Origin of the sequence: Cognatiyoonia sp. IB215446, assembly GCF_033963825.1 — a bacterium.
Taxonomy (GTDB): Bacteria; Pseudomonadota; Alphaproteobacteria; order Rhodobacterales; family Rhodobacteraceae; genus Yoonia.
The window spans coordinates 115,344-170,420 of sequence record NZ_JAXBMD010000002.1 but is presented as its reverse complement, the minus strand read 5'-3'; the positions used below and the strand labels follow the sequence as shown (position 1 = coordinate 170,420).

General features: G+C 58.3%; 59 protein-coding genes, 1 tRNA gene and 1 riboswitch (2 of these 61 running past the window's edge). Of the genes, 24 read left to right on the top strand and 36 right to left on the bottom strand.

The features are described 5' to 3' along the window. Positions 1-204 carry the end of a magnesium-protoporphyrin IX monomethyl ester anaerobic oxidative cyclase gene (gene bchE, locus SLH49_RS08240; protein ID WP_320268691.1) on the top strand. It extends 1,290 nt beyond the left edge of the window, so 204 of the gene's 1,494 nt are visible here — the last part of the coding sequence; its start codon lies beyond the left edge, outside the window; it ends in the stop codon at positions 202-204. Positions 205-397: 193 nt separating this feature from the next. Here bchE and yghX read toward each other — a convergent pair whose 3' ends face one another. The 7 genes from yghX to SLH49_RS08205 form a co-directional block, all read right to left on the bottom strand. Beyond that, on the bottom strand, positions 398-1,309 hold the full coding sequence (gene yghX / locus SLH49_RS08235) for a YghX family hydrolase (protein ID WP_320268690.1): 912 nt from the start codon (positions 1,307-1,309) through the stop codon (positions 398-400). A 104-nt stretch (positions 1,310-1,413) separates the two neighbouring features. Then, positions 1,414-2,709, bottom strand: a complete 1,296-nt coding sequence (locus SLH49_RS08230) for a sulfatase-like hydrolase/transferase (protein ID WP_320268689.1) — start codon at positions 2,707-2,709, stop codon at positions 1,414-1,416. A 33-nt stretch (positions 2,710-2,742) separates the two neighbouring features. After that, the gene (locus SLH49_RS08225; RefSeq protein ID WP_320268688.1) at positions 2,743-3,363 is read right to left on the bottom strand and encodes a DedA family protein; all 621 of its coding nucleotides are present in this window, start codon (positions 3,361-3,363) and stop codon (positions 2,743-2,745) included. Further along, complete coding sequence (locus SLH49_RS08220) at positions 3,360-3,668, bottom strand: hypothetical protein (protein ID WP_320268687.1); 309 nt, start codon at positions 3,666-3,668, stop codon at positions 3,360-3,362. The genes SLH49_RS08225 and SLH49_RS08220 overlap by 4 nt, the downstream gene beginning before the upstream one ends. A gap of 61 nt (positions 3,669-3,729) precedes the next feature. Then, on the bottom strand, positions 3,730-4,251 hold the full coding sequence (locus tag SLH49_RS08215) for a ricin-type beta-trefoil lectin domain protein (protein ID WP_320268686.1): 522 nt from the start codon (positions 4,249-4,251) through the stop codon (positions 3,730-3,732). Continuing rightward, a complete protein-coding gene (locus tag SLH49_RS08210; RefSeq protein WP_320268685.1) occupies positions 4,241-4,732 on the bottom strand; it encodes a MarR family winged helix-turn-helix transcriptional regulator in 492 nt (163 codons plus the stop codon). The genes SLH49_RS08215 and SLH49_RS08210 overlap by 11 nt, the downstream gene beginning before the upstream one ends. A gap of 349 nt (positions 4,733-5,081) precedes the next feature. Beyond that, positions 5,082-5,975, bottom strand: a complete 894-nt coding sequence (locus tag SLH49_RS08205) for an AraC family transcriptional regulator (RefSeq protein WP_320268684.1) — start codon at positions 5,973-5,975, stop codon at positions 5,082-5,084. 165 nt (positions 5,976-6,140) lie between these two features. On the opposite strand from SLH49_RS08205, the gene SLH49_RS08200 reads away from it, so the two are divergent. Further along, on the top strand, positions 6,141-7,091 hold the full coding sequence (locus SLH49_RS08200) for an SDR family oxidoreductase (RefSeq protein WP_320268683.1): 951 nt from the start codon (positions 6,141-6,143) through the stop codon (positions 7,089-7,091). A 144-nt stretch (positions 7,092-7,235) separates the two neighbouring features. Here the strand turns inward: SLH49_RS08200 and SLH49_RS08195 are convergent, their stop codons facing one another. Both SLH49_RS08195 and SLH49_RS08190 read right to left on the bottom strand, forming a co-directional pair. Further along, entirely contained in the window at positions 7,236-7,622 is a 387-nt protein-coding gene (locus tag SLH49_RS08195; RefSeq protein WP_320268682.1) for a DUF4345 family protein, read from the bottom strand. A 28-nt stretch (positions 7,623-7,650) separates the two neighbouring features. After that, positions 7,651-8,577, bottom strand: a complete 927-nt coding sequence (locus SLH49_RS08190) for an SDR family NAD(P)-dependent oxidoreductase (RefSeq protein ID WP_320268681.1) — start codon at positions 8,575-8,577, stop codon at positions 7,651-7,653. Between the two features lie 111 nt (positions 8,578-8,688). On the opposite strand from SLH49_RS08190, the gene SLH49_RS08185 reads away from it, so the two are divergent. Continuing rightward, on the top strand, positions 8,689-9,609 hold the full coding sequence (locus tag SLH49_RS08185; RefSeq protein ID WP_320268680.1) for a LysR family transcriptional regulator: 921 nt from the start codon (positions 8,689-8,691) through the stop codon (positions 9,607-9,609). Between the two features lie 73 nt (positions 9,610-9,682). On the opposite strand, the gene aroA is transcribed toward SLH49_RS08185, so the two are convergent. The 9 genes from aroA to miaB all read right to left on the bottom strand — a co-directional run bounded on the left by aroA (position 9,683) and on the right by miaB (position 19,319). Continuing rightward, a complete protein-coding gene (gene aroA / locus SLH49_RS08180) occupies positions 9,683-11,035 on the bottom strand; it encodes a 3-phosphoshikimate 1-carboxyvinyltransferase (protein ID WP_320268679.1) in 1,353 nt (450 codons plus the stop codon). 89 nt (positions 11,036-11,124) lie between these two features. After that, positions 11,125-11,838, bottom strand: coding sequence for a tRNA (guanosine(46)-N7)-methyltransferase TrmB (gene trmB, locus SLH49_RS08175; RefSeq protein ID WP_320268678.1), 714 nt, complete (start codon positions 11,836-11,838; stop codon positions 11,125-11,127). A gap of 32 nt (positions 11,839-11,870) precedes the next feature. Beyond that, entirely contained in the window at positions 11,871-12,524 is a 654-nt protein-coding gene (locus tag SLH49_RS08170) for a hypothetical protein (protein WP_320268677.1), read from the bottom strand. A gap of 82 nt (positions 12,525-12,606) precedes the next feature. Further along, on the bottom strand, positions 12,607-13,788 hold the full coding sequence (gene metK, locus SLH49_RS08165) for a methionine adenosyltransferase (RefSeq protein ID WP_320268676.1): 1,182 nt from the start codon (positions 13,786-13,788) through the stop codon (positions 12,607-12,609). A gap of 7 nt (positions 13,789-13,795) precedes the next feature. Continuing rightward, a riboswitch (SAM-SAH riboswitch) is annotated at positions 13,796-13,846 on the bottom strand. 33 nt (positions 13,847-13,879) lie between these two features. After that, on the bottom strand, positions 13,880-15,382 hold the full coding sequence (gene lnt / locus SLH49_RS08160) for an apolipoprotein N-acyltransferase (protein ID WP_320268675.1): 1,503 nt from the start codon (positions 15,380-15,382) through the stop codon (positions 13,880-13,882). Continuing rightward, a complete protein-coding gene (locus SLH49_RS08155) occupies positions 15,375-16,262 on the bottom strand; it encodes a hemolysin family protein (RefSeq protein WP_320268674.1) in 888 nt (295 codons plus the stop codon). Before SLH49_RS08155 ends, lnt begins: the two co-directional genes overlap by 8 nt. 33 nt (positions 16,263-16,295) lie before the next feature. Then, positions 16,296-16,784, bottom strand: a complete 489-nt coding sequence (ybeY, locus tag SLH49_RS08150) for an rRNA maturation RNase YbeY (RefSeq protein ID WP_320268673.1) — start codon at positions 16,782-16,784, stop codon at positions 16,296-16,298. Positions 16,785-16,819: 35 nt separating this feature from the next. Continuing rightward, a complete protein-coding gene (locus SLH49_RS08145) occupies positions 16,820-17,833 on the bottom strand; it encodes a PhoH family protein (RefSeq protein WP_320268672.1) in 1,014 nt (337 codons plus the stop codon). Between the two features lie 178 nt (positions 17,834-18,011). Then, complete coding sequence (gene miaB / locus SLH49_RS08140) at positions 18,012-19,319, bottom strand: tRNA (N6-isopentenyl adenosine(37)-C2)-methylthiotransferase MiaB (RefSeq protein ID WP_320268671.1); 1,308 nt, start codon at positions 19,317-19,319, stop codon at positions 18,012-18,014. A gap of 113 nt (positions 19,320-19,432) precedes the next feature. On the opposite strand from miaB, the gene SLH49_RS08135 reads away from it, so the two are divergent. Together SLH49_RS08135 and SLH49_RS08130 are read left to right on the top strand one after the other, a co-directional pair. Beyond that, positions 19,433-20,299, top strand: a complete 867-nt coding sequence (locus tag SLH49_RS08135; RefSeq protein ID WP_320268670.1) for a glycosyltransferase family 2 protein — start codon at positions 19,433-19,435, stop codon at positions 20,297-20,299. 193 nt (positions 20,300-20,492) lie between these two features. Continuing rightward, complete coding sequence (locus SLH49_RS08130) at positions 20,493-21,260, top strand: DUF6065 family protein (protein WP_320268669.1); 768 nt, start codon at positions 20,493-20,495, stop codon at positions 21,258-21,260. 227 nt (positions 21,261-21,487) lie between these two features. On the opposite strand, the gene SLH49_RS08125 is transcribed toward SLH49_RS08130, so the two are convergent. After that, positions 21,488-22,126 (bottom strand): TetR/AcrR family transcriptional regulator, encoded by a 639-nt coding sequence (locus SLH49_RS08125; RefSeq protein WP_320268668.1) that lies wholly within the window; start codon positions 22,124-22,126, stop codon positions 21,488-21,490. Positions 22,127-22,548: 422 nt separating this feature from the next. On the opposite strand from SLH49_RS08125, the gene SLH49_RS08120 reads away from it, so the two are divergent. The 8 genes from SLH49_RS08120 to pcaD all read left to right on the top strand — a co-directional run bounded on the left by SLH49_RS08120 (position 22,549) and on the right by pcaD (position 29,689). Next, positions 22,549-22,830 carry a hypothetical protein gene (locus SLH49_RS08120; RefSeq protein ID WP_320268667.1) on the top strand — a complete coding sequence of 94 codons (282 nt, stop codon included), beginning with the start codon at positions 22,549-22,551 and terminating at the stop codon, positions 22,828-22,830. A 332-nt stretch (positions 22,831-23,162) separates the two neighbouring features. After that, positions 23,163-24,392 (top strand): beta-ketoacyl-ACP synthase I, encoded by a 1,230-nt coding sequence (gene fabB, locus SLH49_RS08115; protein ID WP_320268666.1) that lies wholly within the window; start codon positions 23,163-23,165, stop codon positions 24,390-24,392. Between the two features lie 4 nt (positions 24,393-24,396). After that, positions 24,397-25,188: an enoyl-ACP reductase gene (locus tag SLH49_RS08110; RefSeq protein ID WP_320268665.1), complete on the top strand. Its 792-nt coding sequence runs from the start codon at positions 24,397-24,399 to the stop codon at positions 25,186-25,188. 60 nt (positions 25,189-25,248) lie between these two features. Further along, the gene (locus tag SLH49_RS08105; RefSeq protein WP_320268664.1) at positions 25,249-25,926 is read left to right on the top strand and encodes a haloacid dehalogenase type II; all 678 of its coding nucleotides are present in this window, start codon (positions 25,249-25,251) and stop codon (positions 25,924-25,926) included. Further along, the gene (locus tag SLH49_RS08100; protein WP_320268663.1) at positions 25,926-26,744 is read left to right on the top strand and encodes an alpha/beta hydrolase; all 819 of its coding nucleotides are present in this window, start codon (positions 25,926-25,928) and stop codon (positions 26,742-26,744) included. Before SLH49_RS08105 ends, SLH49_RS08100 begins: the two co-directional genes overlap by 1 nt. Beyond that, a complete protein-coding gene (locus SLH49_RS08095; RefSeq protein WP_320268662.1) occupies positions 26,741-27,712 on the top strand; it encodes a threonine/serine dehydratase in 972 nt (323 codons plus the stop codon). Before SLH49_RS08100 ends, SLH49_RS08095 begins: the two co-directional genes overlap by 4 nt. Continuing rightward, positions 27,709-28,908 (top strand): endonuclease/exonuclease/phosphatase family protein, encoded by a 1,200-nt coding sequence (locus SLH49_RS08090; protein ID WP_320268661.1) that lies wholly within the window; start codon positions 27,709-27,711, stop codon positions 28,906-28,908. The genes SLH49_RS08095 and SLH49_RS08090 overlap by 4 nt, the downstream gene beginning before the upstream one ends. Continuing rightward, complete coding sequence (gene pcaD, locus SLH49_RS08085; RefSeq protein WP_320269773.1) at positions 28,904-29,689, top strand: 3-oxoadipate enol-lactonase; 786 nt, start codon at positions 28,904-28,906, stop codon at positions 29,687-29,689. The genes SLH49_RS08090 and pcaD overlap by 5 nt, the downstream gene beginning before the upstream one ends. A gap of 88 nt (positions 29,690-29,777) precedes the next feature. Here the strand turns inward: pcaD and SLH49_RS08080 are convergent, their stop codons facing one another. Beyond that, a complete protein-coding gene (locus SLH49_RS08080) occupies positions 29,778-30,362 on the bottom strand; it encodes an imm11 family protein (protein ID WP_320268660.1) in 585 nt (194 codons plus the stop codon). A 40-nt stretch (positions 30,363-30,402) separates the two neighbouring features. Then, complete coding sequence (locus tag SLH49_RS08075; RefSeq protein WP_320268659.1) at positions 30,403-30,549, bottom strand: hypothetical protein; 147 nt, start codon at positions 30,547-30,549, stop codon at positions 30,403-30,405. Between the two features lie 276 nt (positions 30,550-30,825). Between SLH49_RS08075 and SLH49_RS08070 the strand changes: the two genes are divergently transcribed. Continuing rightward, positions 30,826-32,043, top strand: coding sequence for a TCR/Tet family MFS transporter (locus SLH49_RS08070; protein ID WP_320268658.1), 1,218 nt, complete (start codon positions 30,826-30,828; stop codon positions 32,041-32,043). Positions 32,044-32,045: 2 nt separating this feature from the next. On the opposite strand, the gene SLH49_RS08065 is transcribed toward SLH49_RS08070, so the two are convergent. Continuing rightward, complete coding sequence (locus tag SLH49_RS08065; RefSeq protein ID WP_320268657.1) at positions 32,046-32,486, bottom strand: GNAT family N-acetyltransferase; 441 nt, start codon at positions 32,484-32,486, stop codon at positions 32,046-32,048. 29 nt (positions 32,487-32,515) lie between these two features. Here SLH49_RS08065 and SLH49_RS08060 point away from each other — a divergent pair, with 29 nt between their 5' ends. Beyond that, entirely contained in the window at positions 32,516-33,748 is a 1,233-nt protein-coding gene (locus SLH49_RS08060; RefSeq protein ID WP_320268656.1) for a mandelate racemase/muconate lactonizing enzyme family protein, read from the top strand. Positions 33,749-33,960: 212 nt separating this feature from the next. On the opposite strand, the gene SLH49_RS08055 is transcribed toward SLH49_RS08060, so the two are convergent. Then, positions 33,961-34,578 carry a LysE family translocator gene (locus SLH49_RS08055; protein WP_320268655.1) on the bottom strand — a complete coding sequence of 206 codons (618 nt, stop codon included), beginning with the start codon at positions 34,576-34,578 and terminating at the stop codon, positions 33,961-33,963. 135 nt (positions 34,579-34,713) lie between these two features. On the opposite strand from SLH49_RS08055, the gene SLH49_RS08050 reads away from it, so the two are divergent. From SLH49_RS08050 to SLH49_RS08030, 5 genes are all read left to right on the top strand, one after another. Then, a complete protein-coding gene (locus tag SLH49_RS08050) occupies positions 34,714-35,310 on the top strand; it encodes a TetR/AcrR family transcriptional regulator (RefSeq protein ID WP_320268654.1) in 597 nt (198 codons plus the stop codon). Between the two features lie 101 nt (positions 35,311-35,411). Beyond that, on the top strand, positions 35,412-36,092 hold the full coding sequence (locus SLH49_RS08045) for a PspA/IM30 family protein (protein ID WP_320268653.1): 681 nt from the start codon (positions 35,412-35,414) through the stop codon (positions 36,090-36,092). Positions 36,093-36,121: 29 nt separating this feature from the next. After that, positions 36,122-36,397 (top strand): hypothetical protein, encoded by a 276-nt coding sequence (locus SLH49_RS08040; RefSeq protein ID WP_320268652.1) that lies wholly within the window; start codon positions 36,122-36,124, stop codon positions 36,395-36,397. Positions 36,398-36,478: 81 nt separating this feature from the next. After that, the gene (locus SLH49_RS08035) at positions 36,479-37,120 is read left to right on the top strand and encodes a lysophospholipid acyltransferase family protein (protein ID WP_320268651.1); all 642 of its coding nucleotides are present in this window, start codon (positions 36,479-36,481) and stop codon (positions 37,118-37,120) included. Continuing rightward, positions 37,117-38,058: a phosphatidate cytidylyltransferase gene (locus tag SLH49_RS08030; RefSeq protein WP_320268650.1), complete on the top strand. Its 942-nt coding sequence runs from the start codon at positions 37,117-37,119 to the stop codon at positions 38,056-38,058. The genes SLH49_RS08035 and SLH49_RS08030 overlap by 4 nt, the downstream gene beginning before the upstream one ends. Here the strand turns inward: SLH49_RS08030 and SLH49_RS08025 are convergent. From SLH49_RS08025 to SLH49_RS07995, 7 genes are read right to left on the bottom strand one after another with little or no spacing between them, the layout of a single operon-like run. Then, positions 38,055-38,807, bottom strand: coding sequence for a glycosyltransferase family 2 protein (locus SLH49_RS08025; protein WP_320268649.1), 753 nt, complete (start codon positions 38,805-38,807; stop codon positions 38,055-38,057). The two genes, SLH49_RS08030 and SLH49_RS08025, sit on opposite strands and share 4 nt — an antisense overlap. After that, a complete protein-coding gene (locus SLH49_RS08020; protein WP_320268648.1) occupies positions 38,804-39,718 on the bottom strand; it encodes a glycosyltransferase family 2 protein in 915 nt (304 codons plus the stop codon). The genes SLH49_RS08025 and SLH49_RS08020 overlap by 4 nt, the downstream gene beginning before the upstream one ends. Beyond that, the gene (locus SLH49_RS08015) at positions 39,715-40,257 is read right to left on the bottom strand and encodes an acetyltransferase (RefSeq protein ID WP_320268647.1); all 543 of its coding nucleotides are present in this window, start codon (positions 40,255-40,257) and stop codon (positions 39,715-39,717) included. Before SLH49_RS08015 ends, SLH49_RS08020 begins: the two co-directional genes overlap by 4 nt. Next, entirely contained in the window at positions 40,254-41,384 is a 1,131-nt protein-coding gene (locus SLH49_RS08010; RefSeq protein ID WP_320268646.1) for a glycosyltransferase, read from the bottom strand. Before SLH49_RS08010 ends, SLH49_RS08015 begins: the two co-directional genes overlap by 4 nt. After that, positions 41,381-41,968, bottom strand: coding sequence for an acyltransferase (locus SLH49_RS08005; protein ID WP_320268645.1), 588 nt, complete (start codon positions 41,966-41,968; stop codon positions 41,381-41,383). Before SLH49_RS08005 ends, SLH49_RS08010 begins: the two co-directional genes overlap by 4 nt. Further along, the gene (locus SLH49_RS08000; protein WP_320268644.1) at positions 41,958-43,310 is read right to left on the bottom strand and encodes an oligosaccharide repeat unit polymerase; all 1,353 of its coding nucleotides are present in this window, start codon (positions 43,308-43,310) and stop codon (positions 41,958-41,960) included. Before SLH49_RS08000 ends, SLH49_RS08005 begins: the two co-directional genes overlap by 11 nt. Further along, positions 43,295-44,560 (bottom strand): hypothetical protein, encoded by a 1,266-nt coding sequence (locus SLH49_RS07995; RefSeq protein ID WP_320268643.1) that lies wholly within the window; start codon positions 44,558-44,560, stop codon positions 43,295-43,297. The genes SLH49_RS08000 and SLH49_RS07995 overlap by 16 nt, the downstream gene beginning before the upstream one ends. Positions 44,561-44,697: 137 nt before the next feature. Here SLH49_RS07995 and SLH49_RS07990 point away from each other — a divergent pair, with 137 nt between their 5' ends. Beyond that, on the top strand, positions 44,698-46,653 hold the full coding sequence (locus SLH49_RS07990; RefSeq protein ID WP_320268642.1) for a polysaccharide biosynthesis tyrosine autokinase: 1,956 nt from the start codon (positions 44,698-44,700) through the stop codon (positions 46,651-46,653). Positions 46,654-46,666: 13 nt separating this feature from the next. Here SLH49_RS07990 and SLH49_RS07985 read toward each other — a convergent pair whose 3' ends face one another. From SLH49_RS07985 to SLH49_RS07960, 6 genes are all read right to left on the bottom strand, one after another. After that, entirely contained in the window at positions 46,667-48,268 is a 1,602-nt protein-coding gene (locus SLH49_RS07985; protein ID WP_320268641.1) for a hypothetical protein, read from the bottom strand. 3 nt (positions 48,269-48,271) lie between these two features. Further along, positions 48,272-48,529, bottom strand: coding sequence for a spike base protein, RCAP_Rcc01079 family (locus SLH49_RS07980; protein WP_320237399.1), 258 nt, complete (start codon positions 48,527-48,529; stop codon positions 48,272-48,274). Positions 48,530-48,617: 88 nt separating this feature from the next. Beyond that, positions 48,618-49,280: a sugar transferase gene (locus SLH49_RS07975; RefSeq protein WP_320268640.1), complete on the bottom strand. Its 663-nt coding sequence runs from the start codon at positions 49,278-49,280 to the stop codon at positions 48,618-48,620. Between the two features lie 206 nt (positions 49,281-49,486). Beyond that, positions 49,487-49,563 (bottom strand) — tRNA-Arg (locus tag SLH49_RS07970). A 581-nt stretch (positions 49,564-50,144) separates the two neighbouring features. After that, positions 50,145-50,456, bottom strand: a complete 312-nt coding sequence (locus SLH49_RS07965; protein WP_320268639.1) for an ETC complex I subunit — start codon at positions 50,454-50,456, stop codon at positions 50,145-50,147. 113 nt (positions 50,457-50,569) lie between these two features. Then, positions 50,570-51,811 carry an aminopeptidase gene (locus tag SLH49_RS07960; RefSeq protein WP_320268638.1) on the bottom strand — a complete coding sequence of 414 codons (1,242 nt, stop codon included), beginning with the start codon at positions 51,809-51,811 and terminating at the stop codon, positions 50,570-50,572. A 207-nt stretch (positions 51,812-52,018) separates the two neighbouring features. Between SLH49_RS07960 and SLH49_RS07955 the strand changes: the two genes are divergently transcribed. The 3 genes from SLH49_RS07955 to uvrB form a co-directional block, all read left to right on the top strand. Next, on the top strand, positions 52,019-52,591 hold the full coding sequence (locus SLH49_RS07955; RefSeq protein WP_320268637.1) for a hypothetical protein: 573 nt from the start codon (positions 52,019-52,021) through the stop codon (positions 52,589-52,591). A 104-nt stretch (positions 52,592-52,695) separates the two neighbouring features. Continuing rightward, positions 52,696-54,342: a methyl-accepting chemotaxis protein gene (locus SLH49_RS07950; RefSeq protein ID WP_320268636.1), complete on the top strand. Its 1,647-nt coding sequence runs from the start codon at positions 52,696-52,698 to the stop codon at positions 54,340-54,342. Positions 54,343-54,429: 87 nt separating this feature from the next. Beyond that, positions 54,430-55,077 carry the 5' portion of an excinuclease ABC subunit UvrB gene (gene uvrB / locus SLH49_RS07945; protein WP_320268635.1) on the top strand. Its footprint extends 1,563 nt past the window's final position, so 648 of the gene's 2,211 nt are visible here — the first part of the coding sequence; its start codon is at positions 54,430-54,432; the stop codon falls past the right edge of the window.

Genomic DNA, 55,077 nt, shown 5'->3' with positions numbered 1-55,077 from the left:
CTCTACCGAACGTACTTTCACCCCGATCCGGACATGCGCCACGCGATGCAATGGTACACGCGCATGGGGCGGCGGGTCGTCCTGCGCGAGGTCTGGCATTGGCTGAAGCGCAGACAGCGCGCCGGGGTGAGCGTGGAAGCGTTTCTGGGATCCACAACGTTGCCGGAAAAGGCATTGGATCAGTCTGGCTCCATGAAACGCTAACCGCGGACGCGCCCGGCCGTACGGCCAGTCGTTGGCGCCATCAGCGCTAATTCACAGAGTTCGCTTCCAATCGGATGTGCCGACAAAGCCGTCAGATTGTTCCCAGCAGTTGAATGTGTCGTTTACTTACTTTGGATGATTGCAATGCCAGTTCCCCGGCATTGCAACGTTATGAGCGGTTCTCCCAGCCTAATCACGCCAGATATGTGCGCAACCAGGCCACCATACGCTCCTCCGCAAGTCGCGCTGCCGCTTCGTCGTAACGTGGGGTCGTATCGTTGTGGAATCCATGGTTGACACCTGGGTAGATATGCGCCTCGTAAATCTTGTCATTCGCCTCCATCGCCTTTTGGAAGGGCGGCCACATGGCATTGATACGCTGATCGAGAGCCGCAAGTTGGATCATTAATGGCGTCTCAATTCCTTGCACCTGCTCAACGTCTGGGAATGAGCCATAGAACGGAACACCCGCTGCCATTTCGGGGTAGGCCGCTGCCAGCCTGCTAACCACACCCCCACCATAGCAGAAACCTGTCGCACCCACTTTGCCATTCGTCCCGTCAAGGGCTTGCAGATATTCGAAGCCCGCAAAAAAGTCGTTCAAGAGCTGACCTTGGTCCAGCGTGCGCTGCATTGTGCGACCTTCGTCATCGGTGCCAGGATAGCCACCAAGCGACGACAATCCGTCAGGACCCATGGCGATAAAGCCGGCCCTTGCCAGACGACGCACGACGTCACGGATATATGGGTTGAGCCCACGATTTTCGTGAACCACAAGAACAGCCGCCGGTGGCCGCCCAGGATCTATCTCGGCGGGTCGGACAAGATAAGCAGTGATGTCGCCGGTACCGTTTGGGCTGGAATAGATGATTTCGTCTCCAACAATATCCTCGTCGTCCTCAGCGACTTGTTGTGCCAATGCATAGTTTGGCGAAAGCGCACTCAGTATCGCGGCAGCGGTTAGACCACCAACGGCCCATTTCCCGGCTCGGTCCAGAAACTCGCGTTTCGAGATTTTTCCATGGGCGTAATAGTCATAAAGGTCCAGGAGGTCCTGATCGAAGTCTGCTGCCGTCAAACGGTGGACTGGTTTTTGATCGTTCATTGCTGTCTCCTTGTCGGATTGATGAATTGCTCGATTGGCATCTTTGCCTACTTAGTCTCTTCCTACATTCGTACGGTGGACTTTTCTTTTGCATGACCGATGTTCTAGTTGGCAGTCGCAACCAGAGCATCGCGCCGCGCCCTTAGGTTTACCTCAATCTGGAGGACTTCATCCGTCCCGCCATCTGCCAAAAGGTTCACTTGCTCCAACGGGTCTAACGATAAATCGAAAAGTTCCGCCGGGGCGTCTCTTGGAACTACAAGGCGGTAGTTACCCTCGCGCAAGGCCCATCCATAGATACCGCCGCCGCGTGTTTCTCTGTTGGTGAAGTGGTCTGTGTAAATGTAGTCGCGGCTCCCGTCGCCACCCAACAACACAGAACCAAAGTCGAAAGAGTCAGGTGATGAAAACTCGGCCCCCGCCAACCCTGCGATGGTCGCAGTTAGGTCCGATGCGTTGATGAACGCATCGGTACGCCCTGCTTCAATTCCGGGGCCTGAAACGATCATGGGCACATGTGTTCCGCTGTCGTAGAGCGTCGCCTTAGCCTGATGGTCTCCGTAGAGTCCGTTCAGAACCTGATTCGGCGTGCCGTTGTCGCCAATAAACATGACGACGGTTTTCGCACGGTCCTCTGCGCTCAACGAGTTGAGCAAGCGACCGATTTCTGTGTCCAATGCTTCGAGCATCGCTTGGTAGTAGGGCAGCGGATTTGCGTCGACCGAGGCTTCATCATCCGGCAAGTCGTCGAAGCTGTGCAACTCATTTGGCGGCAGATGGAACGGCGAATGCGGTGCGTTGTAGGCTAGCCACAGAAACCATGGAGCATCTTGTTCTTCGATCCAACCGATCGCGCGATCCGTCAGGACTGTGGTTGCGTAACCTTCGATCTGGACCTCTTGACCACCCTCTACGGCCGTCCAATTGAAATAGTCCTGTACACCACCATAGAAGAGGCCGAAGTAATCTGGAACGCCCATTTGTTCTGGAAGATCAAAGCCCATCTGTCGCCCTGTGATGTGCCATTTTCCGATGACATTTGCTGCATATCCTGTTGGCGCAAGGGCATCGAACAAAGTGAAAGTATCGGGGTCGAGATCGTCGCTGCCGTCCGGCGCAACCGGTGCGCCAACGCCTGTGCGAAACCCGTATTGACCCGACATGATCGTTGCTCGCGTCGGTGAGCAGGTGGGTTGGGCGTAGGCGTTGTCAAACACGAGGCCGCTTGCGCACATAGCTTCCAAGTTTGGCATCGGAGCCTGCTGGTTGCCGATATCGTAGCATTGAGAGGCATCCAGCCCCATGTCGTCGGCGATGATCAGCAGGACGTTGGGTTCAGCCATTGCTACGTTGCACACAACAGCCAGAGAGGCGGTGAGAATTGGGAAATGATACTTCACGGTTTCGTCCTTTCGGTTTGCAATGGTGGGTGTTCAGGAGGTTGGTTCCTGGCTCTGCGTGGCAGTTTGTGCCTGCCATCGGCGCATAAGAAGGACGACCGAGACCACCGCGACGGCTCCGGCGAGAACCACACCGAAGAAGTTGCTGAGAATGGTTGCGACCTGCTCAAGTTGGGATGCGAAGGTATAGCCAAGCCCGACATACATCGCCGTCCAGATCAGCGCGCCGGGTATTGCTGCGGTTGTAAAGCTGCGCCAATTGAGCCCGCCCGCGCCACTTAGGTAGCTGACATATGGGCATGTCGGGCTCAGAATTGTATGGCTGATCAGAACGGCCAGAGCGCCACGTCTTTGGAGAAGTTCTTTACTCTTCTCAACGACTGGGGCGGTGCATTCTGACCGTTCGAAGAAGCCGAGGACCGATGGGCCGAACTTGCGGGAGACTCCGTATGCCAGTTGGTCGCCGAGAATGTAAGCGGCAACGGCGGCAAGGAAGACAGTCAAAAGAGAGATGTCTCCGGCAGCGGCAAAGCTTCCTGATGTCAACACCAGCACCGAGGCGGGAAGCGGCACGGCCAGGCAGGCCAGCAGCACAACACCGAACACCAAGAACACACCGTAGTCCGGGACAAGCGCGAGAACGGTCTCGGTCATTCCTGGCCCTCCCGGTACGCGGCAGTCGCATCGCGGACTAGGGTAGTCAGGTCGTCCATTGAGATGTTGCGTTCCTGCGCAAGACGCCCCAAACGGATGCCCCGATCATCGTCGGGGTCCAGTTCCAGAAGCTCCATCACTAGAGGGCGTGGCAGATCATACGTGAGCACCACATATCGCGGTGTCATCCAGGGCTTCAGAGCGACGTCGACGTTACGCGGATCGTTGAAGTAGAGCGCGTCCGTGATCGCGTGGAAAGCAAACCAAAGCGCCACGGCCAGCGATCCAAGGAAGAGACTGACCATGAGCCAGTTCTGCCTGATGAAGGACAAGACCCGCATCACGCGCTGACCTCAGCAGCCCACATCATTGTAGAGCAACCCACTCTTTGAATGCCCCGTTCGTTGTTGCGCAATCGGTTAACAACAGTGTCCGCGACATGAACGGCCCGGCCGAGCGGCTGTTCTCGCCTACTGAAACGCAGGTGGTTTCGTCCGCGATCGTTCGTATGGTGCGTTCTTCGGGATCGTACACGAATTGCTGATCGGTCGCGGTCGTGTCGCAAGTGACCAGGGCAAAGGTGCTTTCGTCGCTAGGCCGATGCGCCATGCAATATTCCGGGTATTCGACCGATTGAATTTGTCCTGTTTGGGCATTCATCGAAAACTGGACGTCGCCGCCCTGTGGCTTGCAAGAGTGAGCCTGCAGGCGTTCGGCGAACCCTCTGCCAAGCGTGTCAATGCACCACCCAAGCCGGTCTACTTCGTCCAGGTTGTCGGCAAGGTAGATGACAGGCGACGGCGTTTGTAAGTTCGGTTGTTCGGCAAGCGACTGAGTTGCTGTCGCAACAAGAGCCACAAATGCAAAGGCTGAGACGTCAAGTTTCATGTGTCCTTCTCCGCTTTGTTGTTTGGTTTGCTGGGAGCTTCAGGTCTTTGCCGGGAACACGGCCGCCGAGCGCGAACTTCAGTTCGCGCGTAAGCTCAGTCAGGAGTGCAGCCTTCTCCGGCCCAAGTTTTTCTTCGATCAGCTCATCGATGTCCTGCCAGACATCCCGAACCTCTTGCAGGACCGCCATGCCCTGATCGGTGATGGATATGAGGTCGCCACGCAGGTCTTCGGGGTTCTTGCGGCGTTGAATCATGCCCAGTTTGAGCAACCGGTCGATCATGGTGCTCATGCTGCCGGAGGTGACATCGAACTGCTCCGTCAGAACGGTCTGTGATACTTCCCCGACCCGGCTGAGCATATTGAGGATCCGCGCTTGCCTTGGCGTAATCCCAACTGGCGTCAGCAAAGTAGCCAACCGCTTTTCTAGGATGTCCGCGCTGTGCAGCAGTGAGTGAAATTTGTGAGGCTTCTTGGTCATGGCGACAGTTTAGTGGAAATTACCTTGAATCCAAGGTAATTGAGTTTGAAAGGGTTTCCGTTTCGTTAGAGTCGGAGGGAACCATGGAAATCAGTGCAACCGTAAGACACGCGGAACGCGAACTCCCGTCAGCGGCAAGCGTCTTTGATGTTTCTATTGCCATCAAGCTCAGCGCTGAAAACACGATAATCGCTAAGGCAGGTAGTAGTCGTTCGGTATTGAACATAGGTCCCTCCGCTGGTCATGGACATTGAACGGACGAGCGAATGGTTTCCGTTGAATTAATCTTTGGCGAGACGGCCGGCCGCCATGGACCATTCGACATCGGCTCTTCGCCACTTAACGCAAATCACGAGACCTTCACCGGAGTCTGTTGCGCCTCGCCCCATCGCCTCGGTGACTGCCCATACATGCGCTTGAACTCACGGCTGAACTGCGATGGGCTGACATAGCCAACGTCAAGTGCTGCCTCGTAAACTGTCATACCTCCCGCGATCTTCATGGCAGCGTTGTTGAGGCGCATCGACTTCACGAACTGGATCGGGGCCATTGTCGTGACCTCCTTGAACTTGCGGTGAAAAACGGCTCGGCTCATTCCGGCACGGCTCGCCAAATCATCTATTGAGACGGGCACATCTAGATTTGACGAGACATGCGCGATGGAACGTGCAATGGCGTTTCCTGCACCGAATGCCTGCCTTGCAAATAGGCCCGCCTCACCCTTCAGGATCGCATAGAGCAACTCCCGCAACCGGGCCTCACCCAGAACCGCCACATCTGTCTGATTGCCCGCGAGTTGCAGGAGCCGCAAAAGTGCTTCGGTAAACCCCTGATCCCATCTAGCAAGCCTGATCCCCTGCGCGCGCAAGCTGTCTTTGGTTGCTGCAAGAGCATTTCCGGCATGCTCCATCTCCATAGCCAACGGCGTCATAACGCGTCGGTCCAATGAAATCAGAGCGCCGTAGAGCGGTGTCTCAGGCGATGCACTGGGGGTCCCTGCTTTGACGGGCATCGACATCGGGCAGCACAGGTACTGGCTGCCATCGTAGACGTACCTTTGACCGTCAAGAACGACCTCCTTGGAACCGCTTACGATGGCCACAACGCAGGGTTCATAGACTGCCGGAACGCATGGAATTGCTTGCGTTGCTCGAAACACCTGCACGCCTTGAATTCCGGTCTCGGTCAAACCGTTTGTCTTGGTCTGGGCCGCGATAACTCGTTTGACTTCATCCTTACTCATGCATTCGATTTAGAAGGTTCACGTAAACCGTGGCAACCAGCTCGATACAATCAGGCAAGCATTCGCGAGTATTGCACCTATTTGTGCGCACTCGTGAGAGTTATTTGCAGCATGAGAATGAATTATTCAGTGCAGCCCCACGCCGACACCCAAGGGAGCAAGACCATGCCAGACACAACATTCGGCCCCAAAGGCTGGACGCCCGAGCGTCTTGGTGACCTCCAAGGCAAAACCTATCTCGTCACCGGTGCCAACGCAGGCGCTGGATTTCAGGCGGCGCGGACGCTGCTGAACAAGAGGGCGAAGGTGGTGATGCTCAACCGCTCTTCCGAAAAATCTCAATCCGCTGTTGAAGAGTTGAAGACTGAGTTTGGTGTCGATGCTGACGTGAGTTTCGTTCGTATGGATCTGGCCTCGCTCACCAGTGTGCGTGAAGGAGCGGCAGAGGTGCTGAAGACAGTCAAACGCATTGATGCTCTCATTTGTAACGCCGCTATTGCACAAGTACCGACACAGATGCTGACCGAAGACGGCTTTGAGAGCATGTTGTGCACTAACCACTACGGCCACTTTCTCCTCTGCGGTCTGCTGTTTAACCCGATTGAGGCCGCGAAGGGTCGGATCGTTGTCGTCAGCAGTCTCGGCTATAACATGGGGATCAAAACCATTCAGTTCGACGACATGAACTGGGACAAGAATTATCATCAGAACCGGACATACTCGCAGAGCAAGCTGGCACAGATGATGTTTGCATACGAACTTCAGGACCGACTTGCAGCGGCGGGCAAGACCGAAGTCGAGGTCTATGTTTGCCATCCGGGATCATCGCGGACGTCGCTGATCACGACGAGCGGCAATATGGCAACGCGGATCATGTTCTGGCTGATGTCTCTGTCGCCCATGGTCCAATCTGCCGAGAAAGGTGCTTGGCCCGAGGTGATGTGCGCGACCGAAGATGGGCTGGAGCAGCGTGCACTCTATGGCCCAACTGGCCGTATGGAATTCGTCGGACCAGTTGGCAAAGGTACGCTGCACCCCCACGCATACGATAAAGCCGTGATGGAACGGCTCTGGGAGCTGTCGGAAGAGGCGACAGGGTTTGCTTGGGCGCTGTAGTCAACTTAATTTCCATCCAGCCCTGTTTCCGAGCTTAGACCGCGTTTGGGAAGTATCGGAGACGTCGCCAAAGCTCTAATATACTGGACATACGAAAACGGCGGGTCAGCTTACGATCGCCGTTTCGCATTGCTCGTCCGCTGATTAGATGGGCAGTAGAGTTGGCAACTGCACGTAGGCCGTCATCAGCACGGTGATGATGACCAATTCCACGACCAAGGGCGGGATGACAGCTTTATCGAAACCATCAGCAACGATGCCCACGATCCGACCGAAGGCCACGATGCCAAGCAACAGCGCCACGACAACGAAACCGAGTGTTTGACCGGTCAGCAGGCCAAATATCAGCAGTGCAACACTTGTGATGAAGAGCCCGCCGATGACCGAGCGGATTGTGCTCAGGCCGGCCGTTCCGACAGGCTCGATGGCGAAGTTCTTCACCATCCGGCGTGGGGCGAACATCGACATGGTGCCTAGGCCAAGAAGCGTGACAGTGGCAAGGCCGACGAGGATTTGAAGTGTAAAGTCCATTTGAATTCTCCTTAGATTGAGGTTGAAGTCAGGCCGCGAAGCGGTGGACGGCCTGGTTGGCGTTGTCTTGGAAGTCTGGGTTGGCGAAGGTGCCGTCGATCTCAGCCTGGTCGATGACCGGACCCGTTGGGGAGCCTTCGCGGCTGGCGTAGAAGTGACCGCTTTCGAATTTATCGTTCAGCAGACCGTCGACGTAGCGCTTGGCTCCGGTCTCGACGCTGTGCATCATTCCGAAGACCGGCATGAGTGTGCCGCCTATATATTTGAAGAAGACCTTCTTCAGGAAAGGCAGATCGTCCATCCCGTTTGTGCCGGTTGTGCCGCCTGGGCTCATGGTCACGAAACGGATATGCGGATGCTGACGGGCCATCGCGCCCATCCAATGTGCGCCGACCAGTTTGATGTAAGAGTAGACGTCAAGCGGGTCAGCATCCGGTCCAAACTTGCTGCCATCCGCGACTGCCGCGAACTCTTCGGCTGACAGAGACTGCATGTCAGGCTTCGCGACGCCCATCTTTGGGATGCCACGCGCAGCCTCTGAGCCAGCATAGAGCACAGTCGACGTGATCAACTGACGCTCCAGCAATTCATCTACCAGCACCACATGGCCAAGGATGTTGGCAGCGAAGATGTTCGTGACGCCAGCGTTGGTGAGGGCATGCGGCTTGCGCCCGCCAGTTCCACCCGCGTTCAGGATGACGGCATCAACTGCTGATTTCATGCCGGAAACAGCCGAGCGGACGGAACTGGAATCCGACACGTCCATGATAATGATCTCGAAAACGCACTTGCCGGTTTCCGCTTCGAGGGCAATCTTGGCGGCCTTGGCCTTTTCCAAGTTGCGGCACGCGAGGTAGATCTTCTCGATACCATTGCGAAGAGCTAGTTGCCGTGCGGCTTCACGGCCCAGACCAGCATTCGCGCCGGTGATCAAGACTGATTGTATTGGTTTCATTGGGTTGCTTCCTTGGGTTCTCATTTGATGGGCTCAAAGTAGCGAGGTCTAAATTTGATCTGTAGATAGGCAAAACTGGACACAGCGCTTCAAAAATGAAACACATGGATCATGTCGATTCACCAGAGCCACTCTCTGAATTGGGATGATCTGAAGTATTTCCTGGCTGTCGCCCGCACCGGGACCTTGCGGGGAGGCGCGGACAGTATTCAGGTAAACCACACAACCCTGACCCGTCGCCTGTCTGTCATGGAAGCGCGTGTTGGAAGCCGTCTCTTTGATCGCTCCAAACAAGGGCTGGCGCTCACTCAGCTAGGGGAAGACCTACTGCCCCATGCCGAACGTGTTGAGGCTGAAATGACTGCGGCATCGCGTGTGATCGTAGGTCAAGATGCGCAACCATCGGGTACCGTATACATCACGCTGCCACACGGTCTGGCGATGACGTCATTGATGGACGATTTCGCCGCCTTTGCCGATCTCTACTCTGACATCACACTGAACATGATTTTTACAAACGACATCCGTGATCTGACGCGGCGCGAGGCGGATGTTTCCCTGCGGGTTGCCGGTGAAGTGACCGATGATGTTGTCGGTCGAAAACTCGTCCAGATGTCCCAAGCCGCCTATTGCACGCGGGACTATGCCAAACGGATCACCGACAATGGCGGCGAAGGTCTACATCTGATTGGTTGGCATGAACCCGAAGAGGCGATGACTGCGCAGTGGGTGAAGGACAGTTACTATCCGAAGGCCACCCTAAAACACCGCGTCTCTGAACTGGTGCCTTTAATCACTCTCGCCGCCTCTGGTCTCGGCATGGCCTATCTGGCCTGCAATCTCGGTGATCGTCACCCGAACCTGATCCGCGCTCCATTTCAGAAACCAATGCCTTACCGTAGCATTTGGCTGCTTCTGCATCGTGATCTGCGCAACACAGCGCGCGTCAGGCTCTTCGTGGATTTTCTTGCGGAGCGAGTCCAATCGAGGCGGAATGAGTTCTGGGTTGCGGGGACAACTTCGCTAACATAGCGGTACTTCGTAATCCGCGCAGCATTGGTCGTTTTCGGCCTTTCCGGCCATTAGCTGAGACGGAGCGTCGCTTCTAGCCGTTCGACCGCACGATCTGCGCGCCCAAATCGGCCATCAATCCTTCGAAAATTGGGAAGGATGTCGCAATCGGAGAGCCGTCATCGACCGTGATCGGCTTCTGAGACGCCATTCCCAAGACCATGAAGGCCATGGCGATACGGTGATCAAGCTCGCTCGCCACAACCGCACCGCCAGGCACTTTGCCGTGGCCGACGCCGGTGACTTTCCACCAGTCAGGCCCTTCATCAACGGTGATACCCGCCGCGCGTAGCCCTTTGGCCATCGCGTCGATCCGGTCGCTTTCCTTGACGCGCAGTTCCTTGACGCCCTGCATGTCGGTGATGCCTTCGGCAAAGGCCGCAACGACCGACAGGACGGGATATTCGTCAATCATGCTCGCCGCGCGTTCGGGCGGTACTGCGATGCCCTTGAGATCGGGCGAGAACTTGGCGCGCAGGTCGGCAACTGGCTCCCCCCCCTCTTCGCGCATGTTCTCATAGGTCAGATCGGCGCCCATTTCCTGCAGCGTTTTGAAGAGGCCCGCGCGGGTCGGGTTGAGCCCGATATTGGGGACGAGCACATCCGATCCCGGCGTGATGATCGCGGCACAAACCGGGAAGGCTGCAGATGACGGATCGCGCGGCACCACGATGTCTTGTGGTGTGAGTTCCGGCTGCCCGGTTAGCGTGATAACCCGGCCCTCCTCGGTCTCTTCCACGGTCAATTCCGCCCCGAAGCCCTGGAGCATGCGTTCGGTGTGATCGCGCGTCGCCTCCTTCTCGATCACCACGGTTTGTCCGGGTGCGTTCAACCCAGCGAGCAGCACCGCCGATTTCACCTGGGCCGAGGGCATCGGCACCGTGTAGCGCACCGGCACGGGGTCCACCGCGCCGACAAGCGTCAGCGGCAAGCGCCCGCCGTTGCGCCCCACAGCTTGGGTGCCAAACAGCGCGAGAGGGTCCGTCACACGACCCATGGGCCGGCTGTTGAGCGAGGCGTCGCCCGTGAATGTCACGGTGATTGGCGACGTCGCGACGGCTCCCATGATCAGCCGCACGCCGGTGCCGGAATTGCCGCAATCAATCACCTGATCCGGCTCGGCAAAGCCACCGACACCCACGCCTACAACGCTCCATTCCCCGCCGCCACGATCAGTGACCGTCGCGCCCAGGGCACGCATCGCCTTGGCGGTATCCAGCACATCCTCACCTTCCAGCAGGCCCGAGATATGTGTCTCGCCCACGCACATCGCGCCAAAGATAAGCGACCGGTGCGAGATCGATTTGTCGCCCGGCACATGCGCCGTTCCGCGCAGCGGGCCACAGGGGCGAGATGTCATCGGAATGGGGGTGCCGTGGCCGGACATGGGCGCTTCCTTCTTATTCGCGCGTGTCATAACTCAGCGCCCGGTCAGGGTCCACAACCCCTCATCATGTCGTCCCAAAACGCTCGATCTTAGAGCCGGTGAAAGGTTAGATAATGAGGTACCCGCCCCTCACGCAGTGCTTTCTGCTCATAGCGTGTAGACAGCCAGTCCTTCCACGGCTCTCGCCAGTCATGCGGGCGTTCAGCCAGCCAATCAAACCCGTGGCGCGGCACCTGTTCGAGCGTCTGGCGCACGTAATCGGGGATATCCGTGGCCACACGCAACTCACCCCCCGGCCTCATGACACGGTGCAGCGGCACCAGATGCTCTGGCGTGACAAATCGCCTGCGGTGATGCCGTTTTTTGGGCCATGGGTCGGGGTAGTTGAGAAAGACCTTGGAGATTGAAACATCAGGCAGAACATCAAAAAGATCCCGCGCATCACCGGGATGGACGCGCAGATTCTCCACCTCAGCCTTCCGGATTTTGCCGAGCAGCATCGCCACGCCATTCACGAAGGGTTCGCAGCCGATCAGGCCAACCTCAGGATAGGTTTCGGCCATGTGCACAAGGTGCTCACCACCGCCAAAGCCGATCTCAAGCCAGACATCGCGCCCGCCAAAAAGCGCTTGCAAGTCGAGCGGGATCCTGTCGGGATTGTCTTCCCAGCTCACCGCACCCGGTGACAGAGCTGCCAGATCATTCTCGAGATAGTCGTGCTGCGCCGCGCGGATCGTCTTTCCACGAAACCGGCCATAGAAGTTGCGCCATGGCGCGCCGGAGGGATGTCTGTCCTTGCTCATGGCGCGGCATCTAGCAAGGCCCGCGCCTGTGATCAATCACGCAGGATACCTGCCGCCTCAAGCTCTCGCCTTGATGGAAACCACATGATGGGTCGGTACATCTTGGTTTCGACCGCAAAGAGCGGATCGACGCCGCGGTCGATCATGAACTCGATCTGGGCGGCGGTTTCGTGCTGGGTGTCCTGATAGACCCATGAGGCGAAATCAAAGGCGGTGTCCCAATTCTCATCTTCGCGCCATTCCTTGAAATAGGATCGCATCCCCGCTTCCGACCAGCTGTTCTGGTGAAAACCCAGACGCGAACCGCGGGTCAGACTACGCTTTTCTCCCGCCAGAAAAATCGTGACGCAGGAACTGTTGCATTCGCCCTCGGCCACAGTGTCGAGCCCGAAATCCAGCACGATATGTGCCATTTCATTGCCTGCCCAGACAAGACCGCCTGTGCTGGTCAGTTGCAATGTGGTGATATCCGGGTTGCGCCGCAGCAAGGTCCGCAACTGGTCCACATCCGGCCCGTCGATCTCGGGATACGCGTCACCGGTGACGTTGTCGCTGTTGTAGATCAGCAACGCGCCATCGACGGTGAATTTACTGGCCGTCGTGCCAACTTCGCCTGCATATTTTTGCGCCGAGACCGTCGTGCAAATGCATGCAATGGCCAGGCTCATCAGCATGGTCCGTATCATCAGGCACTCCTTACCCCGACGGCAGTTTACCGGCTGATATGGCTTTTCCAAGGCGCCATCGCCTTGGAAAAACATCCGAGGATCAGACTGCGCGTTTCAACGCATCGACCAGATCAGCCCGCTCCCAGCTGAAACCGCCATCCGCATCAGGTTCACGACCAAAGTGCCCATAGGCCGCGGTGCGCTCGTAAATCGGTTTGTTCAGCGACAGGTGCTCGCGAATACCGCGCGGTGTCAGGTCCATAACTTCGGCGATGGCCTGTTCAATCGCCTCTGGCGCCACCTCGCCCGTCTCGTGCGTGTTGGCATAGATCGACAAGGGTTTCGCCACCCCAATTGCATAGCTCAGCTGGATCGTGCAGCGTTCTGCCATGCCAGCCGCCACAACGTTCTTCGCCAGATAGCGTGCGGCATAAGCGGCGGAGCGGTCGACCTTGGTCGGGTCCTTCCCGGAGAACGCACCACCACCGTGGGGCGCCGCACCGCCATAGGTGTCGACGATAATCTTGCGACCTGTGAGGCCCGCGTCTCCGTCCGGTCCGCCGATCACGAAGATGCCGGTCGGGTTGACCCACCATTCGGTCTTGTTGGTGATCAGGCCATCGGGCAGGACATCGCGGATATAGGGTTCCACGATTGCGCGGATATCGTCGCTGGTCTGGTGCTCGTGCTCATGCTGGGTGGACAGCACGATCGAGGTCACTTCGACGGGCTTGCCGCCCGCATAGCGCAGCGAGATCTGGCTTTTCGCGTCAGGACGCAAGGTGGGCTGCTCGCCCGATTTGCGCACCTCGGCCAGGCGCCGCAAGACCGCATGGGCATATTGGATCGGGGCGGGCATCAACGCCTCTGTTTCGGTCGTGGCATAGCCGAACATGATGCCCTGGTCACCAGCACCTTCATCCTTGTCCTCAGCGGCGTCTACGCCTTGCGCGATATGTGCGGACTGCTCGTGCAGCAGGTTGGTGATGTTGCAGGTCGCGTGGTGGAACTTGTCCTGCTCATACCCGATATCCTTGACGCAAGCCCGGGCAATATCTTCGACCCGGCCCATGTAATCCTTCAGCTTGGATTGATCCGACAGGCCCACCTCGCCCCCAATGACAATCTGGTTGGTCGTGGCAAATGTCTCACAGGCGACGCGCGCCTCAGGCTCTTCGCTCAGAAATGCGTCCAGCACCGCGTCAGAGATGCGGTCGCAGACCTTATCCGGGTGACCTTCGGACACGGATTCCGAAGTGAAAATGTAGTCTTGTCTTGCCATGGGGATGTGCTCCGATAAGAAAAAAATCTGCCACGTCAGGAAGCCGTTGTGACAGAACCTTTGTCGCGTCTATGGGGTCATTGCGCGAAGGTCAATTAGTTTCGCGCATGCGCCCTATTACATGACCAATGGTTAACAAAATGAGCACAATGACCACAGGCCAATCGCCCATCCGAACGTAGAATGTCGGGGGCAAGGCTGGGGGCAAAGCCACATCCAGAGCTCCGTTAACGCCCAACGGAAGATGCGCGATAATGCGTCCCTTCGCGTCGATCATCGCGCTGATCCCGGTATTGGCCACGCGCACCATGGGCAGGCCCTGTTCAATCGCGCGCAATCGGGCTTGCGCCAGATGTTGATAAGGCCCTGCCGCCTGTCCAAACCACGCATCATTTGTGATCAGCAACAGAAGACGAGCGCGGTCCCCACCATCAATGATTTCCTCGGCAAAAATGCCTTCATAACAAATCAGCGGAATGGCGTTGCCAATCCCCGGGATTGTAACTGGTCCGGGCGTTGCGCCGGGGGTGAAGCCCGTGCCGAGATTGCGCGCCAACCCTGCCATACCGGCGCGCCCCAGAAGGGCGGCACCCGGCATGTACTCGCCGAAGGGTACAAGGTGGCGCTTGTCGTAGATGGCATCAACCGTTCCGCTTGGCCCCATGACAACAAGGCTGTTGTAAAAGCTGCGATCCACATCAAAGCGCTGGATCCCAAAGACAAGCGGCGCGCCACGCGCGGCATCCACGATAACTCGCATGTCATCTTCGATATGGTTCAAAAGGTAGGGGATCGCCGTTTCAGGCCAGACGACAAGATCGGGGCGCGGCCCTTCCCCAGTTGCCGCGATCATGCGCCTAACAAAAGCATCGCGATGGGCAGGGTCCCATTTTTGATGCTGCGGCGCGTTTGGCTGAACAAGGCGGACCATCGGTGCATCCGGCTCTGGCGGTACCGGCGCTCCGGGTTGCAGCAGGAAAGCCGCAACAGCAAAAGCGACAAGCACCACCGCACCGGTCATCCTGCGCGGCCCTGCCAATGCTGTCAGTGCCAGCGCGGCCACAATGGTCAGCAGGCTTAGGAGATGCGGACCTCCAAAGGCGGCGAGCTGCGCCATCGGCGTGGTGATCCAGACATGCCCGATCAGCGCCCAAGGAAAGCCTGAGAGTATGAGCGAGCGGGTGATCTCGGCACCCACAATCATCAGCCCCAGTGACGATGCCGTGCGCCGCAAAAAACGTTGGGAAAGCCAAGCCGCCAGCCCCCAGAACAAAGCGGCTCCCGCAGCCATCAGGATGATGGCAAAGGGCGCCATCCATCCGTGCCGGGCCAGATCGACAAAAAACGGCTCAACAATCCAGCGCAAGGAAAACGCAAAGTAACCAACGCCAAAGGCCCAAACCTGCCACATCGCCCGCTTGGGCGTCGCTTGCGGATCATAGAGCCAGAACAGGATCGCGAATGCGAGCAGCGTGGCGGGCCAGATGTCCAACGGCGCCTGCCCTAGCGCGGCTACAACGCCCAGACCTCCCAGCAACACAAAACGATGCCAAGCCTTTGCATCGGCAAAACGCTGCGAAATGGTCTCAGCCATGCGTTGCGCTGTGCAGCCTGACGCGCAAGCGCTTGATCCGGCGTGGATCGGCGTCCACGACCTCAAATTCCGGGCCGTCAGGGTGCACGATCACCTCGCCACGGGCAGGTAGATGTCCGGCCAGCAAGGTGACGAGACCGCCCAGTGTGTCGATCTCTTCTTCATCGATATCAGCGTGTTGGGTCAGCTTCATGCCAATCTCGGCCTCAAAATCATCTAGATCGGTGCGGGCCTGGGCCAGATAGCATCCGGGCTTTTCCATTACCCAGCTTTTGGCCTCTTCGATGTCGTGCTCATCCTCAATCTCGCCCACGACCTGTTCGATGACATCCTCGATGGTCACAAGGCCGTCCGTGCCGCCATATTCATCGATGACAAGCGCCATATGGGTCCGCTCCGCCTGCATTTTTTGCAAGAGCACCCCAAGTGGCATCGATGGTGGCACATAGATCAGAGGCCGGGCGATGTCGCGCAGGTTGAGATCCGGGCCATTGCCGTTAAATCCATGCCGCAGGGCAAAGTCCTTGAGGCTGAGAAACCCGATCGGCGTATCAAGCGTGCCGTCATAAAGCGGCAGGCGGGTCAGGCCGCAATCGCGAAAGGTGCCAACCAACTCATCCTTAGTGATGCCCAAGGGGACGGCAACGATATCGGGCTTGGGGATCGCTACATCCTCCACGCGCATCCGACGCAGGTTGAGCATGCCCAGAACCGACCCCGACACCCGCGCGGCCTCGCGCGGCACGGCGTCGTGAACCTCTGCAGGGGCGGGAGGGCGAATTGCATCGCGAAGACGCGCGAAAAGGCCCGGTTGTGTCTCGTTCTGGTCCGTTTGCGCGCCTGGCGCTGCGATAGATGGACCCTCGCCGGTATCGCCCATGTGTTCCTTACCTGTGTGGCCGCATTGGCCGGTCTACATCCTATATGGGTCAGAAAGCCCCAGCTTGCCAAGAATTTCTGTCTCAAGCCCTTCCATCAGCGTCGCATCGCGGTCGCGCACGTGGTCAAATCCCAGCAGATGCAGCGTACCATGTACCAGAAGGTGCAGTGTATGATCGGCAAAGGGCTTGCCAGCTTCTGTCGCCTCGCGATGGCAGGTCTCAAAGGCGATAGCGATGTCACCGAGTTCCGCATCCACGCCCGGCGATGGCGGCAACGGCATCTCGCCGTCCATGGCCGCCGCGCGCTCGGCCGATGGCCAGCTCAGCACATTCGTGGCCGTTGCCTTGCCACGGAAGTCTTCGTTCAATACGGCAATCCGGGCATCATCACAGGCAAGAAGGCTTATCTCAAACGCAGATGGTTCAAGGCCGAGCCGCTCCAGTGCCGCATCCGTAGCTCTCTCGGCCAGTGCTGCGATATCGGCCCAGCGCGGGTCTTCGATCACGATATCAACGCTCATGGGCCCGACCTGACAGCCTGTGCGGGATCATGCCCTTAGCCTGCCTCATCTTTCTCATAAGCCTCGATAATGGCCGCAACCAGAGGATGGCGCACCACATCCTTCGACGAGAAATAGTTAAAGCTGATCTTGGGAATGTCTTTGAGCAGACGCTCGGCATCCCATAAGCCGGAACTGACACCGCGCGGCAGATCAATCTGGGTGCGGTCCCCGGTAATGACCATGCGCGAGCCCTCACCCAGACGGGTTAGGAACATCTTCATCTGCATGGTCGTGGCATTCTGCGCCTCATCGAGCACGACGAAGGCATTCGACAAGGTCCGCCCGCGCATAAAGGCGAGTGGGGCGATTTCGATGATCTTTTCTTCCATCATCTTCGCCGCCTGCTTGCCCGGCAGAAAGTCGTTTAGCGCGTCATAAAGCGGCTGCATGTAAGGATCGACCTTGTCCTTCATGTCACCCGGCAGATAGCCCAGCTTTTCGCCCGCTTCGACGGCAGGTCGTGACAGGATGATTTTGTCCACGTGACCACCGATCAGCATGTTCACGCCAACCGCAACTGCCAGATAGGTCTTGCCCGTGCCTGCCGGACCAATGCCAAAGGCAAGCTCATTCGTGAAAAGCGACTGCACATAGGCTTTCTGCGCATCCGTGCGCGGTTCGATCAGCTTCTTGCGGGTCTTGATTTCCACACGGGCGGTTTCGCCCTTGAACATCTCGATCTGATCCCCGTCCGCGCTTGGATCAAACATCGCGTCGGGACCCATGCGCAATTCCCGATCGAGATCACCAGGTTCGAGCGTGCGGCCCGCCTCAAGGCGGCTATAGAGCGATTGCAGCACTTGGGTGGCATCGTGGCGCGGACCATCTTCGCCGATCACAGCCAACTGGTTCCCCCGGCGCAGGATCTGCACGCCCAGCTTGTCTTCGATGGTGGTCAGGTTGCGATCATACTCGCCACAGAGGTCGATCAGCAGAAAGTTGTCGGGGAATTCCAGAAGGGATTCGTTGACGGGGTCAGCGGGTGGGGTCAGGGCACTGGTGGCCAAACAGCTCTCCTTTGAGTCTATATGTTGATATCGTGGCAAGTCCGACCGCAAGGCGCAAGCACGCAACAGCAATTGTCATCGAATTGACATCAATTGAGGCAGGAAACCACCGCGCCTGCTGCGCATCAGACTTTTCGAAAAGTCTGAACAAATTCCTTATCAAGGAATTTGCACCCCGCTACACCAACGCGCCTTTGAGCGAATTCGGGCTGTCTTCGATCACTTTGACTGCACGGACCTGTCCCAAGACATCCGCAGGTGCCTCGGCATAAACAGCGTGCAGATATTCTGATTTACCGATCATCTGACCCGGTTCGCGACCTGCCTTCTCAAAAAGCACCTGGACCTCGCGCCCCACCATCGCGGCCTGCGTGGCTTGCTGTTGCTCTCGCAAAAGCGCCTGCAAACGCTGCAACCGGTCATGGGCAACCTCGTCTGGCAGTTGCGGTTTTTCGGCTGCTGGCGTGCCTGGGCGGGTCGAGTATTTGAACGAATAGGCCTGTCCATAATGGACCTCGCGGACGAGGTTCATGGTGTCCTCGAAATCCTCCTCGGTCTCGCCAGGGAAGCCGACGATGAAATCACCTGACAACAACAAATCATGCCGCGCGGCGCGAATATGTTCGATCAGGCGGATATAGCTTTCGGCAGTATGTTTGCGGTTCATCGCCTTGAGGATCCGGTCGGAGCCGGATTGAACCGGTAGATGCAGGTAAGGCATCAGCTTTTCGCAGGCGCCATGTGCGTCGATCAGCGCATCGTCCATGTCGTTGGGATGAGAGGTCGTGAAGCGAATACGGGCCAGACCGTCGATCTTGTCCAATTCCCAAATCAGCCCGGCCAGTCCGTCCGGATGGCCGTGATAGGCGTTCACGTTCTGCCCCAGAAGCGTGATTTCCTTCACGCCCGCCTCTACCAGTTCCTGCGCCTCGCGGATCACGCGGGCAGCGGGGCGCGATACTTCCGCACCGCGTGTGTAAGGCACGACGCAGAAGGCGCAGAATTTATCGCACCCCTCCTGAACCGTTAGAAACGCGGTCGGTCCGCGTTTAGCCTTTGCACGGGTCTTGAGCGTGTCGAACTTGTCGTCATCAGGGAAATCGGTGTCGAGCGCCTTTTCACCGGAGCGCACCGCATCTTCCATCGCAGGCAAACGATGATAGCTTTGCGGCCCCACCACCAAATCGACCATCGGCTGGCGCCGCATGATCTCTTCGCCTTCGGCCTGCGCGACACAGCCTGCCACGCCAATCTTCAGATCGGGTTTTTCGGCTTTCAAGTCCTTGTAGCGCCCCAATTCCGAATAAACCTTCTCCGCCGCTTTCTCTCGGATATGGCAGGTGTTCAGCAGGATCATATCCGCGTCATCGGCAACTTGCGTTTCGACATAACCTTTACCGCCCAGCGCCTCGGCCATGCGTTCACTGTCGTAGACATTCATCTGACAGCCATAGGTTTTGATAAAAAGCTTCTTGGGCGCAGACATGGGAGAGGCTCGCAGCTTAGGGGGTGAATGGGCGGCCTTCTAGCGGGTCGCGCGGGCGCTTGCAATGCGGCGCAAGATGGCAGACCTTGCGCCCAGCCCAACCGGATGCCCAGATGACGCACTATCCTGACCTGACCGCCCTGATCCGTGACAGCAGGAATGTGCTGGCCCGAGGGCCAATTGCGCTGATCTTGGTCGAGGATGCGGTTGAAGTCGAGAGTACGATCCAGCATCATCAGTCACTGGGATTTGCACAAATCATCGCCTTTTGCGCGCGGGACTTCGCCGCGCGCCACCATTTGCCCGATGATATCCACCAGGTCGACCATGACGTGACCGCCGATGGCGCACTGATGCAGATCGTCAATGCGATCATCGAGGCGGCCCCCGGTCAATGGATCTATTACAGTTACAACGCCGAATACCTGTTTTACCCGTTCTCAGAACAGCGCAGCGTGCGAGAGATGCTGGGCTTCATGGTCGAGGAACGGCGCGACGTGGTGGCCTCTTATGTGGTCGATCTCTATGCCGGTGATCTTTCGGCCCATCCAACTGGAGTGGCGCGCGAGGATGCCTATTTTGACCGCTCCGGTCATTATGCGTTGGCGCGGACGGATGCGGAAGGCACTGCGCTTGACCGGCAGATGCATGTCTTTGGTGGACTGCGCTGGCGATTTGAGGAACATATCGCGCTGGAAAGACGGCGAATTGATCGCGCACCGCTTTTTCGAGCGCAGCCAGGGCTGAGGATGCTGGCCGACCGCAGTTTTAACATCGATGAATACAATACGATGTCTTGTCCTTGGCATCACAACCTGACGGCTTCTGTCGCCTCTTTCCGGACCGCGAAGGCACTACGTCGTAACTCTGGTAGCAGACACGCCATTTCGGGGTTCCACTGGCAGCAATCGCAAAAGTTTGAGTGGCGCGCACAACAATTGATGGATCACGGATGGATAGAACCGGGCCAGTGGTTCTGAAAAAGCCGGCCCACCGTTCAGGTCGGGGCTAACGAAGATGCAATCCGACACAACAGGATCACGAAGCCGCCTCTCCAACGCGCTGATTGCCGTGGGTCTGCCGACAATGGCCACCTCCGCAGATGCAACTTGATCGCACTGGCGGCAGATGCTTACGTATCTCAGGCTGCCAACATTATCGGAACCAGAATACATGCCTGACAGCGATCGCGAAATGCTTCCCGTCTACCCGGATCTTGAGTGTTTCCGAGAACACGAAAACACGCCAGAGATCATACCTGGCAGGGCCACGCGTGACTGGATGGATGAGACAAACAGCCGTTTCGCCTATCGCTGCACACCGCTGCCGATTGCCAATTCGAGCGGCTGGGAAATCATCATGCCGTTTTCAATTGCCGCGCACTGGAACGGTGGCAATTTGCCAACCGATGTCGTCATCACAAGTGATGAGCCTGGCGAGCTGGTCAAACATCTGGCGGTCCCGGCTTTTGGGCACGGTATCCTGACATTTCACCCCGGTTATCTTTTTCGCACATCACCCGGCTGGGCCATTGCCGCACGCGGAGCGCCAAACACCGTCAAAGACGGGATTACAGCACTTGAAGGACTGGTTGAGACAGATTGGTTGCCCTTCACCTTCACGATGAACTGGCGTTTCACACGTCCGGGAACAGTCCATTTCGAGAAGGGTGAGGCGTTCTGCTTCCTGTCGCTTGTTCCTCATGCCGCCCTTGACCACATCCAACCGCGGCTTCGGACATTTGATGAGGCCGAAGAGCTGAAACAAAGCTTCGAACATTGGCGCAAAGGGCGGAACGATTTTCATGCACGTCTCGCCGAAGGCGATCCCGAAACCGTCAAGCAAGGCTGGCAGCGCGACTACGTCAAGGGACGTGATCCATCAGGACGGTTTGAACCGGATTTCCATCTGTCGCGCCGCAGGCTCAAAAGTCCGATCTGAGCCAGTTCCCAGGCAAGAAATCAATGTAATGAGAAGACTTTCGAGATTACGGTTGTTCAGCAAACGACATCGAAGCTCTAATTCGAACACTTTCGGCCGCTCTCAAAATCACTATGCGCGACGCGCCGGGCCTCAAATACTTAGCGACTGCGTCTCAGAGAAGTCAGACCTGCTGTCATTTTGGCATTGCAGTCATGGGTGCAGATCGTTGCCGATGTAGACATCCGCTATCTGGTTGTGTTGGGTTCGCAGCCCTTGAGGAAAAGATCGGTTGCTCTCTCGACCTGTTGACGGACCTCGTCCTGAGAGACCAATCTTCGCCGTCCGATCAGCATCTCGATCTGGAGGCTTCCACGGAACATCTCAGGCAGCATGGTTGCCGCGAAGTCTGGATCGCCGATGTCGAGAAGCCCGGCGTCTTGTTGTTCCGTCAGCCAGGCTGCGAGCGTTCGGCGAAATCGCTCGGGGCCGCTTTGCCAGAGCCTTTCTGCCTCATTTTTTGACTGAGCGCCGTTGGCGATGAACTGGCGGAACACGGCGATAATCTCTGGATCAAGCATCTGGCGAACAAAGGCCGTTCCGACACCAATCAGCCAATCGCGCGGGTTCATGTCTGCCTCAACCGGCAGGTCCGCAGTTTCGGCAATCTCAGAAATGATCTGTTCGAACACAGCGCCGAGAACGCCCTCTTTGCCGCCAAAGAGTTCATAGATGTTTCTGCGCGACCCCCCCGTGTCGGCGATGAGATCGTCGAGCGATGTGGCTTCGAACCCTTTCTCAACAAAGTGCCGTCGCGCGGATGCGATCAAAGCGTCACGTCGGTCGGCGGGCTTCGTGCGAACCGGGGCGTCTGGCGTTTCACTCATGGGCCGGAAGATATCTCTTGAAATTGGTACTTGCAAATACCATATGGAGAGCAGCAATGGTATTTATAAATACCAAAAGAAAACGATTGAAACCGAAAGCACCAATGGAGCCGTTGTGTGGTTGCTTACACTCATAGGATGCCTTTCGGACGAAGAGGATTTGGACGAGGGCGAGGCGCACGTTCTCGCTCTATTGGCCCCCAATCCTCATCAGACTTACGTCAGGGTGCGCACTTCAAAGCCGCTCATGCTTCCGGCTGCAACCTGAGCCGAACAGAACAACCCGAAACATCAATCAATCCACAACAAGGAAAGGACATCGAATGCGCACTTTCAAACCTCTTAGCCGACCAAAACGCAGTGCTGCCTTGCTTGGTGTTCTGATAGGCGTGTCTATTCTGGTCGGATATCCAAAACCACCCATGGCAGAAACAATCCTGAACAATGGGTACTTCATTGGCTATGATGCCAACCACCGCTTCGAGGCTTTCTTTGGCGAGGACGGCTCACTAACCATTTATAGCGACTTTGGCGAGTTCCAGGGGCATTGGACGCTCGTTGGATCCATTCTCTGCGTCGAATTTCCAAGCGGTCCGCGCGCGGGTCGGCATTGCGAACCTATTGAAAGAGAAGGCCCCATGTCGCTCCATGTTGGCGACAGCCTGTTCCTGGCGAAGCTCGCGAGCGCGCTTCGCCTCTCGTGATCGCGCCGTCTCTTTAAGGTCTTGAGTTGTCTTTCCAGTGTGCTGCAAGACCACGTCTTGGAAGCGGGCAGAACGGGCGATATCTACGGAACTGCCTGCTTGCCGGAAACTGATGCACCGTCGAAAAGACACTGTTGTGGTTGTTATTGGAGTTATTCGTAAGCGTTAGTGTTGGCTCAGCTTGCTTTGCAGCTGTTTGAGCACTGCGCAGCATCGGGCGAAGTGAGCTCACGACAGGCATCAAAGTTGAAAGTATCACCTTCAAAAATACCGCTACTTGCCCCTGCGTCCCCTCTCCCCTACACAACGGCTGAACGATTGAGGGAGCCGCTATGCGCCGTGTTGTCATTACTGGCTTGGGGATTGTGTCCCCTATCGGGAACAACGCCGATGAGGTCACCGCAGCTTTGAAAGCGGGAAGCTCCGGCATTGAGGCAAGCCCCGAGATGGCCGAGCATGGTTTTCGCAGCCAGATTGCTGGCACGGTCAATATCGACGTGACCGAACACATCGATAAACGCACGTTGCGCTTTATGGGGCCAGGTGCGGCTTATGCCTATATCGCGATGCAACAGGCTATTGATGACGCGGGTCTGACTGAGGATCACATTGTCAATCCAACGACCGGTCTGATCGCGGGATCCGGCGGGCCATCGACCTCTGCGTTGCTGACGGCGCATAATGTCGTCAAAGAGACCGGCGCCACCAAGCGGATCGGTCCATTCGCCGTGCCGAAGGCGATGTCCTCGACCGTGAGCGCGAATCTTTCGACGGCCTTCAAAATCAAGGGGATTAACTTCTCCATCACCTCGGCCTGTTCGACCTCTTTGCACTGCATCGGCATGGCGGCAGGTCAGGTCGCGCTCGGCAATCAGGACATCATGTTCGCGGGCGGCGGTGAGGAGCTGGATTGGACTCTCTCCTGCCTCTTTGACGCGATGGGCGCGATGTCATCGAAGTACAATGACACTCCGGAACGGGCGTCGCGCGCCTTTGACGCCGACCGCGATGGCTTTGTGATCGCAGGCGGCGGCGCGATGGTCGTGCTGGAAAGCCTCGAAAGCGCGCAAGCGCGCGGCGCCAATATCTATGCCGAAGTCACAGGCTTTGCCGCCACATCCGACGGTGCCGATATGGTCGCCCCCTCGGGCGAGGGTGGTGAACGGGCGATGCGCGGCGCTTTGAAGACACTGCCAGAGGGTCGCAAGGTCAGCTACATCAACGCCCACGGGACCTCCACGCCAGTCGGTGATGTAGGTGAGGTTGAGGCGGTCCGCCGCGTCTTTGGCCAGGGATCGACGCCGCCGATCAGTTCCACAAAATCGATGACCGGTCATTCGCAAGGTGCCACCGGCGCGCAAGAGGCGATCTATTGCCTCTTGATGCTGCAGGACGATTTCATCGCACCTTCGATCAATGTTGAAAACCTCGACCCTGCCCTTGATCCGTCCGAGATCGCCACAGAGCTGGTAGAGAACGCGGGGCTTGATACGGTGATGACCAATTCCTTCGGCTTTGGCGGCACCAACGGCTCTATGCTCATGTCCAAATTCCACGGGTAATTCCATGACACAGTCAATGCACGGCAAACGCGGCCTGATCATGGGCGTCGCCAACGAACGCTCGATTGCATGGGGGATCGCCAAGGCAATGGCCGAGGCCGGGGCAGAGTTGGCCTTTACCTATCAGGGCGAGGCGTTCGGCAAACGGCTGGAACCGCTCGCGGAATCGGTTGGGTCGGACATCATGCTGGATGTGGATGTGACCGACGATGCGAGCCTCGATGCAGCGTTTGCGGTGATAAAGGAAAAGTGGGGCAGCCTTGATTTCGTCGTGCACGCCATTGCCTATTCCGACAAGAACGAACTGACGGGCCGGTTCATCAACACGACCCGCGACAACTTCAAAAACTCGCTAGCAATCTCATGCTATTCATTCATTGACGTCGCAAACCGAGCATCCCAGCTGATGCCCACTGGCGGCACGCTGCTGACGCTGACCTATCAGGGGTCCAACCGCGTCACACCATTCTACAACGTCATGGGCGTGGCCAAGGCCGCCTTGGAAAGCACGACACGCTATTTGGCCAATGATCTGGGGCCGCAGGGCATTCGCGTCAATGCGATCAGCCCTGGACCTATGAAAACGCTGGCTGGAGCAGCCATCGGCGGCGCGCGGCGGACATACAAACATACCGACCAGAACGCGCCCTTGCGCGCTAATGCGACGCTCGAAGCCGTGGGCGGCACCGCCGTGTACCTCGCCTCTGACGCGGGCGCCTGCACTACCGGAGAGATCATTCGGGTCGATGGCGGCTTCCACGTCTTGGGGATGCCGCAGCCGGATCATCTGGTGTGACCAAGGCGTGGTGAGGCGGCACCCCCACGATATGCTTCGGCCAGATCTGTGGAGACTCTGATGCCAATCACCACCTGTATCTTCGACGCCTATGGCACACTGTTTGATGTCAATGCGGCAGCGGCCCAAGCCGCCGCAGAGCCTGCACATGCGGATCTGTCAAAGGTTTGGCCCGCGCTGGCGCGCTATTGGCGACTTAAGCAGTTGCAATACACCTGGCTGCGGGCGGTGGCGGATCAGCATTGTGACTTCTGGCAGGTCACACAAGACGGGCTGGACTGGGCCATGGAGGCAAACGGCCTCTCAAGCGACACGACCCGCGCCCGGCTCTTGGAGCTTTATTGGGAGCTTGCCGCCTACCCGGAAGTTCCTGAGATGCTACGCGCGCTCAAATCCGCAGGGCTGGCAACTGGCATCCTGTCGAATGGCAGCCCGGATATGCTGAACGCGGCTGTGTCTTCCGCCGAGATTGAGGACAATTTGGATGCTGTGCTGAGCGTTGAAGAGGTCGGCGTGTTCAAACCGCATGCGCGCGTCTACGATCTGGTCGGGCGGCACTTTGGATGCGCACCCGATCAGGTCCTGTTCGTGTCCTCAAACGGTTGGGACGCCGCCGGTGCAGCAGGTTATGGCTTTCGAACCGTCTGGGTGAACCGGGCGGGTGAGCCAATGGACCGCCTCTATGCCAAACCGCATCATGTTCTGCCGGACCTGACGACCATCCCAGAGCTCGTCTGATGCCGTATTTCCAAAGCCAAGACGGCCTGCGCCTGCATTACCTGGATGAAGGCGACGGTGTGCCGGTGATTGCCCTTGCGGGCCTCACGCGAAACGCGGCGGATTTTGACCATGTGGCACCGCATCTGCCTGTCAGGATGATCAGGCCCGACTATCGCGGTCGCGGGCAATCGGATTGGGCCGATCACAGAACCTATACGATCCCGCAAGAGGCACAGGATGTGCTTGCGCTGATGGATCATCTGGGGCTTAAGAAAACGGCGATCCTCGGCACGTCGCGCGGCGGGCTTATTGCGATGATGCTCGCGGCGACAGCCAAGGATCGGCTGATCGGTGTAGCCTTGAACGATATCGGGCCAGAGATCTCCAAAAAGGGCCTTGACGTGATCAAGGACTATATCGGGCGCAATCCGGCGCAGAAGACCTATGCCGAGGCGGCGGCCTTTCGCGCCACGAACTGGACCCATTTTGAGGACGTTCCGATGGACCGCTGGATGGCCGAAGTGCAGGGCCAATATCAGGAAACGCCGGACGGTCTGATCATCCGCTACGACCCGAAACTGCGCGATGCGGTGCTGGAGGCAGGTGCACAGCCGGTGCCCGACCTCTGGCCACTGTTCGACGCTTTGGACGGCTTGCCACTGGCCCTCATCCGCGGCGCAAATTCCGACCTTCTGACCGCCGAAACGGCCGACGAAATGGCCCGCCGTCGCCCCGACATGCTGCGCACAGACGTGCCCGGACGCGGCCATGTGCCGTTTCTGGATGAGCCGGAGGCGCTGGCAGTCTTGCAGGACTGGATAGGACAACTGACATGAATATCGACATGATCCGTGCCGCCGCCGAAAGGCTTTCTGGCCATGCGCGGCGGACGCCGATCCCGACATCCCCGTTCCTTGATGACATTGCCGGGCGTCGGGTCTTTGTAAAGGCGGAATGTCTGCAACATACCGGATCGTTCAAGTTTCGCGGCGGTTGGTCGGCGATTTCGGCTTTGACGGACAATGCGTTGAAGGCTGGCGTGATCGCCTTTTCAAGCGGCAATCATGCGCAGGGCATCGCACTCGCCGCCCGGGAACATGGCGTGCCCGCTGTCATCGTGATGCCGTCGGATGCCCCCGCACTCAAAATCGAGAACACAAAGGCATTGGGGGCCGAGGTCGTGCTTTACGATCGCGCCACTGAATCGCGCGAAGAGATCGGCGCAGCGCTGGCGGAACAACGCGGACTGACGCTGGTCAAGCCGTTCGATGAGCCGCAAGTGATTGCCGGGCAAGGCACATGCGGTTTGGAGATTGCCGAAGACATGAACGCGCTTGGCGTGACGCAGGCCGATGTCGCAGTCTGCTGTGGCGGCGGCGGGCTGACCTCTGGCATTGCGCTGGCGCTGGCCGCCGATGCGCCGGGGCTACGGGTCCGCCCGGTCGAGCCTGAAGGCTTTGACGATGTCACCCGATCGCTCAAATCCGGGCGGATTGAGCGCAACGAACGCCTCTCAGGTTCGCTCTGCGACGCGATCATCACGCCGCAGCCGGGCGATATCACGTTTCCGATCATGCAGGCGCATTGCGGGCCAGGGATCGTTGTAAGCGAAGATGAATGTCTGCGGGCGATGGCGCATGCGTTCGAACGCCTGAAGATCGTGATCGAACCCGGCGGTGCCGCAGCACTGGCCGCCGCCCTGTTCCACCCCGACGCATTTGAGGGCGACGCCATCATCGCGGTCGCCACAGGCGGCAATGTGGACGCCGCGATCTTTGCCCAGGCGCTGGAGACCCTCTCATGACCCGTTTCACCATTGCCAGTTTCAACGTCAAAAACCTGATCGAGGCCGAGGAAGAATACTACCGTTTCGAGGAATACACGCCCGAAGAATATGCCTGGAAGCGGGCCTGGCTTGCCGATCAACTGCTCACGATGAACGCCGATATCGTCTGCTTTCAGGAGATTTTCAGCGAAGACGCCCTGCGCGACGTCATCATCGAAACCGATGAGTTGGGGCTGGCCGCCAATGAGGCGGTGATCCCCGACCGTTCCAAACGCTATGCGCGCAAGGCGATCTTCCGCAAACTGGCGTATGAGACCTATACCGAGGCCGCATTGGCCTTTGCGCCAAACAGCTTTGATGGCGGGCCGGGGCAGCGCCGCCCCGGTGTGGCGATCCTGTCGCGGTTTGGCTTTGACGGGCTGCCAGAGGTCATTCAGGATCTGCCCGAACCGCTCGACATTCCGTTCAGCGATCTGGGCGGCGCCGATGGCGGGTCCTACCGTCTATCGCGGCTGAGCCGTCCGATCCTGAAGGTGCGGGTGCCGGTTGGGGATCAGGTTGTGACCGTCTTCAACTGCCACCTCAAATCGAAGCTGGGCGAGTTTCCGCGGCGCGAAGGCGCGGCCTTCCCGCCCGAGGCCGATCTGGTGAATTACGACGCCGCCGGTCGCGCGATGGGATCGCTGCGCGCGGCATTGCGGCGGATGGCCGAAGCCTGGGTCCTGCGTCGCGCGATCCTCGATGAGTTGGAGGCGGGCAACCCCGTCATGGTGCTCGGTGATTTCAATGACAGCGAACACGCGGTCTCATCCGAGATCATCACCGGCGAAGCGCCGTTCAAGAATTATGCATGGATGCGCCGCCACGACGCAAAGGATCGGCGGGATCGCTACTCTGACGAAGAAGACACCATTGTTCAGGAAGCCATCGGAAAGGTTCGCCTTTACTCTGCCGAGAAGCTGTTCGTGAAAAAATCCCTGCGCGACATGGTCTATACCTCGGCCTTTGGCGGTGTCTTCGAAAGCATCGATCAGATCCTGATGTCGCGGCATTTCCTGCCCGAATTCGCCGATCGAATTGGGGAAATGGAGTATTTCAGCGTGCTGAACGACCATCTGACCGATGGTTCGCATCCGGAGGCCCCCTATAACAAACTCGCCTCGGATCACGGGCAAATCATGGCGCATATGGTGATCGGCGATGGCGACGATTGAGGTCACCCGCAGCGGTGTGAAGCTGCATGCTGAGGTGACTGGGCCAGAGAACGGCCCGCCCGTTGTCTTTGCCAATTCGCTCGGCACAACCTTGCATCTGTGGGACCCGATCCTGCCGCATCTGCCGGGTGGCTTGCGCATCATCCGCTATGACAAGCGGGGCCATGGCCGCTCTGACGTGCCGGACGGCCCTTACACCATGGGGCAATTGGTCAGCGATGCTGAGGCGGTCTGCAACGCCGCTGACGTTAAAGACGCACTGTTCGTTGGTCTTTCAGTCGGCGGCATGATCGCGCAAGGGCTCGCCGTGAAACGCCCCGAACTGATCCGGGCGCTGGTTCTGTCGAACACAGCAGCGAAGATCGGCAACCCGAAGCTCTGGCAGGACCGGATCGACGCGGTGCGGACGCATGGTATGACCGGGATCGCTGATAACGTGATGCAACGCTGGTTCGGGCGCAATTTCTACGGAACGCCAGACATGGCGCCCTGGCAGGTGATGCTGCAGGCAACCCCTGCCGAGGGCTATGCTGGTGTGTGTGCCGCGATTGCGGGCACGGATTTCTACACACCCACGGCCGGTTTGCGCATCCCGACATTGGGCATTGCAGGGTCAGAGGATCGCGGGACCCCGCCTGATCTCGTTCGCGAAACGATTGACCTGATCCCCGGCGCGCAATTTGTCTTGATGCGCCGTGTCGGACATCTGCCATGTGTGGAGGCGCCGGAGGAGTATGCCGCACACCTAACTTCCTTTATGACAGTGGTCGGGCATATTTGATATCGGTCACGGGTGCGTTGGGTTCGCCCACCTTAGGCTTTTAAGAGATGGCATCGGATTTCTTTCTGATGAATGTTCTGTTGACAAGTCAGGCTTGTTTCTCTTGGTGATATGAGAGGCCTGTCAGGCCCGCAGCTTGCAGACGTTGGACAAGCGTGTCCGACATAAACAATCCACTTCTACCGCTGCCTGCGAATTTGTCGATCCACGCATGATGATCGCCAATTGCATCGGTCCAGAAAACGTAAGACGAAGGCTCGCCATCGACCGGCCTCCAGAAACCGCGCGCATTGCGGGGATAAGTCAATTCCGGATGAAAGGTGTCCAAGCGGTTGCAGACATTCAGCCAGTAATAGTCGTCAATCTTCTCGTCTTTCTGGAAGATCTCCATTGGAAAAAACTGGTGCGTATCCGGCTCTAATTCTTCCAGTATGTCCTTGAAAATCTGGTTGACGAAAAAATGGGTGCACCAGTTTTCGACATCCAATAACGGCACCTTTTTCCGGTTCGGGTCCACCCTCTGCACCTTGGTTGGCATATGGTCGGGCTTCAAGGGGCGACCAGATTTCAGCTTGACGAAGCGCCCCCCCATCAGGAGTTCGATCGTAGAGCTCGATTTTGTCAAAATCTCCGTCCAGCCATTTGAAGTAGGGGCTTGCTTCCAGCTCTTCATCGTCGGACCTGATCCCGGGATTGACATAATAGACCATCGGCTACACCTCTTTACCACTGTTTGACTGGGTCATCTTGCCCGCCCCCATCTTTTCCAACGTCTCCGCGTCCACCAAACGCGTCACGATGGGATGCATCAACAACTCCCCATCCTTCACCACCTGTTTGAAATTCGCGATGACCTGCACGGTCGTTTTCTGGTCCGCCGCATTTGCCCACCACGCCGGGCGGACCCGATCCGGGGCGTGGCGGTCTCATTCTTCGGATAGGCCATCGTCATCATGGAATTTGGGCTCGTGTTGTGGATGCTCCACCCATTGCTAGCATGACGCCCTTTGGTTGCAACAACTTGTCTACGAGCCAGAGCGGCATGTCAAAAAGCTTTATCGCAGCCCAATCCCACGCCGCATAGGTTTAAACAAACGGGGCTTGCAAAGTGAACTGCGCAGTTTAACTCTGCGCCGATGAACAAGCGCCTTGCCACCACCTTTATCCTGATCTCGGTCATGCTCGACAGTATGGGGATCGGGCTGATCCTCCCGGTGATGCCCGACCTCATTCAGGAGGTCGAAGGGCAAGGGATCGGGCAGGCGGCTGTCTGGGGCGGTATTCTGGCCACGATCTTTGCCGCAATGCAGTTTCTGTTTGGCCCCACGCTAGGCAGTCTGTCTGACCGCTACGGGCGGCGGCCTGTCCTGATCATCTCGCTAGTCATCATGGCCTTTGACTACGTGCTGATGGCGCTGGCGCATACGATCTGGTTTCTGATCATCGCCCGGCTGATTGGCGGGATCACGGCGGCAACGCAATCCACCTCTGCCGCCTACATGGCTGACATCTCGGAGCCTCATGAAAAAGCTGCGAACTTTGGGTTGATCGGGGCGGCTTTCGGTATGGGCTTTGTGCTGGGGCCTTTGCTCGGCGGGCTTTTGGCCGAGTTCGGCACGCGCGCACCGTTCTGGGCCGCGGCTTTCCTTGCTGCCGCTAACGCGATTTTCGGCTATTTTATCCTGCCCGAAACCGTGACTGATAAGATCCGCCGGCCCTTTGCCTGGCGACGGGCGAACCCGCTGGGGGCGTTCAGGAATATCGGGGCCCTGCCCGGCCTGAAGCGGCTGCTTCTGATCACTTTCGTTTATACGATTGCCTTTTTCGTCTATCCCGGCGTCTGGGCCTATTTCGGCGCCGAGCAGTTTGGCTGGGGCCCAGGCATGATCGGCCTGTCGCTGGGTGTGTTCGGAGTGGGCATCGCGTTGGTACAGGGGCTTTTGATCAAGCCGATCATCAATCGGATCGGAGAGCGCAAGGCCGTGATCCTGGGCCTCTCGATTGATGTGCTGGCATTTGTGGCATTGGGTTTCATCACCAATGGCTGGGTTGCTTTGGCCTTCACACCGCTAACGGCGCTCGGGTCCATCGCCGGACCTGCCTTACAGGGGATCATGTCGCGCACGGCACCTGATGATCAGCAGGGTGAGTTGCAAGGCACCGTCACCTCGATCAACGCGGTCGCGACGATTGTCGCACCCCTCACCGTTACGCAGACCTTCTGGTACTTCACCTCGCAAAACGCCCCATTCTACCTGCCGGGCGCGCCGTTTCTCTTGTCAGCGGTGCTGACCATCGGCTGTATCTTTGTCTTTATGCAGACGCCCAGACCAGCGCGCGCCCGCGTCGTCTAGCGCTAGACGTCCATCGCCCCGTCCCAATCATAGACCACGATATCGCTCGTCTCACGCGCATCAAGCGAGCGATAGAGCGCCCGCGCCGCCGCATTGTCGCCTTCGGTAGCGAGCCAGATGCCTTCGCAACCACGCGCGCGGGCGACCTGCATCAGGGCCGCGCAAAGGCGTTTCGCGATACCGCGCCGCTGATAGGCGTCGCGCACGCCAACCTCGTTGACAAAGAAGGCCGGCGCCTTGTCGGGGTGCAAAAGGACCTGACCGCTTGCCATGCCGACCGCGTGAGCACCGTCAAATGCAAGGATGATCTCATGCAGTGGGTCGTCCACGAATGCGCGCGCCTGGTCGGGCCGCACAGCATAATCAAAAAGGCCGGGCTCAACGGCCATCAACAGGTCCACATCATCTGGACCTAACTGGCGAAGCGTGATTGTGTCGGTCATAAGCGCGCCCTTTCGAAAGTCTCCCCAACATGAAACTTGCCGATCTTGAGGTCATTGTCACGGCCCCGCCAGCACCCGGCTGGGGCGGTGGGTACTGGATCATTCCGAAAGTGACAACGGACACCGGCATCGTGGGCTACGGTGAATGCTATGCGTCCTCAATCGGGCCAGAAGCGATGACGGCCGTGATCAAGGACGTGTTCGCGCGCCACATGGCGGGCGAGAACCCGGAGAATATCGAATTGATGTTCCGCCGGGTCTATTCGGCGGGCTTCACGCAGCGCCCGGACCTTACGGTGATCGGCGCATGGTCGGGATTGGAGATCGCCTGTTGGGACATCCTCGGCAAGGACCGCGACCGGCCCGTGCATGCCCTGATCGGCGGGCGCATGAATGACCGCATCCGCGCCTATACCTATCTTTATCCGCGTCCCACGCATCCGTTGCCGGACTTTTGGGCCAGCCCTGAGATGGCGGCGGAGGTTGCCTTAGGCATGGTTGAAAAGGGTTACACAGCAGTGAAATTCGACCCGGCAGGCCCCTACACGATCCGTGGCGGGCATATGCCATCAATGTATGACATCTCGCTGTCGGTCGCGTTCTGCAAGGCGATCCGAGAGGCGGTGGGGGACCGCGCGGACCTGCTTTTTGGCACCCATGGTCAATTCAGCACCGGCGGGGCGATCCGTTTGGGCAAGGCTTTGGAAGACTATTCACCGCTTTGGTATGAAGAGCCGATCCCTCCCGACAATGTGGCCGAGATGGCCAAGGTTGCCGGGGCCGTCGGCATTCCTGTCGCGACGGGCGAGCGGCTGACGACAAAGGCCGAATTCGCGCCAGTGCTGCGTGCCGGTGCGGCGACGATCCTGCAGCCAGCATTAGGGCGCGCGGGAGGCATCTGGGAGACGAAGAAGATCGCCGCGATGGCAGAGGTCTATAACGCGCAGATGGCCCCGCATCTTTATGCGGGGCCCGTGGAATGGGCCGCGAATGTGCAACTGGCCGCCGCGATCCCGAATATCCTGATGGCCGAAACGATTGAGACCCCTTTCCACAATGACCTGATCAAAGGCACGATCACGGTTGAGAACGGGTATATCCCTGTGCCAACCGCACCGGGTTTAGGGATCGACTTTGACGAAAACCTCGCCCGCGCACATCCTCATGAAGGCGACGGGCTGCATCTGCAGATGCAAGACGACCCGATCAGCTACAGCGAAGTGAACAACTTCGCAGGCGGTGCACCGGTGAAGCAAGAGTAAGATTTGCCGCGCTGATCCTTCGACAGTCCGCGGGATGTCGATCCGACGCTTGTTTCCTGGCAGTTTGATGGTGCAATGATTTTGTGAGGTAGGACTGTGCCACCAAGACCAGCCAGATCGACAGCCCGGCATCGTCCATTGTCTCTCGGACCAATGGCGAGACAATTCCCGATCGATGGATCGGCGCGCTTTGCGCTTGTCCCGATCCCTACTCAGTTCTGCGGCAGCGCGCGGTAACCTTTCACGATCATAGCCATACCCACGCCAGACAGACCCAAACCGCTGAGCATTTCGGGTCTCAGCCAGCGTGACGATGTCCGTCTGACGGTATGCATCGTCACCAAGGCATAGGCGAGAATAGAAACTGCATCGAGTACGAGGAAGATCGCGCCATAGATGATGCTTTGCAGCAAGATGCTGTGGTCTGTCGAAATGAAAGCGGGAAAGAGCGCGACGAAAAACACAATGGCCTTCGGGTTCGACACGCAGGCAAAGAATCCGGCCCAGAATGTTGCCTTGTCAGAGGCCGCAACACTGGCACCCTGTCCCGCCGCCTTGAACGATTGATACGCCATATAGAGGATGAAGATCCCGCCCATGATCTGCAATGGCGGCAGGATCAGGTCCGAGAGCGCGATGAGCACCGTCAGACTGCTCGCGGCGATGGTGATATGCACAATTGTGCCCAGCGCATCCCCCGCCACAGTCACGCAAGCGCCCCGCGTACCGTGCCGTAAGGCTTGTGCTGTTGCAAAGGCGACCGACGGGCCCGGCGTTGCGACGAAAAACAATGTCGTCGTGATAAAGGCGATGAGTAGGGTGATGTCCATGTGATGCCGTCGCTTTCCTCTTATGAGCAGACTAGCAGAGAGAGAACGGCAGAACAGATCGAATTCAGCACCCTCTTTTCATAGAGGACCGCTTAACCTATAGCTGAACTGCGTTCACCAATTTGAGAGCAGCACATGGCCACCAAAACCGAACTCCGCCGTCAGGAATTGCGTGAAAACCTGATCGCCATCGCCGAACGCACGATTGCGCAGAAAGGCCTCACCGCTCTGCGCGCGCGCGATCTGGCGTCGGAGGCCGGCTGCGCCGTGGGGGCGATTTACAACGTCTTTGGCGATCTGACCGATCTGGTCCTCGCTGTGAATGCCCGCACCTTCCACCGCCTGGGGGCCGATGTGGCCGAGGCCTTGGCCGACGCACCGCAAGAGCCGGTGGAGCAATTGGTGATCATGGCGCAGGCCTATCACCGTTTTGCGGCGGAAAACCACCTCAGCTGGCGGGCGCTTTTTGATGTGGAGCGCGCGCCGGGTGAAGCCGCGCCCGATTGGTATCTGCAAGAGATGGGCCAGCTTTTCACCTATATCTCGGACCCTTTGGCCGTGATCTTTCCCGATTACGCGCCGCAGGATCTGGCCCTTTTGACCCGTGCGCTCTTTTCATCGGTCCATGGGATCGTGCTTTTGGGGCTTGATGAGGCCAGTGCCGGCGTGCCGCCCGAAGATATCGACCGCATGATCGCCCTTGTTTTAAGGCAGATGACGGGTAAAGTGTAACTATATGAACATTGTTCACTTTTTTCTTGCGCTTAGGAATGACAATCGCTATCTCTAATTCATGAACAGCGTTCATACGCTGAAATGAAACGGAGAAAACGATGTTCAAGACACTTGCCACATTGATTGTTGGGCAAAATGCACGGGCCGAAGACCGCGTGCGTGACGCCTTTGCAATTGAACTGATCGACCAGAAAATCCGCGAAAGCGAGGGCAGCCTGCGGGCCGCCAAAGCAACGCTCGCCAGCCTGATCCAGCGCCAGCGGTCCGAAGAAAAGCAACGCGCGGCCCTGAAAAACCGCATCACTGACCTCACCAAACGCGCGAAAGAGGCGCTTGAGAGTGATCGTGAGGATATGGCCGAAGAGGCCGCCCGCGCGATTGCGACCATGGAGAATGAGCTGACCTTGCGCGAAGAGACGCTCGACCGGCTGGAACAGAAGGTCATGCGCCTGCGGTCCTCTATCGAAAGCGGCCATCGCCGGATCATCGACCTCAAACAGGGTGCGATCCAGGCCCGCGCCGTCCGCCGCGAACAGAACATGCAGGTGCATATGGTCGCCAACGGTCTGCAGGAGGGTGCCGTGGAAGAGGCCGAAGAACTGATCAACCGCGTGCTAGGCAAGGATGACCCGTTTGAACGGTCCGAAATCCTGGCCGATATCAACCGTGACCTGAACGGAGACAACATCGCCGACCGCATGGCCGATGCCGGCTTTGGCAGCGCCACACGTTCGACTGCCGATGACGTTCTGGCTCGGCTGAAGGCCAGCAAAAAGTAAATACTGACCCAAAATCAAAGGAAAGACACATGTTTAGCAAGAACGACAACTCACTGATTATGTTCGTCAATGGCCTTGGTGTGGCCGTCGCCTACGGGATGCTGGGGGTGTCGCTGTGGCTCTCTACCGATGTGCCGCTTGCCACCAAAGGGTTCTGGGCCATGTCGGTCATGATGCTGACGCTGGCACTCGTAAACTTCGTCAAATATCGCTTTGATGAAAAGATGTCCGAAGACCGCATCAAGCGGATCGAGGACGCCAAGAACGAGAAGCTGCTTGAGGATTACGTGGGCGAACCTCTTTAAGCCCAACCGCGCCCCGCCTGTCGCAAGATGGGCGGGGCTTGCCCCTTCCCAAACGCCCTGCCCTTCGCCAATGTGACCCTTATGAAGTTTCTGCGCCAGTTTGCGGCCCGTATCGTCGGCCAATCCATCCGCATCTTTGCTCGCGCGATCACCGCCGTGCGCGCCGACTGGCAGGGGATCGAACCGGTCCCGAAACAGCGCGTCTATTTCGCCAATCACACCAGCAATGCCGATATGCCGATGATCTGGTCGGTGCTCCCCCCTGCTTTGCGTCGCACCGTCCGCCCCGTCGCCGCCGCCGATTACTGGCTGAAAAACAAGCTGCGCGCTTTTGTGGGCCCCGAGGTTTTCAACTGCGTGCTGATCGACCGTCGGCCAGAGGTGGATGACAAGCCGATGGACAAGATCATCGAAGCCCTCGACGAAGGAGCGTCGCTGATCATTTTCCCCGAAGGCAACCGGAACATGACCGATGATCCTCTGCTGCCGTTCAAAGCGGGGCTCTATAACATGGGTCTTGCTCGCCCAGACGTCGATCTGGTGCCCACCTGGGTCGCCAACCTGACAGCGATCATGCCAAAGGGCGAAGTGATTCCCCTGCCCCTGATCTGCACGGTCACATTTGGCGAACCAATCCATGTGCAAGAGGGTGAGAGCAAGGACGACTTCCTCAAACGCGCCTCTGACGCGCTGGTGGCACTTGCGCCGGAGGACCGAACATGAGCAGCACAACCGAAGATATCCTGCTGCTCGCCTTTGCCAGTTTCGGCATTCTGATCGCGATGACCTTTGTGGGCGAAGTGCTGCGCGCCCGTGAGGAACCGGGTTTCAACAACCCGGTCCTTGATACCTACATGACGCGCGTCCAAAGCTGGTGGGGCATGGTCGCCTTTGTCGGTGCAGCCCTTCTGTTGGGGCGACCGGGAATCATGACCCTGTTTGCCTTCGCATCCTTTGCCGCCTTGCGCGAGTTCCTGACGCTCACTGCGAAGGCGCAGGCAGATCATTTGTCGCTGGCACTGGGGTTCTTTGTCGTCCTGCCACTGCAGTACGTTTTTGTGGGGCTGGGTTGGGACGGACTTTATGCGATCTTCATCCCGGTCTACGCGTTCCTTTTGCTCCCCATCGTCTCGGCACTGCGCGGCAATCCTGATCGGTTCTTGATGCGCGTGGCGGAGACGCAATGGGCGCTGATGATCGCGGTCTTCTGCGTCAGCCACGTGCCAGCGCTCATGAACCTGGAGATCGCCGGATACGGTGACCGTGCTCTCCTTTTGGTGGCCTTTCTGGTGATGGTCGTGCAGCTTGGCGACCTGCTCGAATACTTCTTTGGCCGGAAAATCGGGAAAACGCGGATCGCACATGGCCTCTCACCCAAGACGTGGGAAGGGGTGCTCTGCGGCGTTGTCTCGGCGATGCTGATCGGGGCGCTCCTCAACTGGATCACACCCTTTGGCGTCTTTGGCGCGATGGCGATGGCGGGTGTCGCCTCGCTGGTGGGCATGTTCGGTAGTCTGGTCGTCGCAGCCATCAAGCGCGACCGGGGGGTGAAGGATTGGTCACATCTGATCCCCGGACAGGGCGGCTTTGTCGATCAGCTTGATAGCGTGATCTTTGCCGCGCCGATCTTCTATCACCTGACAAAGTTCTTCTATACTTAGCGCGGTCGCATCCCGAATTGAGGGAGCTTGGACAGGTTCTTGGCCACCAACGTGCCGATCCCGCCCACGTTGTGCCGCCGGATCGCGCGATAATCCTCGCGGCTTTTGCGGATCATATGCGCAAATGAGCGATTGCTGACCCCGCCGATCTTCATCCGCACTATGACGCGCGGAATGTAGGCCAGCCGCACGCCGCCTGTCGTCAAAATCCGTAACATAGCGTCATAATCACCCGAGATCCGATAGCTGGTGTCGTAAAGCCCCGCACGGTCAAAGACCTCGCGCCGGAGGTAAAGCGTCGGGTGCGGCGGCATCCATCCAGCTTTCAGTTTCGCGCGCGCGTAAGGCCCCGCGCGCCAATGGCGGATCACCCGCGTTTCGTCATCGCGCGCCACATATTGCAAGTCTCCGTAGACGCCGTCGATGGCCGGGTCTTGCAAAGTCTCAGCCACCTTCGCTAGGATATCTGGACTGGCGAGATGATCGTCCGCATGCAACAGTCCGATTACATCACCCGTTGCGCGCCTAATTCCTGCATTGATCGCTTCATAGATGCCGCCGTCTGGCTCTGACACAAGCGCCATGTTCGGGTGCCCCGCCTCCTGAAGATAGGCGAGCGTGCCATCCGTCGACCCGCCATCCTGCACCACATGTTCCACGTCCGGTTGGCTTTGACCCAGCAGACTGTCCAGCATCCGCGGCAAAGTCGCCCGCCCGTTCATAACCGCGGTGACAATCGAAATCTTCATGCTGCCACCCGCTCGGGAAGAGGTGTCAGCGTCACGCCCAGCACGGCCTCAATCGCCGCAACCGGGGTCGCATCGTGCTGCGTGATGTAATCCCGCACTTCCATCAGCTTCGTATCGACCAGATAGCGGTACCAGAACCCTTGCAGCACGTGGAAAGCACGCGCCTTACGGCCGTCGAGAAACCCCAGCTGAAAGACATAACGATAAATAAAATAAAGCCCTGCCCGCAGACCGCCTGGCAGGCGTGCATAAGCATGTTCCTTGATCCAGCGCTTGACCGCCGCCTGATCGCGAGGGCGCAGGCCACCAATGCTTTCTTGCGGCAGAAACCCGTATTCCTGGTTCAGCACATCAATCACCTCGCGACTAGCATAGCTATTATGCTTGGCGATCCACCAATCAAGGTTGTTGCGGTTGTCATCAATGATGCAGCCGGAAAACCCGGCGACAGGCCCATCGACAATCGTGTGCTCGTCCATCCACCGATCTTCCACCCGACCTCTACCATTCCGGAAAAGACGCAAAACGCGGATCGGGAACAAGCCACCATGCCGGATTGGCTGGCCCATGAAACACATCTGTCGCCCGATTGAGATACCGGCGACGTCTGGCAAACCGGCTTTGATTTGCGCCGCAAGTTCCGGCGTCACGACCTCGTCAGCATCCAGCCGAAACACCCATGTGTCCTGGCCAGCAATCTGGTCGAGCGCCCAGTTGAATTGCGTGGCGTAGTTGGTCCATGGGTTGTGCCGCACTTCGGCCCCTGCCGCCTTGGCCAATGCCACCGTATTGTCAGTCGCTCCGCTATCGATCACCAGAACACGGGTGGCAAATGCCGCGACAGAGGCGATGGCGCGCTCGATATGTAGCGCTTCGTTCCGGGTGAGGATGATGACGGTGATATCATTCATTGCGCCAGCCTCGCCTGCATCGGGTTACCGGTGCCGATCAGGCCGGGGGCAAGGTTTTTCATCGCCACCGCGCGTGCGCCGAGGATCGCTCGCTCACCAATCACAACGCCGGGGCCTACGAACGCATCCGCACATATCCAAGCATCAGCGCCGATATGGATGGGTGGCCGCAAAAGCGGGCGCGCGGGGTCTCGCCAATCGTGAGTACCGGCGCAAAGATGCGCGTATTGCGAAACAGTGGCGCGCGCGCCGATATGGATCGGACCCAGCGCATAGAGGATCGCGTGATCACCCACGGCGGCATAGTCATCGATGCGCAATTGCCAGGGCATTGTGATCCTGACGCTGGGATAGACATGCACGTTCTTCCCGATATCCGCCCCAAAACGCCGCAAGAGCCAGGCACGCCAACGCCATAGCGGGCGCGGGCTGAACCGGAAAAGCGGCAGACACAGCGCCCAGAGGATACGGGCGACCTGTACCTGACCGCTCCATTTCCGCACGCGGCGATTGGCGGGGATGTCGATCTGCAGGCTCATGCAAGAACCTCTGCCGCGTGGCCCCTGGCAAGGCTGCGATAAAGTGCCGCGAATTGGTCGACCATGGCCGCGGGCGAATAAGCCCGCTGCATCCAAGCGCGCCCACGCATGCCCATCGCGTGCAGGTCGCCCTCAGCCACATCCATGATGACATCGGCCAGGTCATGTTGACTGAGCGTGATGCAGCGCCCGCAGCCCTGCTGATCAAGCCCGGTCCAAGGCGTGTCCGTGGTGGTGATGGCCGGGACCCCATGCGCCAAAGCCTCGGCCACGGCGATGCCGAAGTTCTCAGAATGGCTGGGCAGCACAAAAAGGTCAGCGTTGGCAAAGGCTTGCGCCTTGCGAGCGCCATCCACGTGGCCATGCAATTGCACGTGCGGCATCGCAATTGTCTTGCGGATGAGCGCCCGTTCATAAGCCTCATCGCCGGTGCCGTAGATATCCAAATGCACGTTCGCGGGCAGTTTCTCCATTGCCGCGATCAGGTGATCAATCCCCTTCTTTCGATGCAGGCGGCCCAGACAGATCAGGCGCAGCTGTCCGTCTGGGCTGCGCCGGTGAACACTGCGCGGTATATCTACACAATTTGGGATCAGGGCGGTTTGGATATCGCCCAAACGCGATCGGCTCTGAGTGGCTTCCGTGTCCGATGTGACATGCAGGATGGTCCCCACAGGACGCAAGAGATGCACGGCCCGTTCAAACAGATGCTTGGCCTTGCGGTTTGGCGCGGCCTCCCATTCCGCCGTCGCCTGCAATGCGCCGCGCGGCGACCAGACGACCGGGCGGCCCATCATTGCGGCGAGCAACAGGGTGGGCAGCGTTGGAAAGCTGTAGACCGCCGTCAGATGGACGATATCCGCCCAGGCAATCGCCCGCGGCAATTGGGACAAGAGGCCCGGTGCCACGCTATGACCGGCGATCCGGCGCGCATAGATGGTGGGATAGGGCAGACTCGCTGGTTCAACACGTGATGCGACCGAAGGGGCAGCAGCATCCGTTGTCAAAACCCGCAGATCAAAACCAGCCCGCGCGGCGATTCCATCACAAATCGCCTTTGTCGACCAGATCGGCCCACCCCAATAGGTTGCCGGGTAATAGGACGGGGTCACATGCAGGATCTTCATGCCGCCACCTTCGCGATGGAGGGGCGATGCGCGACGATCCGGGCCGGATTGCCCGCAACGACCACCCCTTCGGGGACGTCCCGCGTGACAATCGCCCCTGCCCCGATGACCGCACCCGCGCCGATCTGCTGACATCCCGGCAGAATGGTGGCACGCATGCCGATCCAGACATCGTTTGCGATGGTTTTTGGCATCTGTTGCGGCGCAGATCGCGGATCGAGACCATGATCATGGGTGTAAATCACCACATCTTCCGAGATCAGGGTGCGGGCCCCGATGGACAGACCGCCCGTCGTATCAAGATGCACGTCTTGATTGATCTGCACGGCATCAGCGATGATCAGCGGCGCCTCCCCCAGTTCAGCGGAGGCATCGACTCCACGCCACAAAAGACACTCCGCCCCGATCCGCACAATGCCCGGATTGGAAAAGCGCACCCCCGCCTGCACGACACTGCCACGCCCCAATTCCGCCAGAACCGCACGGTGGAGCGTGGTTGCCACATGTGCGCCAAGGCGGCGCCAAACCGCGCCAACAAGACGCCCCGCCCAGTAAAGCGGCGACAGGATGAGCTTAAGCGGCATAGGCGGCACTCCTTTGCGGAACGGCGGGAACGCGGTGCAGACGGTAGCGTGGCAGGAAGACCGCGATCATCGCGGCGATCAGGATGAATTGCGCCACGGCACCGACGATGAAGGCGCTGAACGAGGATTGCAGATTGGCCTGGATGAACGGGTAGAAGAGCATCGGGTAAAGAAAGGCGGTGCCAAAGCGCAATGTGGCACCGGAGGACAGCAAAAGTGCTTCGCCCTTGCGAAAGACCCAGCCCATCACAAAGGCGACGGCCAGCCCGGCCCAGCCAAAATTGATAAAAGCCTCACCCGGCCCCGTGACGTTAAAGGCACCGCCAGTCTCAACCCCCATGACATCACGCTTGAAGAAAACGCCCAGATCAATCGCAGGCTTGTCGACCCAGATGGCGCGGGGGATCCAGCCGAAGCTCCACCAGGTATAGCTTTCGCCCATCAGGTAGGTGCCGGGTTCGACGTGATCCGTGACCATGATTGCCGCATTGATATCGAGAAAATAGGTGGATCCCACGATCTGCTCGATCAGGTGGCTGCCGTCGCCACCGTGGCGCAAAGACGTCATGTAAGCCGAGAGCCAGCCAAGGATAATCAGGCCGGCCACGCCAATCAAAACACTGTGCCCGCGCAGGCGCCCACCGACGATCATGAAGGTCGCGATGGCAAAGACCGACAACTCGGCCAGCTCGAACCGGTCGCCCGAAACAAGCGCGATCAGCACCAGCAACAGCCCCAGGACAACAGCCTGCAACTGACTGGACCGCGCGCCAGTGACCAAGCCATGCGCCAAGAGCAATACAAACGCAAATTTAGGAATGATGAAGAATGATTTGAGACCGGCCAGCGTGGCCCCGACCCCATCGGCATTCACGTTAATCTGTTTGGTACTGTTGAGCCCGGCCAAAGCGGAAAGACTCAACCCATCCAGACCGCGCGCCCGCAAGATCAGCATGATTGTGGCGGTAGTCACAGCAAAAGCACAGAGGCTCAGCGCACCGCGCCGGGCTAACCCCGCCGAGATCAATCGCGCGGCATGCAGGTTTGCTGCGCGGTCCGACGGCGCGCAGGCCAGCCGATAGCCGACACAAATCAAATAGATGAAGAGCGCCAGATAGAGCGTTCCGAAAAGTGCGGCATCCGGTGTGTCGATGAAGCGTCGGTAAAAGGCCAATTCGGGCTGAAAGGCATATGCCAAGACTTTTGCAAAGAACCCGAAAAAGCAGAAATAGGCCAGAAGATACATGGGCGAGACAAGGCGCACGAGCCCATGCCGCCCGCCAATCCAAAGCGGGATCAGCGTGGCCGTTGCCGCCAGAAGGATCATCAGGACATGCGCCATGATCCCCCCAAACGTGGCCAGAGAATGGCCGCTGATGTGTCGATCCCCAAGCTGCGCCGCAAGCGGGCCCAGAGAAAGAGCGTGCCTCCGGTCATCGCCGCCGCATAGGCCAGCGCATGAAAGGCAATCCCTTGCCCCGCGCCCCAAATGCCGATGACGGTGAGATAGGTAAAAATGCTGATCCCGCGCGAAATCGCCGCCTGATTGGCCCCTCCACATAAAGTTGCGACCGTCATGCCAGAGGCAAAAGCGACCTGGATCAGGGCACCGATCGCCAGGAAGACAAGCGTCCAACGAGCCAACCCATCCAGCGATTGGCCGATGAGCAGGTCGAACACCGGCAAAGCTGCCAGCAAGGCGCCAAACAAGAGTAGCCCCGGAAGGAACGCGATCTGGCTGCCCTTCGCGCTGGCACGGCTCAGCGCTTCTCGGTCGGCGGTTCCAAACGCGGCAGAGATCGGTTTCGCGCTGACCCAAGTCGCCACCGAGACGGGCAGCGCCACAAGATTGGCCAAGCGCCGGAGTACGGCATAAAGCCCCACCTGCTCTGCTGGCAGCATCGCACCCACGAGCACGATATCGACCTGCGCCAGCCCCATGCCCAACAGAGCTGTCCCCCACAGCGACCATGCGATCCGGTCCGGCCCGCCGCTGTCGCCTAGAAGCGAGCGCCAAGCGCTTTGGCGCAAACACCAGATGAACGCTCCGCCACAAAAGAGCAGCACAATAACAGCAGCCAAAAGCAGGATGTTTTCTGCTGGTGCGCCCAAGGCAGAGAGCCCCGCCAGACCCAGCCCCACAGGTGGTGCGGCATCGCGCAATGCCATGGAGGCCTGCACGCTGCCCAATGCGCGCATGATGCTGGCAAGACATGTGGCCAGATGGACGGCAAGGCCGCCCAGCAGGACCGCCGCCCAATTGACCGTGGGGAGTGTGAGATGCAGAAGGCCAAACCCGACAATCGCAAGTGCCGCAGGCCGCAGGATCACATGGCGCAGCATGCTCCTCTTGCTCATGCCGTGGCCGTCGTTCAGATAGCGAAGCAGGACGAGTGGCGCACCACATGACAGGGCGGTACTCGCGATCATTGCAAGCCCCCAGATCACCGCGAGTTCCCCGAACGCGGCCAAACCCATCAGTGCGGCGAGCCCGATCATCACGCCGAAGTTCATCGCGACGATACCGCCTCGCAACGTCAAGGTGCGCCACGCGCTTGCCGCAGCAATTCTGGAAAGGGTTTTGACGACCATGCGACCTATTCTGAGTGAGCAGGCCATTAACCAAGCGCCCGCACCATTCAGTCGTCAGTTATTGTGATTAATTTAAGGTTAACTCCTTCGTGCTTTGGTAAATCGCAGGTTATCAGTACGACGGATCAGACATCTTCATGTCCTATCACACGCCACCAGAGCCCTTTGCGGTGACGCAATCGGCAGTGATGGAAACCGCGCGGATCGCGCCGCTAGATGTGTTGGGTCTGCTGGCCTGCCTGTGGCGGGGCAAATGGATCGTGGTTCTCAGCGTAACCATAGCAGTGGTGCTGGCGGGCTACTACGCCTTCGCAATCAGCACGCCGCGCTATGCGGCCACGGTCACGCTGCAGGTCGCGAAACCGGTCGAAACCGGCAGCACCTCATTTGATCGACCGCTCAGTGCCGAGATTGCGCAACTGCGGTCGCAATCATTGCTCGACCGTGTCATCGAAGAGCTGGACTTGCTCGATAATCCGTCCTTCAACCGTCACTTAACGCCTATCTCAGCCTGGTCGGTGTCGGGCATACGCGCCACGCTCCGCGAAACACTGTCCGGCCAGGCCCAAGCGATCCCAAATGCGGGCACAATCCAGGCCAAGACACGCGACAATCTGCAAAGCATTGTCAGCGCCCGCGCCGATGAAGAAAGCCGCGTTCTTTCAATCACAGCCATAGCCGGAAGCGAGCAAGGCGCGATCATCGTCGCCAATACGGTCGCAGAGATGTATATCCTCGATCAGGTGGAAACGACACGGGCCCAAACCCAAAACACGATCACATGGCTGACCGACCGCGTCTACGCGCAACAGATTGATCTGGCACGCAAAGAGGCTGAAATCACCGACCTGATCAGCCGCGCGCAGGTCACTGATCAATTGGCGTTCGACGCCTTGAAACGTGAGGCGCTCGACACCGATACACGCCTCCGAGAGGCCCGCGCGACCCTCGCCACCTTACGCAGCGCAGCCGATTCATCGGCGCCCGCATTGGCGAATGCGAGCAGGGTCGAAGGGCAGATCGCAGCACTTGAGGCCATGCGTCAGACCCTTTCCACCCAGTTGACGACGCAATCCGAAGGTCTGGCACAACTCCAGCAACTTCGCCGCGAGGCTGATGCGGCGCGTGTGCTTTACGAAACCTTCCTTGCGCGGCTGCAGGATGCCAGCCTGCAAACCGGTCTTCAGCCGCCACAAAGCCGTATCCTGCGCGCCGCGGGCACAGCAGATTATGTGGCAACGCGCAAGACGCTCCTCGTTGGTCTGGCTGCTTTGCTGGGGGCCGTTCTGGGCATCACCTGGGTCTTTCTGCGCGATGTGCTCTCAACGGGTTTTCGTGAGCCTGTGGCGCTGCGCAATGCCAGTGGCTTGCCAGTCATAGGACAGATGCCGCGCCTACGGTTGCGCAATACTGCGCAATTGCTCGACCACCTCGCGGCCAGTGCCGGACGCGGCAGTCAGGATGCGGCGGCGGCTTTGCGGACGGCCATTCTGGCATCCGGCACTGCGGAGGGTTCAAAGACGATTCTTTGCACATCCAGCACAACGGGCGAAGGGAAGACCCAGCTTTCACTGGCACTTGCGCATTCCTTCGGCGGTTTGGGTAAAGCGGTCTTGCTGATCGACGCGGATGCCGAAAATGGAGGGGTAGCGCGCTATCTGACCCAGAGCCAAAGTCACCCGCTGCAAACGGTGCTCAACGATCAAATCCCGCTCGCGCACGCCGTTCAGCGCGACCCCAGGTGGCATGTTGAGACGCTAACCGCGCATGCTGAAAACCCGGATATCTTCTGCACCGCTGACTTTAGCCGCTTTCTGCACAGGCTCGGCGAACGCTACGATCATATCATCATCAACGCCCCGGCTGTGCTGAGCAGCGTCGATGCCAGGATCCTGGCGCAACATGCCGATCAGGTCGTATATGCCGTACGATGGAGCCAAACGCCGCTTGATCTGATCCGCGCGGGCCAACAGGTACTCTATGATGTGCAGGCCCCCATCACCGGCCTCGTGATGACGCTCGCGGATATGAAAAACCAGCGGCGCGCATCGCGCCACTGGTCACCGTCTTCAAAACGCTTTGCCCAAAGCTAAGCTGGCAGGGCACCTAGTCCACGCGCATTACGTGGCGGCTGAAAAAGCGCAAAGCATCGCCATTGCCAAACCGCAGACCGCCGGGCGCATCGCCGACGATGTAGGCTTTGGCCTGCCAATCAAGCCCGCCGCCTGTCGTTGAGGCATTGAGGTTCGGTCGCAGGAACGCATCAAACTCAGAGACGACATTGCCGGCCCCCGCGACAGCCCCGGCCTCATGGCCATAGGTCAATTGACCCTGCTCCAGTGCCGCCGTCAGACCAATGCGCTGCGCATCTTCAAAGTCGATATTCGGCGGATTGGTCCCCGCATAATCCGACAAAAGAACAGGCGCCGCACCGGCCACCGAAACAGCGTCGAATACCTCGCTGCGGCTTTCCCCATCCCAGCGAACCATTGGCAACATGCCAGCATAGAACCATTCGAACGTGACTTCCGGACCGTTCCCAATGGCCTCGACCGCGTGGGAGATCGCGCCCGGCGTGATCGTTCTGGAGAACTGACAGGTGCCGATCCCGGTACCCGCCTGCAAACGCCAGTTGAGATCCTCGACAATGCTGATCTCACCGCCCACAGACAGCCCGTTGCCAGTGACCGCCGGCAGCCAAGAGGCGCCATCAAGCCGGATCTGCCGCGTCTGCAGCACTTCGTTGCCATGCGTTTGCCCGCCAAGCTCGGTTGCAGAACCGCCAGAGGTAAAGCGCATGGCATATTCGCGCTCTGACGCATAGTCGATGGCCACGAATTTCGGGTAAGTGGGCCGATCATCCACACGCCAGTCGAGAGCCCCATCAGAGGCGATGCCGCCCGTATGCGTCGGCCCATTCGTGCCGCTAACGCCATTGGCGCGCGCCGAATAGTAAAGACCGCCAAACTGCACCTCGTCACCCATCGCGTAAGTGATGCCGGGTTGCCAAAGCGGGGGCAGAATGCGCGGGTCAGCCAAAGTACCGGTGATGGCCACGGCCTCAATCATGATCGCGTTTCCACCGGGGCTCGCCGCACCGCCATTGCTGAGCGTGATGTCATGCTGGCCGGTCAGGCCGCTGGCCACCTTGATCGACTGACGCCTCTGCAGATCAGGCTCAGCATAAGTTGGGAACGCCTTGAACCCCAGCGCGTCGGGATCACCGATCTCATTGACCAATGCCTGATCACCATCGATATCAACACGCACATAGCCGCCGCTTGTCCGCGCCGTGTAATGTACCCAGACATCGTAAGGGGCAGCGCGATCAACGCTCACATTTGCTGTGGCCGTCAGCGACGATGTGCTGACCGCGCGGTTGCCAGTGTAGCTCCCCGACAACCCTGAACCCGAAGATTGCAATTGCGACCAGCCACTGCTGAGCGTGAAATCCCCGACGGGATAGATATTGCGCAGCTCCATCAAGAGCGTTTCGCGCCAGGACAGGCGCGTTGTTGGATCGTTGTTGTCAAGCTGCATCCAGGCGGCATGGGTCTCGGACAATTCTGTCCAGATCGACAAGCCGCCATTGGCACCGGGTGCTACGGCCACGTGCTGACCGGTTCCCTGCTGAAAGAAGGCAGCCAAAGGCTGCGGATCAGGAACGCCCCGCTGCCCTGATCCGGGGGAAAGCGCCAAACCGATCATGGCTTAGTACCACGCGATCAGCTGTGCCGTGGTTCCCGTGGCCAAAACCCGTTCAGCACGGATGCTAAGGACGGCGCCCGCACCAACCTCATAGGTGACAGCTTCGCCGGCAGCGTCCTGAATGGCCACGCTGCCGGCCACGTTTACATAGAATGCGCGCGGGCGCACCGGCAAATCGGCCGTATCGGATGGCACCACGGCGTAATGCGCCACGGCGGGCGCGGTCAAATTGACGTAATCGGTCTCAAAAGGATCGGACATCGGTCTCTCCACATTGGTTGAGACACCAGCCCTAAGGTTGCAGCCTTTCTACCGGGTTGGTCGGGCGCGCGTTCGCCCGCGCAACATGTCAGCTTCCTTGGCGCGCGAGGATCACACCAAGCGTGCGCCATGTGATCCAAAAATCAAAGGCCAGACTGGCATGCCGAATGTAATGCGCATCGGCCGCCACTTTGCGCTGAATACCTTCGAGCCCGTCAACATAGCCGATCTGCGTCTGCGCCAGGCCCGTGATACCCGGTAAAACCTGATGTCGGTCGCGATATCCCGGAATTTCGCGCACATAGACACAGGCATGGGCATAGCTGTCGGGGCGCGGTCCGATCATGCTCATCTCGCCACGCAAGACATTGATGATCTGTGGCAACTCATCAATGCGAAAGCGCCGCAACCATCGGCCCAGTTTGGTGATGCGATCCCTCTCAAGTGCGTCAAAAGCGCCGCGCGATTTGGCCGCTTTTGGCGACATGGACCGAAACTTGTAGGCCGTAAAGGGGCGGCAGCCCAAACCCATCCGTTCCTGACGAAAGATCAATGGCCCCCTGTTCAAGAAAGGATTGAGCAGCAACAAACCAATGGCGCAAAACGCAAGGGGGACCGTCAATACCATCGCAATCACCCAATCGAAGACGCGCTTTTGCAGCCGCCGCGGCGCAACATCTGCCGCTGGTGTATTTGGGCTGGCATCGCCTGCCAGCACGTCATCCCATCCGTCACTTCGAAAATCAAACATCGCGAATACCACATCCCAGCAAGGAAAATTCTCGGCGCCAGCACCGCCGCATGGTTAACAAATGTGAAACAGTGGGATTAAAGAGAGGTGAATCCGGACCTGAGATTCGTCGCGAAAATCATTGATTCAAAATGAAAATGCTTAACACGTATTAGGATTCGCAACCAATAGGTGCGTGTCGCTCCGGGCGGCAATCTAGAGATAAGTGGCGATCCGGGAAGGACTCGAACCCTCAGCCTGCTGATTAGAAGTCAGCTGCTCTATCCAGTTGAGCTACCGGACCGCTGTGGCACGTATGACTTGGGTTTGACGCCTTTGGCAAGGCCGAACATACTTGTTGGGAAGAGAGAAAATCCACTCCAGCATTCATTGCAGCTGTGACGGCAAGTGTTTGACGCCCTCATCGTTGTGGTCGGAGGTTGATTGATAAAGGCCGCTTTCTTTGGCTGGTTGGCGACAGCTTAAGGTCGGTCTACCACTTTGCGTTGGTCTTGGGACGCAATTTTGCAAATGCGCGCAACCATCTCCTCATTACCCTTCGACTACATGGAATCATCCTGACCAGCGTGTTTGAGGACGCATACATCAACAGTCGCTGTGTCGGCGTGTAGTAGGCAACGCCTCTGTCACCGCCGCTTTCGAAAGCGCGTTCCGTAAGCACGTCACCCAGTATATCCGGTCCAGCCTCGCGCATGGGTGGGGCGGAGTACGCGTCGCTCCGATTAAACAAGCCAGAGACTTTCCAAATCGGCAATCGCGATAGGACCGGAACTCAAATGCAATACAACAGAACGCGCGATGGCGGATTTGATCTAAATCACGATCTAACGTAAGTCGATGGAGCGTTCCAAACGCTGAGACTACCTAGTGCGTCCAGGCACCACGACGGTTCGTTGCAAAGTTCTCGCCGTAGCCGCCAGGGCGTATATTCGGTTTGCGCGGCTTGGGCTGCTGCACACTCGCCTCGATCCCATGCTCTTTGGCATAGTCGAGCGCCGCCTCTTTGCTATCGAATTCCAACCGCACCTGTGATTGCGTGTCCGACGATGATGTCCATCCCATCAGCGGGTCGACCTCTCTCGCGCTGGCCGACACATATTCCAAAACCCAATGCTTGGTCTTTGCCGTCCCCGACGACATCGCCGTTTTTGCGGGTCTAAAGATTCGTGCACGCATCGCAAAGCTCCGTTAGATGCAGGTTATATGTGCCAACAGGCGATGGCACGCAAGCGTCGCTGCATCCGGCGCGTCAAATTCACCATGCTTGCCCGCATGGTTCTGACCAGCATTCATCGCCGCGCCCACTCCCCACCGCGCATGACAGGCACGCGCTCGCCGGTTTTGGTGATCCCGTCAATATCAACCGCGTCAGACCCCATCATCCAGTCCACATGAATGATGCTTTGGTTCCCGCCCTTTTGTTTGAGTTCATCGGGCGTCAACGTTGACCCGCCTTCGATTGTGTCAGCATAGCACTGACCAAGCGCGATATGGCAAGACGCGTTCTCATCAAAAAGCGTGTTGTAGAAGAGCAGTCCGGATTGGCTGATCGGGCTCGAATGCGGCACAAGCGCCACCTCGCCAATCCGGCTAGCCCCATCATCGGTCTTGAGCAGGGCCTGCAGCACATCCTCCCCCTTGCTCGCCGTCGCCTCAACAATCCGCCCCGCTTCGAACCTCACAGCAATGTCTTCGATCACATTGCCCTGATGTGCCAACGGCTTGGTCGCAGCAACGACACCCTCAACCTTGTAGGCATGCGGACAGGTAAACACCTCTTCCGTCGGAATATTCGGCTGACACACGACACCGTTCAACGCGGGCGACGCCCCACCCTTCCAGATGTTACCATCCGCCAGCCCCAAATGCAGATCCGTACCCGGACCGGTATAATGCAATGCGCTGAAGTTCTGCGCATTCAACCAATCCACCTGTTCCTGCAACCGCGCGCTATGTGCGTTCCAATTGACCAAGGGGTCCTCCCCATCCAGCCGTGAGGCCGCATAGATCGCGTCCATCAGTTTGCCCTGCGCTTCCTCAACAGGCACATTAGGATAGACACGCGCCGCCCATGCCGCACTTGGATAGGCGACAATATTCCAGTTCACTTCAAATCCAACGATAGGCTCCATCGCAGGTTTGGAGGCGATGGCATGCGCCTTGCTCACCCGCGCAACCTTTGCCGGGTCTTGCTCTGCTAGCAGCATCGGATCGTCACCCGTGATCGCCATCCGAGCCGCACCGCCTTTGAAAGCGGCCGCCATCCCCTCGAATAGCCATTTAGGCGCACGATCAAAGCTCTCATCACTGGCATTTTCATAGCGTGCGAGCGTGATTTCATCGTCACTAAAGAAAGGCGTTACCAACCCAGCACCAGCCTTGTAAGCGTGCACGGTGATACGCCGCACAAGCTCCAGGGCCGCAATTGGCGCGGTAATCAGTAAATCCTGACCGGGTTGCAGGTTCACACCGATACGCACTGCAACATCTGCAAGACGATCAAGTTTTTCGGGATCAATATGGGCGGACATCGACGCGTCTCCTTCTGCAGTCTTATCGAGGATACGACCAGTCCGCGGCAGATGCACGATGTCTTGTACATTTGATGGCAGCACACCGCACAGCGTTAAAATTACAAGCAATTTTAGACATTAATCAAAAAGCAAGAGCACGGCTCTAGAGTGCTGAAGCGCTCGAGAGCTTCTTCGGGTGGCTGACAGTTGATTTGGAGTTGTTTGATGCTGAAACGAAACGTAACGACACTGGCCTTCTTGGTCGCCGCACAGGCCGCAACGGCAGACGAATTTGCCCCGGCGCTTGAGGCCTATCTGCATAGCAACGTCACCGCATGGGCCACGGACCCTGTGATTCTCGACGCATTACGCAGCGCGAATTCGCGCACCGGGGACTTCGATTCTGATCAGATCCTCGCGCTTGACCAAGCATGGCGTGCTGAGGTGGGACAAAGCAACACGCCAACGATCGAGCCAATCCTGAACAATGCAGCCGCTGATTTTCTACGAGGTCAGGTGGATGCGTCAGGTGGGGCAATTTCCGAAATCTTCATCATGGATTCCGTCGGCCTAAACGTCGCCACATCGGCAGTCACCTCCGACATGTGGCAGGGTGACGAAGCAAAGTTCACCCAGACTTACAGTGCTGGTCCGGGCGCGACCCATATCGGCGAGGTCGAGTTCGATGAATCCGCGCAGACATATCTCGGCCAGGTATCAATGGCCATCAGTGATCCAGCTACCGGCGAACTGCTAGGTGCCGTGACCGTCGGCGTCAATGCCGAACAACTCTTTTAATACGATAATATCAGGCTGATCATCCCATGGCGTTTAGTGATCTGACTGGGGCAATCGGTGCCTCGACCAAGTCGATATATGCAAAGTGTCTTTGGATTACGGCAATGATCACATTGATCATTGTCGCCGGATTGAGTTTCCAGAATGCGCGATCAACGGCAATTGTGGCGCATGAGGGTGTCAAAGACTTAGCTGTGACAGCCACAAACAATACTGCCGGGCGACTTGGCGCGTCTATTCGCTTTGGAAACGTTGACGAGTTGAATGCACAGATTGGCGATCTGATTTCTGCATCAAATGGGCGCGCAGACGGCGCTATCATTCTTTCAGAGGATGGCCAAATACTCGCTGAGGCCGGCAGCCCTGACGTGGCAGCGCTACGAACACTCGCACAATCCGCTCTCCGAGATAATGTGGATGCCCAGAATAGTGACGACCTCGATTTTGCGTATCGCGTTGGATTTGGACAGGAAAACAGCACAGTTGGTATCCTTGCGGTCAGCTGGACTGCAGAACCGATCATGGCAAGGTTGCGCGCGCAGACCCAACAAAAACTGGCAGTTGCACTCACACTACTCGCGGTCTTGCTGACAGGTTCCACGTTTCTCCTACGCCGCATTTTGGGACAACCTTTGCGTCGATTGGAATGCTCGATGCAAGCCGTGGCCTCCGGCAACTACACGGAGGCTATTAGCGACACCGCGCGCCAGGATGAAATCGGGCGGCTCGCGAAGAATCTGGACCAAATGCGCCAGGGGCTGGAAGGGGCGGCTCACGCCGCAGAAGCAGTCAGCTTGGACCAACGCGAACAGGAAGAGGTCATTGCAACGCTCACCCAAGGTCTGAGAAGTCTAGCTGCGGGCGACATGAAGGTACGCATCGATCACGACTTCTCAGCCAAGTATGAGCAACTCAGAAGCGACTTCAACAACACCGCGTCAACGCTGCATGATACCTTGCAGGCGGTGGTGAGCAATGCGCGCCTGATCCAGGACGAGGCAGAGGATATCGGCCGCCAGTCGGGAGAGTTATCGCAACGCACTGAGACACAAGCGGCGACGCTGGAGGAAACCGCGGCAGCCCTTGATGAGCTTACAGGAAACGTCAAAACTGCTGCTGATGGGGCGAAAGAGGTGGAAAACATTGTTAACACCACTCGCACAGAAGCCGACGCGAGCGGTGAAATCGTCAAGCAAACAGTGACGGCCATGTCTGAAATCGAGGATTCCTCACGGCAGATTTCTACGATCATCTCTGTCATTGATGACATTGCATTTCAGACCAACCTGCTGGCGTTGAACGCTGGCGTCGAGGCGGCCCGTGCAGGCGAGGCCGGTCGCGGCTTCGCAGTTGTTGCATCTGAAGTCCGTGAACTTGCGCAACGGTCTTCTGAGGCAGCACAACAAATCAAGGACCTGATCAGCGGAAGTTCGGAACAAGTCGCTCGTGGTGTGAAGCTTGTCGATGAAACTGGTTCCGCACTCATGGCCATCACGGAGCGCGTCGCGAACATCTCGACACTCATGTCCAATATGGCGTCAGGTGCGACGGAACAGTCACGCGGTCTGGCCGAGATCAACCTAGGGGTCGGACAACTCGACAAAGTCACACAGCAAAATGCCAGCATGGTCGAAAGTGCGGACGTGGCCAGCCAAACACTTCGGCAACAGGCCGCGGCACTCAATGAAATCGTCACAGCGTTTGAAATCGACGAACCGGGAGCTGTTGTGCAAACCCATCGCGCCGCATAGGGACAAAACGGAAACATTCGCACATTGCAGGGGTTGAAAATCGGCCGCGAAACATGATTTCCTACGGCAACACTGGAGGGCATTCTCGTGGCAGATCCTGCAACACAACACGTCACAGCGGACCCGCATTACTACCTGTCAAACCCCGCCCCCGACGTGAAGACGCGTGAGAAGCTGGAGGGTGGGCGTCGTTTTGTTCTGAAAACGGATTTCGACCCTGCAGGTGACCAACCAACTGCAATTCGCGAACTCTCTGAAGGCGTCCAAGACGGCGAACAATCACAGGTTTTGCTGGGTGCGACTGGGACAGGCAAAACCTTTACAATGGCCAAGGTCATTGAACAAACGCAGCGCCCAGCCATCATTCTCGCACCAAACAAAACATTGGCCGCGCAGCTTTACGGTGAGTTTAAGGGCTTCTTCCCGGACAACGCCGTCGAATATTTTGTGTCTTACTACGATTACTACCAGCCCGAAGCCTATGTCGCGCGATCTGACACATATATCGAGAAAGAAAGCCAGATTAACGAACAGATCGACCGGATGCGTCACTCGGCGACGCGCGCGCTTCTTGAACGCGACGACGTTATCATCGTTGCCTCGGTCTCGTGTATCTACGGCATCGGCTCGGTCGAGACCTACGGTGCGATGACTCAGGATTTGCATGCAGGCCGCGACTACGACCAACGCAAGATCATGGCCGATTTGATCGCACAACAATATCGACGCAACGAC

What these genes read in the sequence shown, in the direction of transcription:
- yghX (WP_320268690.1), bottom strand. Translation starts at nt 1,309, where the DNA reads ATGAACGATCAAAAACCAGTCCACCGTTTGACGGCAGCAGACTTCGAT.
- SLH49_RS08225 (WP_320268688.1), bottom strand. Translation starts at nt 3,363, where the DNA reads ATGACCGAGACCGTTCTCGCGCTTGTCCCGGACTACGGTGTGTTCTTG.
- SLH49_RS08220 (WP_320268687.1), bottom strand. Translation starts at nt 3,668, where the DNA reads ATGGTCAGTCTCTTCCTTGGATCGCTGGCCGTGGCGCTTTGGTTTGCT.
- SLH49_RS08215 (WP_320268686.1), bottom strand. Translation starts at nt 4,251, where the DNA reads ATGAAACTTGACGTCTCAGCCTTTGCATTTGTGGCTCTTGTTGCGACA.
- SLH49_RS08210 (WP_320268685.1), bottom strand. Translation starts at nt 4,732, where the DNA reads ATGACCAAGAAGCCTCACAAATTTCACTCACTGCTGCACAGCGCGGAC.
- SLH49_RS08205 (WP_320268684.1), bottom strand. Translation starts at nt 5,975, where the DNA reads ATGAGTAAGGATGAAGTCAAACGAGTTATCGCGGCCCAGACCAAGACA.
- SLH49_RS08200 (WP_320268683.1), top strand. Translation starts at nt 6,141, where the DNA reads ATGCCAGACACAACATTCGGCCCCAAAGGCTGGACGCCCGAGCGTCTT.
- SLH49_RS08195 (WP_320268682.1), bottom strand. Translation starts at nt 7,622, where the DNA reads ATGGACTTTACACTTCAAATCCTCGTCGGCCTTGCCACTGTCACGCTT.
- SLH49_RS08190 (WP_320268681.1), bottom strand. Translation starts at nt 8,577, where the DNA reads ATGAAACCAATACAATCAGTCTTGATCACCGGCGCGAATGCTGGTCTG.
- SLH49_RS08185 (WP_320268680.1), top strand. Translation starts at nt 8,689, where the DNA reads ATGTCGATTCACCAGAGCCACTCTCTGAATTGGGATGATCTGAAGTAT.
- aroA (WP_320268679.1), bottom strand. Translation starts at nt 11,035, where the DNA reads ATGTCCGGCCACGGCACCCCCATTCCGATGACATCTCGCCCCTGTGGC.
- trmB (WP_320268678.1), bottom strand. Translation starts at nt 11,838, where the DNA reads ATGAGCAAGGACAGACATCCCTCCGGCGCGCCATGGCGCAACTTCTAT.
- SLH49_RS08170 (WP_320268677.1), bottom strand. Translation starts at nt 12,524, where the DNA reads ATGATACGGACCATGCTGATGAGCCTGGCCATTGCATGCATTTGCACG.
- metK (WP_320268676.1), bottom strand. Translation starts at nt 13,788, where the DNA reads ATGGCAAGACAAGACTACATTTTCACTTCGGAATCCGTGTCCGAAGGT.
- lnt (WP_320268675.1), bottom strand. Translation starts at nt 15,382, where the DNA reads ATGGCTGAGACCATTTCGCAGCGTTTTGCCGATGCAAAGGCTTGGCAT.
- SLH49_RS08155 (WP_320268674.1), bottom strand. Translation starts at nt 16,262, where the DNA reads ATGGGCGATACCGGCGAGGGTCCATCTATCGCAGCGCCAGGCGCGCAA.
- ybeY (WP_320268673.1), bottom strand. Translation starts at nt 16,784, where the DNA reads ATGAGCGTTGATATCGTGATCGAAGACCCGCGCTGGGCCGATATCGCA.
- miaB (WP_320268671.1), bottom strand. Translation starts at nt 19,319, where the DNA reads ATGTCTGCGCCCAAGAAGCTTTTTATCAAAACCTATGGCTGTCAGATG.
- SLH49_RS08135 (WP_320268670.1), top strand. Translation starts at nt 19,433, where the DNA reads ATGACGCACTATCCTGACCTGACCGCCCTGATCCGTGACAGCAGGAAT.
- SLH49_RS08130 (WP_320268669.1), top strand. Translation starts at nt 20,493, where the DNA reads ATGCCTGACAGCGATCGCGAAATGCTTCCCGTCTACCCGGATCTTGAG.
- SLH49_RS08125 (WP_320268668.1), bottom strand. Translation starts at nt 22,126, where the DNA reads ATGAGTGAAACGCCAGACGCCCCGGTTCGCACGAAGCCCGCCGACCGA.
- SLH49_RS08120 (WP_320268667.1), top strand. Translation starts at nt 22,549, where the DNA reads ATGGCAGAAACAATCCTGAACAATGGGTACTTCATTGGCTATGATGCC.
- fabB (WP_320268666.1), top strand. Translation starts at nt 23,163, where the DNA reads ATGCGCCGTGTTGTCATTACTGGCTTGGGGATTGTGTCCCCTATCGGG.
- SLH49_RS08110 (WP_320268665.1), top strand. Translation starts at nt 24,397, where the DNA reads ATGACACAGTCAATGCACGGCAAACGCGGCCTGATCATGGGCGTCGCC.
- SLH49_RS08105 (WP_320268664.1), top strand. Translation starts at nt 25,249, where the DNA reads ATGCCAATCACCACCTGTATCTTCGACGCCTATGGCACACTGTTTGAT.
- SLH49_RS08100 (WP_320268663.1), top strand. Translation starts at nt 25,926, where the DNA reads ATGCCGTATTTCCAAAGCCAAGACGGCCTGCGCCTGCATTACCTGGAT.
- SLH49_RS08095 (WP_320268662.1), top strand. Translation starts at nt 26,741, where the DNA reads ATGAATATCGACATGATCCGTGCCGCCGCCGAAAGGCTTTCTGGCCAT.
- SLH49_RS08090 (WP_320268661.1), top strand. Translation starts at nt 27,709, where the DNA reads ATGACCCGTTTCACCATTGCCAGTTTCAACGTCAAAAACCTGATCGAG.
- SLH49_RS08080 (WP_320268660.1), bottom strand. Translation starts at nt 30,362, where the DNA reads ATGAAGAGCTGGAAGCAAGCCCCTACTTCAAATGGCTGGACGGAGATT.
- SLH49_RS08070 (WP_320268658.1), top strand. Translation starts at nt 30,826, where the DNA reads ATGAACAAGCGCCTTGCCACCACCTTTATCCTGATCTCGGTCATGCTC.
- SLH49_RS08065 (WP_320268657.1), bottom strand. Translation starts at nt 32,486, where the DNA reads ATGACCGACACAATCACGCTTCGCCAGTTAGGTCCAGATGATGTGGAC.
- SLH49_RS08060 (WP_320268656.1), top strand. Translation starts at nt 32,516, where the DNA reads ATGAAACTTGCCGATCTTGAGGTCATTGTCACGGCCCCGCCAGCACCC.
- SLH49_RS08055 (WP_320268655.1), bottom strand. Translation starts at nt 34,578, where the DNA reads ATGGACATCACCCTACTCATCGCCTTTATCACGACGACATTGTTTTTC.
- SLH49_RS08050 (WP_320268654.1), top strand. Translation starts at nt 34,714, where the DNA reads ATGGCCACCAAAACCGAACTCCGCCGTCAGGAATTGCGTGAAAACCTG.
- SLH49_RS08045 (WP_320268653.1), top strand. Translation starts at nt 35,412, where the DNA reads ATGTTCAAGACACTTGCCACATTGATTGTTGGGCAAAATGCACGGGCC.
- SLH49_RS08040 (WP_320268652.1), top strand. Translation starts at nt 36,122, where the DNA reads ATGTTTAGCAAGAACGACAACTCACTGATTATGTTCGTCAATGGCCTT.
- SLH49_RS08035 (WP_320268651.1), top strand. Translation starts at nt 36,479, where the DNA reads ATGAAGTTTCTGCGCCAGTTTGCGGCCCGTATCGTCGGCCAATCCATC.
- SLH49_RS08030 (WP_320268650.1), top strand. Translation starts at nt 37,117, where the DNA reads ATGAGCAGCACAACCGAAGATATCCTGCTGCTCGCCTTTGCCAGTTTC.
- SLH49_RS08025 (WP_320268649.1), bottom strand. Translation starts at nt 38,807, where the DNA reads ATGAAGATTTCGATTGTCACCGCGGTTATGAACGGGCGGGCGACTTTG.
- SLH49_RS08020 (WP_320268648.1), bottom strand. Translation starts at nt 39,718, where the DNA reads ATGAATGATATCACCGTCATCATCCTCACCCGGAACGAAGCGCTACAT.
- SLH49_RS08015 (WP_320268647.1), bottom strand. Translation starts at nt 40,257, where the DNA reads ATGAGCCTGCAGATCGACATCCCCGCCAATCGCCGCGTGCGGAAATGG.
- SLH49_RS08010 (WP_320268646.1), bottom strand. Translation starts at nt 41,384, where the DNA reads ATGAAGATCCTGCATGTGACCCCGTCCTATTACCCGGCAACCTATTGG.
- SLH49_RS08005 (WP_320268645.1), bottom strand. Translation starts at nt 41,968, where the DNA reads ATGCCGCTTAAGCTCATCCTGTCGCCGCTTTACTGGGCGGGGCGTCTT.
- SLH49_RS08000 (WP_320268644.1), bottom strand. Translation starts at nt 43,310, where the DNA reads ATGGCGCATGTCCTGATGATCCTTCTGGCGGCAACGGCCACGCTGATC.
- SLH49_RS07995 (WP_320268643.1), bottom strand. Translation starts at nt 44,560, where the DNA reads ATGGTCGTCAAAACCCTTTCCAGAATTGCTGCGGCAAGCGCGTGGCGC.
- SLH49_RS07990 (WP_320268642.1), top strand. Translation starts at nt 44,698, where the DNA reads ATGTCCTATCACACGCCACCAGAGCCCTTTGCGGTGACGCAATCGGCA.
- SLH49_RS07985 (WP_320268641.1), bottom strand. Translation starts at nt 48,268, where the DNA reads ATGATCGGTTTGGCGCTTTCCCCCGGATCAGGGCAGCGGGGCGTTCCT.
- SLH49_RS07980 (WP_320237399.1), bottom strand. Translation starts at nt 48,529, where the DNA reads ATGTCCGATCCTTTTGAGACCGATTACGTCAATTTGACCGCGCCCGCC.
- SLH49_RS07975 (WP_320268640.1), bottom strand. Translation starts at nt 49,280, where the DNA reads ATGTTTGATTTTCGAAGTGACGGATGGGATGACGTGCTGGCAGGCGAT.
- SLH49_RS07965 (WP_320268639.1), bottom strand. Translation starts at nt 50,456, where the DNA reads ATGCGTGCACGAATCTTTAGACCCGCAAAAACGGCGATGTCGTCGGGG.
- SLH49_RS07960 (WP_320268638.1), bottom strand. Translation starts at nt 51,811, where the DNA reads ATGTCCGCCCATATTGATCCCGAAAAACTTGATCGTCTTGCAGATGTT.
- SLH49_RS07955 (WP_320268637.1), top strand. Translation starts at nt 52,019, where the DNA reads ATGCTGAAACGAAACGTAACGACACTGGCCTTCTTGGTCGCCGCACAG.
- SLH49_RS07950 (WP_320268636.1), top strand. Translation starts at nt 52,696, where the DNA reads ATGATCACATTGATCATTGTCGCCGGATTGAGTTTCCAGAATGCGCGA.